Here is a 54030-nt window from a genome sequence, read left to right on the forward strand (position 1 = left end):
CTTTCACGACGCTCCACGGCACGGCCGCGGCCGTCCCGTCGGGGAACGGTGAGGTGGCCTCGGCTGGGGGTGCGGTCTCGTCCAGGTCGGTCGCGATCGCGCCGGTGGCGATCCCGACGAGGTGACGCTCCATCACCTCGAGCTTGTCGGCCTCGGAGGCGGGCGCGCCGCGGCGGGCGGTGGCGACGGCCTTCACGATCAGCGCCGCCGGCTCCGCCCCGAGCAGGCCCGCTTCCACTGCCGCGGCCACCGCGGGGTGCGCCGGCGGCAGGGGGAGCCCGGTGGGGCTCTCCCGGTCGCGGGTGGCTTCATCCAGCCGCACCCGCGCGGATACCGCCGGCCCGGGGATCCCGGTGAGCCGCTCGAGCAGTTCCCGCCCGTCCCGGCAGCCCAGCTCTGCCGCGAGGGGCCGCTCCAGGCCCCGCCGGGACCGCCACGCGACCTCCCCCACCGCCCGCACCCGCAGCGCGTCCACGACCCGCCCCAGCTGCTCCACCCGCGCGGTGAACCCCGCAAGATCCCCCGACGCCACCTCCCCCACCCGTGTGAACAGCCCATCCAGCAACCCGACCGCGGCACACACCGCGCCGGCCGGATCATCCTGCCCCTCATCGGGCACCCATGGGAAGGCCATACCCCATGGTAGAACACAACTACGACCAGACGCAAGACATTCCTCGAAGATTCCTCGAAGATTTCTCTCCTCCAGAATCCCGCGTGCGCCCGCAAAGCCGTGTGTGGACCTTACCGTGAAGCACCGACATTGATCCGTCCGAGTAAGCGAAAGGCTTATGTGTAGTCACCGGGAGTGAGACACGGTCTGATCGTGCGTGTCTGCGTGTACGCGGCCGTCTCGAGTCGGCGGCTCCCGGGACCGGCTTGCGGCGTTTCGACTGCGCTCGCTGGCGCTCGCTCCGCTCAACGACCGAGGGGGTGAAGCGCGAACCGCTCGCTGCGCTCAACGACCGAGAAAGCGGAACCCTCACACCACGTCACGCGCCGTCGACGCGCGGCGGCGGTAGATCGTCTGCAGCACGGTCGGCGCTTCCGGCGGGCGCCCGGAGATGATGTCGTGCAGCATCTCGACGAGCGCGTTGCCGATCTCGCGATGCGGATGCTCGAGGGCTGAGATCGCGGGGCGTCCGAACCGCGTCTGCGCCGAGTCGGATGCCGCGACGACCATCGTGTCAGCGGGAATCCGCAGGCCGGCTTCCAGCAATCCCGCCGCCGCACCGGCCGCATGTCGGCCGGTGAGCGCGACGATCGCGTCGACGGAACCCTCCTCGAGGATGGCCGGCACAAGCGCCCTCGCCCCCTCGACGCCCGCCTCCTCAGCGAGGGTGCGCATGCGCGGCTCGATATCGTGCGCGGCGCACCAGGCCTGGAATGCCGTCACATTGTCGAGCGTCCATGAATGACGCCCCGTGCCGGCGATGAGCACGAGTCGTCGGGCGCCGCGCGACCGGAGATCGTCGAGGAGGGTCGCCATGGCCGTGGCGTCGGTGGTGACGCAGTGCGCGGCCCCCGGTGCCGTCGGATCCGTGCCGAGCGTCACGTACGGCAGCCCGCGTGACGACAGCAGTGCGAGTGCCGGGTCGTCGAGCGTCGGGTCCATGACGATGTAGCCGTCGAGCGAGAGCGACAGCGGGGGAGCGGGCGTGCGCGTGATGTCGGGCAGGAGCATCGTGCCGAGACCGCGATCGAGCGCCGCGGCGGAGGCGGCGCTCGCGACCTGCAGGAAGATGTCGACGCCCTCGGGCTGGTACGCCATCTGCACGTCGAGGGGGCGGATGATCACCCCGAGCGCCCCCAGCGGAGCCCTGCGGAGGCCTCGCGCGAGAGCATCCGCGCGGTAGTTCATGCGCGCTGCGACCTCCTGCACGCGGGCACGCGTCTCGGCGCTCACCGTGCCCTTGCCGTTCAGGGCGTGCGACACGGTCGTGATCGAGACGCGCGCGGCGCGAGCCACATCGTGGATGGTCGGCGTGCGCGCGGCGGTCATGATCCGGCATTCTTGCAGAAAACGTTTTGGGTCTCTAGCGTCCCTCACGCGGCCGAGGACGGCCGCAGAAGGAGACATCGATGATCCTCGAGACGATGACGACGACCGAGCGGTCGCCGTACGAGCGCGGTCTGGCGCTCGGCCGACAGCATGCCGCGCGGTTCGCCGAGTCCGCCGAGCTGTACGCCGCGCTCTTCGCCGCGCACGGGATCGCCGCGGCGACCGTGCGCGAGGTCGCCGACTCGTGCACGGCTGCGCTCGCGCAGTGGCGCCCGGGCCACGTCGACGAGCTGCGCGGCATCGCGGATGGCGCGGGCATGGCCCCCGAGGACGTCTTCGCCGTGAACGCCCGCACCGAGGTGCTCGCCTCGGCGCAGCGCGCCGCGGCCGAATGTTCGACCATGGTCGTCGTGCCCGAAGACGGCGCGCCGATCACCCTGCAGACCTGGGACTGGCACGAGCATCTCGTGCCGCACGGCCTCGCGCTCCAGGCGGTGTCCGACGCGGGCCTCGAGGTGAAGATGTTCACCGAGTTCGGCACCCTCGGCAAGATCGGCGTGAACAGCGCGGGGGTCGGCGTCCACTTCAACATCCTCCAGCACGAGGCCGACACCGGCCGCGGAGGCGTCCCCGTGCACGCCGTCGCGCGCGCGATCCTCGACGAGGCGACCGACCTCGACGCGGCCGAGGCGATCGTGCGCTCGGCCCGATACGCCGCGTCGACGAGCTTCACGGTCGTGTCCGCGCGCGGCGCCCGGCGCGCGGCGAGCTTCGAGGCCTCGCCCGCGGGCGTCTCGGTCGTCGAGCCCGATGCCGACGGGCGCCTGCTGCACACCAACCACTTCCTCGACCCCGCCCTGCACGAGGGCGACACCATCCCCGCGGCCGCCGAGTCCGAGGAGCGCTTCGCGCACCTCGCGTCCGCGGGCGCCGGCCTCGGCGCCGCCGACCTCGTCGACCGGGCCGCCGCGTTCTGCGGCACGGCGGGCGACGCCGCGATCGTGTGCATGCACACCGACCCGTCGGCGGCGCCGACCGATCAGTGGGCGACGCTCCTCACGGTCGGCATCGACACCGAGGGATTCGCGCTCGACCTGTCGCCCTCGACACCCGCGACGGCGGCGTTCACCCGCTTCTGACCATCTGCCCCACCCTTCACCGACGACGCTGAAAGGCGACCATGACCACCACGACCTCCCCGGCGCAGCCGCCGCGCGCGATGAGCGCGATGAAGACGTTCTTCGTCTCGGGTCTCGGGACGACCCTCGAGTTCTACGACTTCTCGATCTTCGGCCTCGCCGCCGCGCTCGTCTTCCCGGCCGTCTTCTTCCCCGATCTGGACCCGCTCGTGGGCACGCTCGTGGCGTTCACGACGTTCGGGACGGGCTTCATCGCCCGACCTCTCGGCGGCATCGTGCTCGGCCACTTCGGCGACCGCGTCGGGCGGCGGCCCGTGCTCGTCCTCACGCTCGTGCTCATGGGCATCAGCACCTTCCTCATCGGCTGCCTCCCGACGCACGCCGCGATCGGCGGCTGGGCGGCGCTGCTCATCGTCGTGCTGCGCCTCGTGCAGGGCTTCGCGGCGGGCGGCGAGTGGGGTGGCGCCGTGCTCGTCGGGATGGAGGGCGCTCCCGCCGGGCGCCGGGGCCTGTGGGGCAGCTTTACGAGCATGGGGATCGGCCTCGGAACGGTCCTCGGCATCGCGGCGTTCACGCTCGCGAGCCTGCTCGAGCGCGACGCATTCCTCGGATGGGGGTGGCGCGTGCCGTTCCTCATCGGCGGGGTCCTCGTCATCATCGGCCTGGTCGCGCGCCTGCGCCTCCCGGCCGAGGAGAACGACGCGTCGGAGCGACCCACGCGCCTGCCGGTCATGGAGGTGCTGCGCGAGCGACCCCGCCAGCTCCTGTGCTCGATCGGCGTCGCGTACGGCTACAACGCGATGGCCTACCTCGTCTCGGTGTTCTTCCTCTCCTACGTCGTGCAGGTGGGGTACGACGAGACGACCTCGCTCGTCATCCAGCTCGTGAGCGCGACGGTGCTGTTCGTGTGCGCCGTGCTCTTCGGGCGGCTCTCCGACCGCGTCGGCCGGCGCCCCGTGATCGCGACGGGCGCGTTCGCCTCGATCGTGTTCATCCTGCTGTTCTTCCCGCTCGCGGGCACGGGGCAGCTCGCGATCGTGATGGCGCTCTTCGTCGCCAACGGCATCATGGCGGGCGCGACGCAGGGCCCGCTGCCCGCTCTCCTCGGCGAGCAGTTCCCGAAGCGCATGCGCTTCACGGGCATCTCGCTGAGCTACCAGGTGGGGGCCGCGCTCGGCGGCGGCACCGCGGCATCCGTCGCGAGCGGCCTGCTCGTCGTCTTCGGCGGCAACCCGACCGGTGTTGCGGTGTACTGCATCTTCACGTGCCTCGTGCTCGGGGTCTGCACGCTGCTCCTCCGCGAGGGCGCGCACCGCAGCGTCGAGCAGCTCGAGGACACGGCGGCCCCGCGCGAAGCCCAGCCCGCGTGAGCGGAGGGAGGGCGGCACGCCGCCCTCCCTCGCCACGGATGTCAGCTCGTCGCGCGGCGCACGAGCTCGGAGACCCGCTGCTCGACCTCCGGCGTCCACGAGAGCACCGCGAACGCGGTCGCCCACATGTCGCCGTCGTCGAGAGCGGCACGGTCCTCGAAGCCGATCGTGGCGTACCGCGCCTTGAACTTCGCGGCCGGCTGCAGGAAGACGACGATCTTGCCCTCGGCGTTCGCGAAGCCCGGCATTCCGTAGTAGGTCTTCGGCACGAGGTGAGGCGCGACGTCGGACACCACTCGGAAGAAGCCCTCCGCGAGCGCCCTGTCGTCGTCCTCGAGCTTCGCGATGGCGTCGCGCACGGCCTTCTCGCCCGCCGCGCGGCTCTTGCCCGCCTTCTCCTGCTCGCGCAGCTCCTTCGCGCGCTGCTTGACGGCGTCGCGCTCCTCCTTGCTGAGGCCATCCGATGCGGTCATCCCTGCTCTCCTCTCGGTCGGGTTCGTCCCTGATGAACCCAGGCTAGGGATGGCGCGGGGCCGCGGCTTCTCGATTCCTGACCGATGCGCGGAGGGTGATCACGGGGCGTCGGCCGCCGCGATCGCGTGCGCCGCGGCCGCCGCGCGCTCGCCATCCCCGGCCGTGATCGCCTCGGCGAGCTCGAGATGGCGGCGGGCCGCCTCGAGCGAGATGTGCGCGGCGTCGGGCGCGCGCGGGGGAAGCGACTCGGCGAGGAGGCCGCCGAGCGCGCGGAAGAGGCTGTTGCCGGATGCCGCGAGCACGGCCGTGTGGAGGGCACGGTCCTCGGCGACGAACGCCTCGCGGTCGGCTCCTGCCGCCGCCGACCAGAAGGCGCCGGCCCGCGCGGCGATCTCGGCGCGGTCCGACGCCGAGGCCGCCGAGGCGGCCGCGCGCGCGGCGGCCGGCTCGACGAGAGCGCGCAGCGCGGTGAGCTCGGCGGTCACGGCATCGCGAGCCGGCCCGGCGAGACGCCACCGCATGACCTCCGGCGCGAGCCGCTGCCACCGCTCCGGGTCGGCGACCTCGAAGCCGATCCGGCGCCGAGGGGCGACGAGCCCGAGCGTCGCGAGCGCGCTCATCGCCTCGCGCGCCGCCGGCCGCGAGACGCCCGTGCGCTCCTGCACGGCCTCGAGGGTGAGCGCGGTTCCGGGCGCGAGCCGCCCGGCGCAGATGTCCGCGCCGAGGGCGTCGACGACGCCCGCGACGAGCGAGGTCATCGGGCGACCGTGCCGAGCGGGCTGATCACGAGCTCGTCGATCCGCACGTGCGGCGGGCTGTCGAGGATGAACCGGATGGCCCGCGCCACGTCGGCGGGCGACAGCATGACCTCGAGGGTGGCTCCGCGCGGCGGATTCGGGCGCTGGTGCAGGAACTCCGTGTCGATGTCGCCCGGGCACACGATCGACGCGCGCACCCCGTGCGCGGCCTCCTGCTCGTTGAGCGAGTCCGAGAGCGCGCGGAGGCCGCGCTTGCTCGCGCGGTACGCCACGCCTGCCCCCGGGGAGGTCTTCCAGGCCGCGATCGACGAGACGATCACGACCGTGCCCGACGCCGTCCGCAGGGCAGGCAGGGCCGCGTCGATCATCCGGGCGGGCGCCGTGAGGTTCGTCGCGACGATGGCCTCGAACTCGTCCATGCCCTGATCGGCCCACGCGCGGCGGGGCGCGTTGAGACCCGCCGACAGCACGAGGTCGTCGACCGGCCCGATCTCGTCGAGCAGGGCGCGTGGGTCGTCCGCCGTGACGTCGAAGGCGCGCGCCGTCACCGCGGCGCCGGCCGCGCGTGCGGCGTCCGCGGCCTCCGCGAGGCGGTCGGCACGGCGGCCGAGCAGCACGAGGTCGTGCGTCGCCGCGAGCGCCTCCGCGACGGCGCGTCCGGTGCCCGAACCGGCGCCCGTGACGAGCACGCGACGCTTTGAAGTATGATCTGAACCCGTCGCCATGCAATGAAGTATGACATGAGGAGATCGGATGTCCGAGAGCAGGACCGTCATCGTGACCGGCGCGGGCCGCGGGATCGGCGCCGTCATCGCCCAGCGCCTCGCCCGCGAGGGCGACACGGTGTTCGCACTCGACCGCGACGTCGCCGAGGTCGGCGAGGGCATCACCGGCATCGCGTGCGACATCACCTCGGACGCCGACGTGGCCGCCGCCGTCGAGCGCGTGCTCGCGGCGACCGCGCGCATCGACGTCCTCGTGAACAACGCGGGCATCAACCTCACCGGCCCGCTCGAGACCGCCGATCTCGACGCCGTTCGCGCCTGCTTCGACGTGAACGTGGTGGGCCTCCTCCGGATGTGCCAGGCGGTGATCCCGACGATGAAGCGCGCAGGCGCCGGGCGCATCGTGAACGCGGCGTCCTTCGCAGCCATCGTGCCGGCGATCGGCGGCGGCGCCTACGCCGCGACGAAGTCGGCCGTCGTCCAGCTCACCCGCGTGCTCGCCGGCGAGCTCGGCCCGTGGGACATCACCGTCAACGCCTACGCGCCGGGCATGGTCCCGACCGCGATGAACGGCTTCGCGGACATGCCCGCCGCGCAGCAGGACGAGCTGCTCGACACGCTCACCCTCCGCCGCTGGGGGACGGCCGACGAGGTGGCCGACGTCGTCGCGTTCCTCGCGAGCCCGGCGGCGCGCTACGTCACGGGCGCGCTCATCGACGTGAGCGGCGGCAAGCTCGCCACCCAGATCCCCGCCCGTGCGCACCGCGCCGCGGAGGCCTGAGGGGCGTCTAAGACTCTCCTCACGTTCCCATCACAGGCGCCTCATCGCGCAGCGCCATCGTGGAGTCCGTGAGAGACGAGACGAGACGCCGCACCCCGATCCGCGACACGACGGATGGCCAGGGCCGCCTGCGCGTCGCGCTCTATTCGCACGACGCACAGGGCCTGGGTCACATCCGCCGCAACCTCGCCATCGCGCATGCGCTGAGCGGGATGGACGAGGCGCCCGACCTCCTGCTCCTCACGAGCGCTCCCGACGCCGCGCACGCGGGACGGCCATCCGGATGCGACATCGTGTCGCTGCCCGCGCTCGCGAAGGACGGCGCGGGGAGGTACGGCGCGCGGCACCTCTCGGTCGACCCGGCGCAGCTCTCCGAGATGCGGACCGCCGTGCTGCACGCCGCCCTCGCCTCGTTCCGCCCCGACGTGCTCATCGTCGACAAGCACCCGCGCGGCTTCCGCGGCGAGCTCGAGCCCGCCCTCGACGCCGTCCGCGCGCACGGCGCGCGCGTCGTCCTCGGCATCCGCGACGTGCTCGACGACGCGCACACCGCGGCGCGCGAGTGGCGCGAGGCCGAGGGGGCAGCGGCGCTCGCGGCCTGGTACGACGAGGTGTGGGTCTACGGCGACCGCGACGTGCACGACCCCCTCGCCGGGCTCGAGACCCCCGCGCGCGTGCGATACACGGGCTACCTCGCGCACGGGCGCCCGGCGCCGCGGATGCGCACGCGCGCCGACGAGCCGTTCGTGCTCGCGATGGTCGGCGCGGGGCAGGATGGCGCGCACGTCGCGCACGCCTTCGCCCGCTCGCGCCTGCCGGAGGGACATCGCGGTGTCGTCATCGCCGGCCCGCACATGCCCGACCCGGCGGTGCACGCGCTGCGCGCGATCGCGGCCGAGCGCGACGATCTGCGCGTGGTGCGCTCCGCGCCGGACGCCGCGGGCCTCATCGCGCGCGCCGCCGCCGTCGTCGGGATGGGCGGCTACAACACGGTGTGCGAGGCGCTGGCCGCGAGAGCGCCGCTGCTCGTCGTGCCGCGCGTCGAGCCGCGCCTCGAGCAGCTCGTGCGCGCCGAGGCGCTCGCGCGGCGCGGCGCCCTCGACGTCGTGCTCCCGGACGACCTCTCGCCCGACGCGATCTCCGCGTGGACCGCGCGCGCCATCCGCCGCGCGCCGCGACCGGCGCCGCCCATCGACCTCGACGGCCTCAGCCGTCTGCCCCGCCTGTTCGCCGACCTCGTCGGCATGCGCACCGAGGAGAGCCGCCATGTCGCATGAGCGCACCGCCGAGCGGATCGGCTACGTCGTGAAGATGTACCCGCGCTTCTCGGAGACCTTCATCGTGTCGGAGATCATCGCGCGAGAGGAGCGCGGCGCCGACCTGCGCATCTTCTCCCTGCGCCCCACGGTCGACGTCCGCTTCCACGACACCCTCGCGCGAGTTGCGGCGCCGGTCGAGCAGATCCCCCGGCCGACGCGCGTGTCCGAGCTGTGGGAGCTCCTGGGCGAGGCGCACGGCGTGCTGCCGCGCGTGCCGCACGTGCTCGAGGAGCTGCTCGCGGCCGACGTCGCGGACGCGGCCCAGGCCATCCAGCTCGCGATCGCGGTCGAGCGCGAGGGCATCACGGCGCTGCACGCGCACTTCGCGAGCCTCGCGACGACCGTCGCACGCCTGGCCTCCCTCCTCACCGGGGTGCCGTACTCGTTCACGGCGCATGCGAAGGACCTCTTCCACGAGAGCGTCGACCCGCAGGACGTCGATCGGAAGATCGCCGACGCGTCTCATGTCGTGACCGTGTCGGACTTCAACCTGCGGCACCTGCGCGAGCGCTACCCCGCGGCGGCTCGCACGCCCATCCACCGCGTCTACAACGGCGTCGACCTCGACCGCTTCCCGTACGCGCCGGGCCGACCCGCCTCGCCCTCGATCGTCGCCGTGGGGCGGCTCGTCGAGAAGAAGGGCTTCGCCGACCTCATCGCCGCCGTGCACCTTCTGCGCGAGCGCGGGCGCGCCGTGCCGTGCCGCATCGTCGGGGCCGGCGAGCGCGAGGGAGAGCTGCGCGCGCTCGTCGGCGCGCTCGGCCTCGACGACCTCGTCACGTTCACGGGCCCGCTGCCGCAGGGCGAGGTGCGGGCCGAGGTCGCGCGCGCGAGCGTGTTCGCGGCGCCGTGCGTCGTCGGGTCGGACGGCAACGCCGACGGCCTGCCGACCGTGCTCCTCGAGGCGATGGCCCTCGGCACGCCCTGCATCTCGACCGACGTCACGGGCATCACGGAGGCGGTGCGGCACGGCGAGACGGGCCTCGTCGTGCCGCAGCACGCTCCCGCGGCGCTCGCGGCGGCGATCGCGCGCGTGCTCGACGACCCCGCGTTCGCCGAGGCCCTCGCGCGGCGAGCCAGGGCGCTCGTCGAGAGCACCTTCGACGTGCGGCGCCAGGCGCGCGAGCTCGACGAGATCGCCCGCGCCCGCTCGCTGCAGGAGGTGGCCTGATGCGCATCGCGTATGTCTGCGGCGACCCGGGCATCCCCGTGTTCGGCGCGAAGGGCGCGTCCGTCCACGTGCAGGAGGTGCTGCGCGTGCTCCTCGCCGCCGGCCACGAGGTCGACCTCCACTGCCGGCGGACGGGCGGCGAGCCTCGCGGCGCCCTCGCCCGCGCGCACGACGACCGACGCCTCCGGGTGCACCCCGCTCCCGTCACGGGGGAATCCGACGTGCGCCAGCGCGAGCGGATGCTCATGGCCGCGGAGGAGAGCACCCGTCGCGCTCTCCTCGCCGCGCACGCCGATCGGCCGTTCGACCTCGTGTACGAGCGGTACGCGCTCTTCGCGATCGCGGGCACGTCGTTCGCGCGCGAGGCCGCCATCCCCTCGATCCTGGAGGTCAACGCGCCCCTTCCGATCGAGCAGGCGCGGCACCGCTCCCTCGTGCACGCCGACACCGCCGATGCCGTCGCGCGCGCCGTGATCTCCGATGCCTCGCTCGTGGCGTGCGTCTCGGAGCCGGTCGCGGCCTGGGCGCGCACGCAGGCGCCCGCCGCCCGGATCGTCGTCGAGCCCAACGGCGTCGACATCGACCGGTTTGCGACGCCTTCGCGATCCGCCGGCCGGCCGTTCACGGTCGGCTTCGTCGGCACGCTCAAGCCGTGGCACGGCACGGCGCATCTCGTCGACGCCTTCGCCCTGCTCACACGGAGGCGCCCGGATGCGCGCCTCGTGATCGTCGGCGACGGGCCGGAGCGCGCCGCCCTCGAGCGGCGCGCGGTCGAGCGCGGCGTCGCCGACCGCACGGTGTTCACGGGCGCCGTCGATCCCGCCGACGTCCCCGAGCAGCTCGCCGCCCTCGACGCGGCCGTCGCGCCGTACCCCGCGCACGGAGACCCGTACTTCTCTCCGCTCAAGGTGCTCGAGTACCTCGCCTCGGGCGCGGTCGCGGTCGCATCGCGGGTCGGCCAGCTCCCCGAGCTCGTCGCGGATGGCCGCACGGGGCTCCTCGTGCCGCCCTCCGATCCCGAGGCGCTCGCGGCGGCCCTCGACCGCCTCGCCGCCGACCCGGGGCTTCGCCGCTCTCTCGCTGACGCCGCGCGAGACGACGTGGCGCAGACCCGGACGTGGCGGCACGTCGTGCGCCGGACCCTCGGTGCCGCCGGCCTCCCTCTCGACCCGGACGAGGAGGCGGCGGCGTGAGCCGTCGGCGCGGCGACGCCGAGGCGGGGCGCGGGCGGCGCCTCGGCCGCTTCCTCCGGCCGTACCTCCGCCCGCAGGCCGGGCTCGTCGCGGGCGGGTTCGTCGCCATGCTCGCGGAGGTGGCCTTCCGGCTGCTCGAGCCGTGGCCGCTCAAGGTCGTGATCGACGCCGTGATCGCGCCGGGTGCGGCGCAGGAGCCGGGCATCCTCACCCTGCTCCTCGTATGCGCACTCGCCGTCGTCGCGGCGGCCGGCCTGCGCGCGCTCGCGTCGTACCTCATGACGGTGTGCTTCGCCCTCGCCGGCACGCGGGCCATGAACGCTGTGCGCGCAGACGTCTTCGCGCATGCGCTGCGCCTGCCCCTGCGCTTCCACACCGGAACCCGCTCGGGCGACCTCATCAACCGGCTCGTCTCCGACATCGGCAAGCTCCGCGATGTCGCCGTCACCGCCGCGATGCCGCTCGTGGGCAACGTCGTCACGCTCGTCGCGATGCTCGCGGTCATGCTCGTCCTCGACTGGCGCCTGGGTCTCGTCGTCGCCGCCGCCCTCCCCGTCTTCCTCCTGCACTCGCGCCGCGCGTCGCGCCGGATCACCGACGCCGCGCGCGTGCAGCGGCGCCGCGAGGGCGAGATCGCGGGCACGGCGGGAGAGTCGTTCGGAGCCATCAAGGTCGTGCAGGCCTACACGCTCGAGGGCACGCTCGAGCGCGACTTCGCGCGGTCGAACGAGCGGGAGCTCTCCGAGGGCGTCCGCGCGACCCGGCTGTCGGCCGGGCTCGAGCGCGCGACCGATCTGCTCGTGGGCGTCGCGACCGCCGCCGTCCTGCTCGTCGGCGGCTGGAGCGTGCTCGAGGGCCACCTCACCCCGGGTGAGCTCGTCGTGTTCGTGCAGTACCTCAAGGGCGCGTTCAAGCCCATGCGCGACCTCGCGAAGTACACCGGCCGCATCGCGAAGGCAGCGGCCTCGGGCGAGCGCATCCTCGACCTCGTCGGGACGCGCAGCGACCTGGCCGACCTGCCCGGTGCCCACCGCATGGGAGGCGTGGCGGGTGCGGTGACCTTCCACCGCGTGTCCGCCTCGTACGGCGACGGCGAGCCCGCCCTGCACGAGGTCGACCTCGACATCGCCGCCGGCGAGCGGGTCGCGATCGTCGGGCACTCGGGGTCGGGCAAGTCGACCCTCGCGTCGCTGCTGCTGCGCCTCCAGGACCCCGTCCGCGGGTCGGTCATGATCGATGGCCGCGACCTGCGCGCCTACACGCTCGCCTCCCTGCGCAGCGGCATCGCGATCGTCCTGCAGGAGTCGGTGCTGTTCACGGGCTCGATCCGCGAGAACATCCGGATGGGCCGCCCCGACGCGACCGATGCGCAGGTCGAGCGGGCCGCTCGCTCGGCGGGCGTCGACGAGTTCGCGGCGCGGATGCCCGAGGGCCTCGACACGCTCGTCGGCGAGCGCGGCGACACCCTCTCGGGCGGCCAGCGCCAGCGCATCGCGATCGCGCGAGCCGTGCTCCGCGACGCGCGCATCGTCATCCTCGACGAGGCGGCGACGGGGCTGGACGCCGCGAGCGGCGCCGCCGTGCGGGCCGCGCTCGATCGGCTGAGCGCGGGGCGGACGACGCTCGTCATCACGCACGCGCTCGAGGACGCCCTCGCGTGCGATCGCATCGTCGTGCTCGAGCGCGGCAGGATCGTCGAGCAGGGGCGTCCGGACGAGCTGCTGGCCCGCGCGGGGTCGCGGCTGGCGATCCTCAACGAGGCCGCCCGTGCGTGACCCGATCCCGCACCTCGCGCCCGCCGATGCGGCGCTCGCCGCGCGCGAGACCGCGCTGCCGGGGCTTCCCCTCGTGCTCGATGCGGCCACGCTGCACCGCGCTCTCGAGGCCGCGGGGGTCCCCGTTCAGCGCGTCGAGACCACGTACCTGCGCTTCAAGCCGGGCACCTCGGCGGTCGCGGGCGTGAGCATCGAGACCCCGAGCCGGTCGATCCGGGCGCAGGCGGTCGCGTATCCCGTCGGCGTCCACCGGAAGCTCGAGCGGATGGCCGCGCACGCGGGCGACGGCCTCCTCCTGCTCGATGCCGAGCGGGGGATCGCGGTGGTCGACGCGGCCGCCGACCGCGCGCTCCCGGGCATCCGCGTCGCGCTCGAGCGGCACCCGGACGCGGAGGTGCTCGTCTACAAGCCCGGCCGTCGCTGGGTCGCGCGCTGCGCAGGCTGCCGCGTCATCGTCAAGGTGCACGCGCCCGATCGCGCGGCGTCGGCCATCCGGGCGCAGCATCGTGTCGAGATGTTCGTGCCGACCGCCGCGCTCGTCCGCGCCGACGCGGTCGTCGGGCTCGTCGAGACCCACCTGCTCGCCGGAACGCCGCTGCCGGAGATCGCGGATCCGGAGGCGGAGCGTCGCGTGGGCGGAATGCTCGCGCGGCTGCACACGGCACCGGCCCGAGAGGGCATGACGGCGGATGGCGCGCGTCCGCCGGGGATCGAGCGCGCTCTCGCGCGCGCACTCGACGCCGCGGCGTCGGGGGTCGCGCCCGTGCTGCCCGCCCTCGAGGATCGCGCGCTCCGCGCGGCCGCCGCCATCCGATCGCTGCTCGAGGAGCGGCGCGTCCGCACCCTCGTGCACGGCGACTGCTCGATCGACCAGGTCATCGTGGGCCCCGACGGCCGCCCGTGGCTCATCGACCTCGATCGGGCGGGGGAGGGCGACCCGCTGTCCGACCTGGGCGCGTGGGCCGCCGATGCGATCGCCCGGGGCGAGAGCGCGTGCCGCGCGGGCGCCGCGCTCGTCGCGGGGTATCAGGAGGCCGGCGGCGCCGTCGACGAGGCGGCCCTGCTCGCCCACACGGCCGCCGGTCTGCTGCGGCGCGCCGTGGAGCCTTTCCGCGCGAGGGCCGCCGACTGGGACGCCGAGGTCGCGCACCTCGTCGCCGAGAGCGAGCGCCTCGTCGGGCTCGCGGCGCTGCGCGCGGACGCGGCGCTTCCCGGGGCCGCGGCGGTCGAACCGTTCGCGTCGGCGCGCGTCATCGCGCATCGGCCGGGGCGGCGCGCGGTCCTCCGCCGAGCGGACGGCGACTTCGTGAAGCTCGTCCGGCCCGCACGGTTCGCCGAGGTGGCGGAGCGCGCCGAGCGCGTCTCGGGCCTCCGCACGCTCCGGTCGCCCCGGGTGCTCGCGCGCGACGACGCGGCCGGTGTCCTCCGCCTCGCGAGCGTCGGCGAGCGGACGCTCCTCGACGCCGGAAGCGACCCGTCCGTCTCCGACGACGCGCTCGTCGCCGTGTGGACGCGCGTCGGAGCCGGGATCGCCGAGCTGCATGCGCTCGACCCCGCGGGGCTCCCGCGCCACGGCGTCGCGGACGAGATGCGCGCCATCCGCCGTGCCCTGGCATCCGCCGGCGGCGCGCTCGACGGGGACGATGTCGCTGACGCGCTCGCCGCGGTCGAGGCCGCGCTCGCGGTGGATCCGCCGGAACGCGTCGACGGAGTCCTCCATCGCGACCTCCACGACAAGCAGCTGCTCGTGCCATCCGGCTCGTTCACCGCGCAGGACGTCGCGGCGGGGCGCACGCGCGTCGGCCTCATCGACGTCGACACCCTCGCGGTCGGCGAACGCGCGCTCGATGTGGCGAACCTGCTCGTGCACCTCGAGCTGCGGGTGCTGCAGGGGCTGCTGCCGACCACGCGGGCCGACGCGGCCGGCCAGGCCTTCCGCCGCGGCCTCGGCGACGGCCCGCTCTGGGCGCGCGTGCCGGCGTACTCCGCTGCGGCGCGGCTGCGGCTCGCCGGTGTCTACGCGCAGCGCGACGGATGGCACGACGTCGCGCGCGCCCTGCTGCGGCGGGTCGGGAGCCCCGTCACGGCAGGGCGGTGAGGCCGGGGCGGCGTGGGCTCGCCGCGAAACGCGGCGACTCGGGGGAGGAGTGGGTGCTCGGCGAAGCCGCTTGCCGCGAAATGCGTCGAACGGGCCGCTCTTCGACGCGAAGTGCGGCAGGTCTCGAACGGCCTTGCCGCGAAACGCGGCAACCGGCGAGCTGTTCGCCGGCAAGCGCGGCGAACGCCCGAGGCGGGTCCGGTGGCTCAGTCGTCGTCGACGTCGTCCGCGTCGTCGTCCACGTCCACGTCCGTGTCGTCATCGATGTCGGTGTCCGGATCGTCGTCGACCTCGACGGGGGGAGCCGGCGGCAGGTGCTCGGGCTCGGTCTGGGCGGGCGGCGCGGTCTGCTCGGGCGGTGCGGTCGTCGGCGTCGGCGTGGGCGTGGGCGTCGCTCCGCGCTGGTCCGAGCGGAGGTCGCGGCCGACGGCCCCGCCCGTATAGTCGCCCGTGACCGCACCGCCGTCGAGGATCTGTCCGCCATCCGTGCGCTGCTCGAGGGCCTCCGACGCGACGACGACGCCGCCGGTGAGGGCGAGCAGGCCGATGCCGCCGATGACGGTGTACGCGATCGCCTTCCGCATCGTGGCTCCTCCCTCTCCCCTCCAGGATGCGCGCCTCGCCTAAACGGGTCGACAGCCGCACATGAGACAACCCTTATGGTCGCCGGATCCGAGCGGTCGCGCGCGCCCCGGCGACGATACTGGGACCGTGGCGGACGGGAACGGCGGACCAAGGCGGCGGCGCGTCGTCTCGGTGCGCGTGCGCCTCATCGCCGTCATCACCATCGTCGCGGCGCTCGGGATGGCCGCGGTCGGCCTCGCCGTGTACATCGTCGAGCAGGCGACGATCATGGCTCAGATCGACGACCGCCTCCGCGCGAACCTCGACTCCGCCCGCTTCATCGTGGCAGGGACACCGGAGGAGCCGCAGGCCTGGGAGTCGTCGCGCGAAGCCGCTGAGGACATCGTGCGGCGGATGAGCCCCGACGACAACACGGGGGTCGCGGGCGTCGTGGACGGCAAAGCGGCGTTCGTGCCCGGGGTGCCGCTCGACGTCGACCTCCGCAGCGCGCCCGGATTCATCCCGTTCGCGGTGCGGACGACCGCCGGGCGCGAGCCCGTGCTCGGGACGTACGCCGAGGAGGGCGTCGTCTGGCGCTTCCTCGCCACGCCTGTCGAGGTGCCCGGCGCCCCCGACGCCGAGAGCGTGCTCTTCGTCATGGCCTACGACGTCGAGGCCGAGCTGTCGGAGATCAACGGCCCGGCTCGGGTGTTCTTCGTCGCGGGCGGCATCGTGCTCGTCGTCATCGCGGGGGTCGGCACGGTCGCGGCCGGTCGTCTGCTGCGCCCGCTGCGGCGCATGCGCGAGACGGCGGAGCGCGTGTCGGCGCAGTCGCGCTCGGAGCGCCTGCCGATCGAGGGGCGCGACGACGTGTCGGAGCTCGCGGCGACGATGAACGCCATGCTGGATCGACTCGACGATGCGCTCGACTCGCAGCGGCAGCTGCTCAGCGATGTCGGCCACGAGCTGAAGACCCCGCTCACGATCGTGCGCGGGCACGTCGAGCTGATGGATCCCGCCGACCCCGACGACGTGCGCGAGACGCAGCAGCTCGCGGTCGACGAGCTCGACCGGATGAGCCGACTCGTGCAGGATCTGTCGTCCGCGGCGGCGCTCCACGGGCCATCCCCCGTCGCCCCCGAGCCGACCGACGCGGCGGATCTCGTCGCGCAGATCGTGCGCAAGGCCCAGGCAATCGAGGGCGCGGATGTCGCCGCCGGGCCGATCGCGGATGTCGTCGCGCCGCTCGACGCGGCCCGCATCACCCAGGCCGTGCTGCAGCTGGCGCAGAACGCCGTGACGCACGGCGGAGGGCGCTTCGTGATCGGCAGCAATGTCGAGGAGGGCCGCCTCGCCCTGTGGGTGCGCGATTACGGCCCTGGTGTCCCGGACGACGAGAAGAAGGCCGTGTTCGAGCGCTTCCGACGCGGACGCGGACGCGAGCGCGCGGCAGGGAGCGGCCTCGGCCTCAACATCGTGCAGGTCATCGCGCGCGCCCACGGCGGCCGAGCTCGCGTGACGGACGCCCCGGGCGGCGGCGCGCTGTTCGCGATCCTCGTGCCGCTCGCGCCCGACGACGAGGACACGCCGCCGCACTCGGACGGAAGGAGCCATCGTGGCATCGATTCTCATCGCCGATGACGAGCAGCGCATCGCGGGGTTCATCGAGAAGGGCCTGCGCGCCGCCGGCTTCGCGACCCGCGTCGCCGCCGACGGCGTCGAGGCGCTCGAGCTCGCGCAGACCGGCGAGTTCGACCTGCTCGTCCTCGACGTGAACATGCCGCGCATGAACGGCTTCGACGTGCTCGAGAACCTGCGCGGCTCGGGCTCGCGCATGCCGATCATCATGCTCACCGCGCGCACCGATCTGGGCGACACCGTCGCAGGGCTCGAGGGCGGCGCCGACGACTACATCGGCAAGCCGTTCCGCTTCGACGAGCTGCTCGCGCGCATCCGCCTCCGCATGCGACGCGACGAGGAGGTCGCTCCCGCGGCGGGCGCGCTGCGCCATCGAGACCTCACACTCGACGTCCGCACCCGTCGCGCCGTCATCGACGGCGGGCCGTCCGTCGACCTCTCGGCGCGCGAGTACGCCCTCGCCGAGGAGCTCATCCGGCACGCCGGCCAGGTGCTGAGCCGCGAGCAGCTGCTGAGCCGGGTGTGGGGCTTCGACTTCGACCCCGGGTCGAACGTCGCCGACGTCTACATCGGCTACCTGCGCCAGAAGCTCGGGGCTGACCGCATCGAGACGGTCCGCGGTGCGGGCTACCGGCTCGTGTGAGCTCTCACAGCGCTCCGACACGTGCGCCGGGCTGTCAACCCCTCGCCCCGGGGTCGCGGTCGGCGTACCGTGGCGCGCAGCCGGACGCGATCCGGGGAGATGTCGCGGAGGAATCCCATGAGCGATGGCGGACAGCACAACACGCAAGGCGTCCCCGACGAGAACGCCGAAGCCGACACGGCATCGGGCGGCGCGCCCGAGGAGCCGGACGAAGGCGACGACTTCTCCGAGGCCTCCGACGAGGAGCCCTCGGGCGAGTGATCTGCCGGGTCGCGCCGCTACGCGGAGCCGTGCGGCGCGACCAGGCGCTCCCACGTGCGAGCGCCGGCGTCGATCCGACCTGACGCGTCGAGTCTGTGCGCCGACGAGGTCGGCTTCCGCTCGGCCTGATCGTGGATGCGCTGCGCGAAGTCCGTCGAGAAGGTGCCTCGCGGCAGGTGCGACTCCACCGCGACGAGCAGCGCGGCATCCCACTTCTCCGGGGCGACGCCCGAGACGTCGAGGCTCGTGGCGACCTCGAGGAGGTGCGATTCGGCGTCCTCGTCCGGATTGACCGCCGTCCACATGTGCCGCACGATGATCTCCTGGACGCGCTCCCTGCGTGCGCGCGGCCATCCTGCGCCGGCGGCGAAGGCCCATCCCGCCGCTCCGCCGGCCGCCTCGAACGGGACGACGTCGGCGTCGAACTCCGCGACGAGCCCGAGGTCGTGCAGCATCGTCGCGACGTACAGCAGCTCGGCGTCGTAGGTCAGGGCCAGCGCGTCGCCGAGCGTCGATGCCCACACCCATGAGCGCAGGCAGTGCCGCACGAGCTCGGGCGGCGACCAGGCCTCGAGCACCTCGCGGGCACGTGCGGCGACGGGAGTGGGCGGCGCGATGAGCGCGTCGATCTGTGCGGGCGACATGGGGTCCTCTCGGTCTCGCCTCCACTCTCGCGGGCGGATGGCGCGGCTCGTGAGGCGATTCCGGTCAGCATCCGGAGGAATCGCGCCAGCAACGGCGCGACGCGATCTCACAGGATCTCACATCATCGGCCATCCGCCTGCCTAGAATGAGCGCATGAGCTCCCTGGCCGCAGAAGAGCGCCGCAGCTGGCTGCTGGCGCAGCTGCGCGCCACCAAGACGGTGTCCCTCGTCGAGGCGTCGTCCGCGCTCGAGGTCAGCGAGATGACCGTGCGGCGCGACCTCGACCACCTCGAGCGGTCGGGCCTCGTGCGCCGTGTGCGCGGCGGCGCGGTCTACAGCGGGCCGGTGAGCTTCCAGGGGCGCGAGCGGTCGTACGCCGAGGAGAAGCGGATCATCGCCGAGAAGCTCCTTCCGCTCGTTCCCGAGCGCGGCGTCGTCGCGTTCGACTCGTCCACGACCATCCACCGCCTCGCCCAGATGCTCCCCGAGCCCGAGGATCTCACGGTCGTCACGAACGGCCTGCTGACCTTCCAGGTGCTCCAGGATCGTCCCGGCGTGACGGCCATCCTGACCGGCGGCGCCGCGGACCGCCGATCGGACTCCCTCGTCGGGCCGGTCGCGACGGCCTGCCTGGAGGGCATGCGGTTCCAGGGCTTCTTCGCGTCGGCCGCCGCGGTCGACGAGCTCGCCTGCTACGAGGACACCCTCGAGGAGGCCGACGTCAAGCGCGCGTTCGCGCGCTCATCGGCCCGCGTGTTCATCGGCGCGAACCTCGCCAAACTCGGCGGCAACGCGACCGCCGCCGCGGTCACGCTCGATCGCGTGAGCGTCTTCGCGACCGAGCTCGACCCCGCGGACGTCCGCGTGGCCGGCTATCGCGGGGTCGTCTCCGAGCTCCGCTGAGCCGCGGCGCTCCCGCGCCTCCGGTCGGCCGAATCCCGCGCCTGTCGTCGACCGGCCTGCCGCCGTTCCGCGGGCCGTCTGCGCGCCGCAGTACCGGTCATGCATGTCTCGGCCAGGTAACAAGATCTCCCAACTCTTGACAAGATCTAACATCCTCGAACAGGATGTATCCGATTCACCCGATCAGTCACGAAGGAGTGGTGGTCACCATGACCGACGCCGATCTCGCAGCGCCGCGGGGCGCCCAGGAGCGCGACACGGCCTTCCTGCGCGCCACGGGCATCCGCAAGCACTACCCGGGCGTCGCCGCGCTCGACGGGGTGGACCTCGAGCTGCGCCGCGGCGAGGTGCACGCGATCGTCGGCGAGAACGGCGCCGGCAAGTCGACGCTCATCAAGATCCTCGCGGGGGCTGTCGAGCCGACGGAGGGCACCATCGCCGTCGACGGCGAGACCCACACGCAGCTCACCCCCGCACTGGCCCGCGAGCTCGGCGTCGCCGTGATCTACCAGGAGTTCACGCTCGTCCCGACACTGAGCGCGGCCGACAACGTCTTCCTCGGCGAGTACCTCACCCGAGGCCCCGTCCTCGATCGCAAGCGCATGGACGCCCGCGCGGCGGAGCTCTTCGCTCGCCTGGGGGTCCGCATCTCGCCCCGTGCGCTCGTCGAGACCCTCACGACCGGGTACCAGCAGGTCGTCGAGATCGCCAAGGCGCTCTCGAAGGACGCGCGCCTGCTCATCATGGACGAGCCGTCGGCGCCCCTGACCTCCGCGGAGGTCGAGGCGATGTACCGCGTGGTCGACGCGCTCAAGGCGCAGGGCATGACGATCGTCTACATCTCGCACCGCATGGACGAGATCTTCCGCCTCTCCGACCGCGTCACGGTGCTCCGCGACGGCAAGCACGTCGCGACACTCGACACGGCGGAGACATCCCGGCGCGAGCTCATCACCCTCATGGTCGGCCGAGAGCTCAGCGAGGCGTACCCCGACCGCGACGTCGAGCCCGGCGAGGTGTCGCTCACGGTGCAGGGCCTGACCGGCAACGGCGTCCGCGACATCTCGTTCGAGGCCCGCCGCGGCGAGGTGCTCGGGTTCGCGGGCCTCATCGGCGCGGGGCGGACCGAGCTCATGGAGCTCATCTTCGGAAGCGTCCGCGCGCACGGAGGCTCGGTCCGACTGCACGGGAGGGCCGCCGAGGCGAAGACGCCGATCGCCGCCATCCGGAACGGCTTCGCGCTCGTCCCCGAGGATCGCAAGCGCCACGGCGTGGTGCTCGACTTCACGATCAAGGAGAACATCTCGCTGCCCGTCCTCAAGGGGATGTCGCGGTTCGGCGTCATCCCGCGAGCGCGCGAGGCGAAGCTGGCGGCGACCTACATGGAGAGCCTGCGCATCAAGGCGCCGAGCTCGCGCGAGCGCGTCGGCAACCTCAGCGGCGGCAACCAGCAGAAGGTCGTGCTCGCGAAGTGGCTCGCCACCGAGCCGGAGGTGCTCATCTTCGACGAGCCCACGCGCGGCATCGACGTGGGCGCCCGCCACGAGATCTACCAGATCATGAACCGCCTCGCGGCGGAGGGGAAGACCATCCTCATGATCTCGTCCGACATGGAGGAGCTCATCGGGATGTCCGATCGGGTCGTCGTCCTCCAGGAGGGCGTCCAGCAGGGGACCCTCCGCCGTCACGAGATCACCCAGGAAGCGATCATGGCCCTCGCGGCCGAAGGAGAAGCAGCATGATGAGCAGATTCGTCCCGCGGGTGAAGGACCTCGGCATCGTCCTCGTCCTCGTCGTCCTCGTCATCGCCTTCAGCGTGATGGCGCCGTCGTTCCTCGACCCCTCGAACCTCTTCAACATCGCGCGACAGATCGCCACACTCGGCATCTGCGCGGTCGGGTTCGCCTTCGTCCTCATCACGGGCGGCATCGACCTCTCGGTCGGCTACCAGATCTCGCTCTACGTCGTCGTATGCGGGATGCTCATGGCCGAATCCGGGCTGCCCTGGTACCTCGCGGTGCTCGTGGTCCTCGTCCTCGGGACGTGCATCGGCGTCCTCAACGGACTCATCATCACCCTCACGGGCGTCGCGCCCCTGATCGTCACGCTGTCGATGATGACCGTGCTCAACGGCGTCAGCTACCTCCTGTCGCGGGGCCTGCCGATCTTCGGCTTCCCCGCCGACTTCGCGATCCTCGGACAGGGCGCCGTGCTGGGCGTTCCGGTCTCGCTCATCGTGCTCATCGCCGTGTGGGCGGTCGGCATCTTCATCCTCAACAAGACCTACGTCGGCCGCTACTTCTACGCGATCGGCAACAACCCCGAGGCCGCTCGGCTCTCGGGCGTCAACACCAAGGCCACGCTCATCCTCGTGTACGCCCTCTGCGGGTTCTTCACGGCGATCGGCGCGGTGCTGCTGCTCTCCCGCCTGAGCTCCGCCCAGTCGGCGACGGGCGCGGGCTTCGAGTTCAGCGTGCTCACCGCGTGCGTGCTCGGCGGCGTGAGCGTCATGGGCGGCCGCGGCTCGCTCTTCGGGGCGTTCGTCGGTGTGCTCATCGTGGGCGTGCTCGACAACGGCCTCGTCCTGCTGAACGTGAGCGAGTACATCCAGCTCGTCATCAAGGGCGTCATCCTCCTCGCCGCCGTGATCTACGACGCGATGTCGAAGACCTCCGGCGGCCGCAGGAAGCAGATCGGCGGCGTCGCCATCGCCCCGGCCGGGCAGAACGCCGGCTGAACCCCGCGCCGGGGCGCGGCCCCGGCCATCCGACCCTTCGTCGGCGACGCGGACGTCGTCGGCAGCACCCGAAAGGAACCACCATGAAGAAGACCCGCGCACTGGCCGCGATCGGCGCCGTCGGCGTCGTCGCCCTCTCGCTCGCCGCCTGCACGACGGTCGGCCCCGACGGCACCCCGGCAGCGGGCGGCGGCGACGACGGCAGCTACACGGTCGGCGTCACCTTCTCCGACCTCAGCAATCCCGTCTGGGCCGAGCTCGTCGAGGAGGCGACGGCGTACGGCTCCGAGCAGGGCCTGAGCGTCAACTACGTCGATGCGCGCGGCGACTCCGCGCAGCAGGTCACGCAGATCGAGAACTTCATCCAGCAGGGCGTCGACGCGATCATCATCTGCGCCGTCGAGTCGAACGCGCTGTCGGCCGTCACCGCCCGCGCTCAGGAGGCCGGCATCAAGGTCGTCGGCTACACGCAGGTGCTCGAGAACTACGACGCGCAGTACCTCGTCGACGCGTACAAGACCGGCTACGCCAACGGCGAGGCCGCGGCCGAGTGGATCAACGAGAACTACGGCGACGAGTCCGTCGTCGAGTGGGCGCTCATGGACCTGCCGATGTTCCCCGAGATCATCGACCGCGCCAACGGCATCAAGGACGCCATCGCCGAGCTCGCTCCGCAGGCCGAGCTGGTGGCGACGGCACCCGCTCTGACGGCGGAGGAGGGCGTCGCGAACGCCGAGAACTTCCTGCAGGCGAACCCGGACCTCAAGGTCATCGCGACGATCGGCGGCGGCGGCGCGGTCGGCGGCAACGAGGGCGTGAAGTCGGCGGGTGTGACCGACTACGACGCGTTCGGCCTCTTCGGCATCGACGCGACCGAGAACGAGATCCAGAACATCATCAACGGCGACCCGCAGAAGGCGTCGGTCAGCCTCGGCGGCGGGAAGGCGCACGGCCGGACGCTCGTCGACATCACGGTCGACCTGCTCGAGGGCGAGGACGTCGAGAAGGACCAGTACATGCCGATCGAGGTCATCGACTCCTCGAACGCGCAGGAGTACTACGACGAGATCTTCGGCGACTGATGCCCCTCGGGGAGGTGCGGCGCGCGGCGCCGCACCTCCCCGCACAGACCGCGCGACGGCCCGGATGGCCGCGGTGCGCGCACGGAAGGACGAGACATGACCCGCATTCTTGCCGCCGGCGACCGGTTCATCCGGGCCGCGCGACTCCGCGACGCCGTCGCCCGCGTCGTGCCGGACGATGTGGACATCCGCGAGATCGAGTTCCCCTGGCCGGATGAGCCGTTCGGCTCGGTCGCGGAGGTCGACGAGGCGTCGGGCACCGAGGACGAGCTCATCGAGGCGCTCGAGGGCGTCACGGCGATCGTGACCCAGCTCGCGCCCCTCACCGACCGCGTGCTGCGGGCTCGGCCCGAGCTGCGGCTCATCGCGGTCTCGCGCGGCGGCCCCACCAACGTGAACCTCGACGCCGCGCGCGAGCTCGGCGTTCGCGTGGCCAACGTCCCCGGTCGAAACGGCATCGCGACGGCCGAGATGACGCTCGGGCTCTCGTTCGCGCTCCTGCGGCGCATCCCCCTCGCGCACGACAGCATGCTCGCGGGCGAGTGGCGGGGCGACCTCTACCGCTCCGACGCGATCGGGGGCGAGATCTCGGGCGCGACGATCGGGCTCCTCGGCGCGGGGATGGTCGGCGGCCACGTCGCGAAGGTCTTCCACGCGATGGGCGCTCGTGTGCTCGTGTTCGACCCCTACCTCCGCGCGTCGGCGCTGGATGGCATCATCGAGCGCGTGGACGACGCCGACGAGCTGTTCCGCCGCAGCGATCTCGTCTCGGTGCACGCCCGTCTCACCCCGGAGACCCGCCACCTGGTCGACGAGCGCCGCATCGGACTCATGCGGCAGGGCGCTCTGCTCGTGAACGCCGCCCGCGGCGGGCTCGTCGACTACGACGCGGTCGCCCGTGCGATCGACAGCGGCCATCTCGGCGGCGCCGCGTTCGACGTGTACCCCGAGGAGCCGGTCGACTTCGGGCACCGCCTGTTCGCGCTCGCTCGCGAGGGGCGCGATCTCGTGCTCACGCCGCACATCGCGGGCGCGAGCCGTGAGACCGCCGAGCGCGCCGCGACGGGCGTCGCGGAGGAGGTCCGCCGCTTCCTCGCCGGCGAGCCCGCCCTCCATCCGCTCGTCGAGGGCGAGGCGCCGGTCGCGCGGAGCGCGCCGTGACCGGAGCGCTCGTCGGGATCGACGTCGGGACGAGCTCGGTCAAGGTCGTCGTGATCGATGCGGCCGGTCGCCGGGTCGCCGACACGGCGGTGCGGTATCCGACCTCGACCCACGGGACGGGTGCCGAGCAGGACGCGGCGACGTGGTGGAAGGCCGTCGGAGAGGCCGCCCGCCACGCGGTGGCCGGCGCTCGCGTCCTCGCGGTCGCGGTGACCTCGCAGGCGCCGACCCTCGTTCCCGTCGACGAGGACGGCGCCCCCACGGCGCCGGCCCTCACGTGGCTCGATCGTCGCGCCGTCGACGAGGCCGCCCGCATCGCCGACATCGTCCCCGAGTCCCGGAACGGGAAGGACCCGTTCTTCGGCACCGCCAAGCTGCCCTGGATGGCCGCGCACCGGGCTTCGGCCCTCGAGAGCGCACAGCATGTGCTCTCAGCCAACGGCTTCGTCGTGCGGCAGCTGACGGGGCGCGCCGTCCTCGACGACACGACCGCGTCCCTCATGCAGGGGTTCGACGACGCGTCGAGCCGCTTCCCCGACGCGCTCCTCGCGGCGGAGCCGTCGCTCCGGCTGCTCCCCGAGATCGTGCCCGCGCTGTCGGTCGTCGGCACGGTCACGGCGTCGGCCGCGGCCGCGACGAGCATCCCGGAGGGGACCCCGGTCGTCGCCGGCGGGATCGACGCCATCGGCTCGGCGCTCGAGGCGGGGTGCCTCGCTCCGGGCGACCCGCTCGTCGACATGACCGGGTTCTCGAGCGTGACGATCCTCGCCGTGCCGCGCGGCACGCGCGTTCCCGGATTCATCCACTCGCGGCACTGCGTGGCCGACGTGGACCTGCTGATCACCGCTCAGGTGACCGCCGGCGCCACGATCGACTGGGTCAACGGGCTCGACGGGGCGCGCGACCTGCGCGACGAGACCGCGCTGCTCGCTCGGCCCCGTCCCGGCCGTCTGACGATGGTTCCGAGCCTCGCGGGGGAGCGCACCCCGCGCTGGAATCCCGAGGCCCGCGGCATCATCGACGGCATCGACCTCGCGACCGACGGCACCGATCTCATGCTCGCCGCGATGGAGGGCAACGCCCTCGCGATGGCGCAGGACGTCCAGGTCCTGCGCGACCACGGCTTCCCCGTCGACAGCGTGATCAGCACGGGCGGCGGCGCCGCATCGCTCGCATGGCTCACGATCAAGGCCGATGTGCTCGGCGTGCCGGTCGTGCGCCCCGACAGCGGTCACGGCGCGGCGCAGGGCGCCGCGGCGATGGCGGGATGGGCCGTCGGCCACTTCGCGACGGCGGACGAGGTCCGCGCGCTGAGCGGCTCGGCCGACGTCACGGTGCAGCCCGATCCCGCGCACACGGAGGCGTACGCGGTGGCGGCGGCCCGCTACGCGCGACTCGTCGAGCTCAACGCCGACCGCCCGCGGATCGCATCCCCCGACGCGTGATCACCCTTGTTCCATCCTACTAGTACAAGTTGTGCTAGAAACGTGGAACAAGACTCTGGGAGGCGTCATGCGCGCATGGGACATCTTCGGGCTCGATCTCGCCGACCGGATCTCGGGTCTCTGGGGCGCCGGCGTTCTCGCGGTCGTGAGGGTCGCGCTGTCGATTCCGATCGTCTCGTTCGGGATCGCCGTCGTCGTCCTCGTCCCGGTTGTGGCCTGGGCGGCTCGCCGATCCCTGCCGGCGGTGCGCGAGGACGCCGGCGCGCGGTACCGGCTGGAACGGCAGGTGCTCGCGACCGGCGCCGCAGGCGTGATCGTCGTGTTCGTCGTCGAGAGCTTCCTTCGCGGCTATGTCTGGGACATGTCGAACGCCGTCTCCTGGTGGTGGCAGGCCCTGCCGCTGTTCACAGCCTCCGTCGCCATTGCCGCGCTCGCCGCGGTGATCGCCATCCGTCGCGCGGCGCCCGCCGTGCCGTTCCTCGCGGCGCAGCGGCGTACTGCCCTGACGTTCGGTCCGCGTATCCTGCTGCCGCTGGGCGCTGCAGCGCTCGGGCTCCTCGTCGCGACGACGATCGGTGCGGGTGCCGCGTCGTCCTCGGATGACCAGGGGCGGTACGTGTATCTCGACGTCCCGCTTGCCGATCCGACGGAGGAGCCCCTGCGTTTCTGGTTCTACGGGTGGTCGTACGGCATTCCCGTGCTCATCTGCTCGCTTCTCCTCGTGTCGGCATCCTGGATGGCCCTGCGCGCGAACGCGGTCCGACCGTCCGTCGTCCCGAGACCGTCGATGCCGAGAGGATGATGCGAAGCGGCACGTCGAACGGGATCGCGCGCATCGCAACCGCCGGCGTCCTCCTCGCCATGGCGTCCGCATGGCGGCTCGTCGCCGACGGTGCCGTGCTCGCCCCCGGGGTCGTTGAGATCGCCGACGAGCGCACGGTCTACATGCCGGAGTGGCGCTACGCGGAGTTCGCGCTGGCCGGACTCTGGCTCGCGCCCTTCATCGAGATCGTCGCCTTCGTCCTCCTCATGCTCGTCATCCGCGAGGGGCTGTCCCGCGTATCCAGCGTGGAGAAGGTCGAGGCGGCGGTGCGGGCATGACGGCTCTCCCACGTTCGGCTCCGGACGACGGGGGCCCGGCGGTTGAGATCTATCGGCAGTTCCGCGGACTCATCACGTCCGGTCGGCTGGGTGCCGGCGAGCGCCTGCCGACCGTGCGTCAGACCGCGTCCGACCTCGGCGTCTCCCCGGGAACAGCGGCCAAGGCTTACAAGATGCTCGAGCAGGACGGGCTCGTCGTCTCGCGCACTGCCGCGGGCACTCGCGTCGCGGACGGGGCGGGGGTTCTCCCCGCTCTCATCGTGCGCCGGATTCGCCAGCTCGTCGCCGAGTCGGCCGCTGCCGGCGTTCGCCCGGAAGACGTCGTGGATGCCCTGCGGGTCGCTCTCGCATCCCCCGACGCGTGATCACCCCTGGTCGACCGCGGCCATCGCCTCCGCGAGCTCGGAGAACGCGCCGACGCGCTCGGAATGAGCGTCGAAGGCGACGAAGCGGCCATCCGGCCCCTTCTCCACGAAGCCCATGAACATTCCGTCTCGATTCGCGACGTGGAGTCCCTTCTGGACGCGGCTCCAGGTCGTGTGCGTGCCGTGATCGGCGATGGTCATCGCTGTGTCTCCTTCTCTCACCGGGGCGCACGGAGAGTGCTCCGGCAAACGCGGTCGTCGTTGACCGCCTCACGACTCTATGCGCGACCTCCGACAGGCGGAGGAGGCTTGTGGACGTGCGGCCGGGGTGGTATTCACACGCTCCCGCGCCTGCTCGAGGGCGAGACGGACGCACCCGCGCAAGGGGGAGACAGCGGGCGGTCTCATCGCCTAGCGTCGGCGGAGCAGGCCACGATCGGAGGAGGCGCCATGGGACAGGACGAGATGACCGATGAGGAGAAGCGCCGCGACCAGCTCACGTCCGCGCCCGACGCGACCGAGGAGGACGCGAAGCCGCGCATCGAGGTCACCCGCCGCGAGGGCGTGACCCGCATCGACGTCGCGGAGGACGCCGCGGTGCGCCCCGGCTTCGGCGAGCCGGGCGAGGCGGCGGACGCGCAGGAGGGCGGCGACCGCGCGTAGCATGCCGAGCATGCTGCGCCTCCTGCTCCTGCGCCACGCGAAGTCCGACTGGCCCGAGGGGGTCGACGACGTCGACCGCCCGCTGACGCCGCGCGGCGCAGCCCAGGCGCGCGACGTCGGCGCGTACATGCAGGAGCACGGGCTCATCCCCGACCGCGCGGTCGTCTCGATCGCCCAGCGCACGCGCGAGACGTGGGCGGGTGTCGCGTCGCCGTGGCAGGAGGCGCCGCCCGTGCAGTTCGACGACGACGTCTACGCGGCGTCCGCGCGGAGGCTGCTCCAGGTCATCCGCGAGCAGGGCGGCGACGCGCGCTCGCTCCTGCTCGTCGGGCACAATCCGGGCGTCCACGATCTCGTCGCGACGCTCGCGGCAGAGCGCGACCGCGTCCCGCTCGCGTACCCCACCGCGACGCTCGCCGTGCTCGAGCTGCCGGTCGACGGATGGCCCGAGGTCGACGCCGGGACGGCGCGCGTCGAGCGCGTCGTGGTCAAGGGCTCGGACTGATGCCGGACCCGAACATCCCTGACGCGTTCGACGTCTTCACCGTCGTTCTCCTGCGGCGCCCAGCGGACGCGCCGGAGATGACCGAGGACGAACTCGACGCACTGCAGGCCCGCCACCTCGCCTACCGGGCGCAGCTCGCACGCGACGGCGCGACGGTCGCGAACGGCCCGTTCCTCGCGCAGAGCGACGAGACCCTGCGCGGGATGTCGGTCTTCGCGCGCTCGCCGGAGGAGGCCGCGCGGCTGTCCGCCGCCGATCCGTCCGTCATCGCGGGGCGGCTGTCGTTCGAGGTCGTCGAATGGTGGGTCGCCGCAGGCTCGATCGCGTTCCCGAACGCGACCGAGCCCGTCGGCGACCGGAGGTCCCTGCCCGCCGGCTGAACCGTCAGCTCGCGCGCGGCGTGCGGTTCTCGGCGCTGACCATCCAGGACAGCTGCTCGAGCCGCTCGAGCACGGCGTGGAGGATGTCGGCGGTCGTCGGATCCTCCTCGTCGACCGCGTCGTGCACCTCGCGGCACGTCTGGCAGACGGCGTCGAGGCGCTCCGTGATGAGGTCGATCACCTCGGTCGTGGCGATCTCGCCCTGCGGGAACTCCGGGAGCGACGTCGTCTCGGCGACGGTGTCGCTGCGTCCGTCGGGGAGCGCGTGCAGCGCGCGCATGCGCTCGGCGATCGTGTCGGCGAACTCGCGCGCCGCGGCGATGATCTCGTCGAGCTGGAGGTGGGTGTCGCGGAAGTTGGTGCCGACGACGTTCCAGTGCGCCTGCTTGCCCTGCAGCGACAGCTCGATGAGGTCGACGAGCACGGACTGCATGTGCCCGCTGAGCTGCTCGGACGCGGTGAACCCCTTCTCGGCGTTCTGCTCATCCGTCAGCTCGGCTCCCGAGCGGGCGGGGCGGCGGCGGTTCTTCGGGGTGGACTGCTGCTTCTTTTCGGCCATCGTGTTCCCTTCCGTGTGCCTGGGCCCAGGCTACGGAGCGCACGGCGGGCTGTCGCGGCCTTGTCGCGCGCGCCCGCTCGTGTTACCGGTGTCGCCGGTCACGGGGCGGCGCGCAGATGCGCCGAGGCCCACTCGCCGAGCTGCTCGAGCACCGGGATGAGCGCCTCGCCGGCCGGTGTCAGCGTGTAGACGACCGATACCGGAGGGCCGGCATGCACCTCGCGCGAGACGAGGTCGACCGCAGCGAGCTCGGCGAGGCGGTCGGAGAGGACGGCGTCGCTGATGCCCGCCACTCCGCGCCGCAGCGCCACGAAGGAGAGGGGGCCGCTGCTGAGCGTGTCGACGATCATGCCGTTCCAGCGCTTGCCGAGCACCGAGAACGCGAGCGAGACGGCGGCGTCGCACGCCGGTCCGCCGTGCTCGATCTCCGCCATGCAGCCATCCTACCTGTGCTAATGTCCCGATAGCCGCTCTGCTTTTCAGAGTGACTCATCGAACCTGATCGGAGCACCCATGACCCTCTTCCGCCTGGATGCGAGCATCCTCCCCGCAACCTCCGCCAGCCGCTCCCTCGGCGATCTCGTCGAGTCCGAGTGGAAGGCGGCGCACCCCGATGACGTCGTCGTGCGCCGCGACCTCGCCGCCGAGCCCGTCTCGTCCACCGTGTGGCAGAACGCCGTGACGGCGGGCTTCGCGCCCGAGGCCGATCGCACCGAGGAGCAGCGCGCGGCGCAGGCGCTCGCCCGCGCCTTCGCCGACGAGCTCATCGACGCCGATGCCCTGCTCTTCACCGTGCCTCTCTACAACTACGGCGTCTCGCAGCACTTCAAGACCTGGTTCGACGTCGCCTACACCGACCCGCGCATCGACCCGCAGGGCACGGCGCTGCGGGGCAAGCCCGCGACGCTCGTGACCGTGCTGGGCGGCAACTACGCGCCCGGGACGCCCAAGGAGGGCTGGGACCACTCGACGGCGTGGCTGCGCCGCGTGCTCGAGGATGTCTGGGGCCTGGACCTCCGGGTCGTCCAGCGGCCGTTCACGGTCGTCGGCGTGAACCCCGCGCTCGACGCCTTCGCCGACGTCGCGGCGGACCTGCGGGCGGCGGCCGAGGACGCCGCCCGCGTCGCCGGTCGGGAGCTCGCGGAGTCCCTTCAGGCCGCGTGAGGTCGTGAGGAGGGGCGCTGTCTGGCGTCCCTCCTCACCGCGTCACCGCGCGGGCGCCGCCTGGGTCCGCACGAGCTCGAGCGCGAGGGCGGTGGCCGGCTCAGACGGACGCCGCGCGATCGCCGAGACGACCCACGGCGGCGCATCCGCGGGCATCGGCCGCACCGCGAGCGCTGCGGCCTCGGGCTTCGCCCCGACGTGCGCGGGCACGATCGCCACGCCGAGACCCCGGCGCACGAGGTCGATGAGCGTGTGGACGTCGCCGGTCGCGCATCGCACACGCCGCGCGACGCCGCGCGCGGCGCAGACCGCGTCGTTGAGCGAGCGCACGGCCCACGACCCCTGGAAGTCCACGAAGTCGACGTCGTCGAGGTCGGCCCACGAGACGGGCTGCACGCCCGAGAGCGGATGGCCGGGCGGCGTCAGCAGGACGAGCGGCAGGCGACCGAGCTCCTCCCGGTGAAGCGAGCCGAGGTGCTCCGTCGCCGCGACGAGACCGAGGTCCAGGTCGCCCTCGCGGACCCGGGCGGCGAGCTCGTGCGACCCGGCCTGTGCGAACTCGAGCTCGACGAGGGGATGGCGCAGGTGGACCTGCTCGAGCAGGCCCGAGACATCCACCAGGCCGAGGCACTGCTCGGCGCCGATGCGCAGCCTCCCGCTCAGCTCCTCCGTCGCGCGCGCGACGGCGCCGCGCGCTGCGGACGCCTGCGCGAGCATCGAGCGCGCGTGCGGCAGGAGCGCGCGGCCGGCCGGCGTCGTCTCCACCCCGCGGGGCGAGCGCGTGAAGAGCTCCGTGCCGAGCTCGGCTTCGAGTGCCCGGATGGCCGCCGACAGGCCCGACTGCGAGATGCCGCAGACGGCGGCCGCGCGCGTGAACTGCTGCTCGTCGGCGAGCGTGACGAGGTACTCCATCTGGCGCAGATCCATCAGCACTTCTCCTTCTGGCAAGCATCTGCTCCAGTTGTTGGATTTCTGCCGCACCGCTCCCTATCGTAGGAGCGCCCGCGGCGCCGTCGCCGGGCGGCACCGGAAGGACACCCATGAAGACCGTCTCCCTCGGCCCCGGGGGCCAGCAGGCTCCCAACGTCATCGCGGGGCTCATGCGCATCTCCGACAAGACCGACGCGCAGATCCGCGAACTCGTCGACACCGCCCGCGAGGCCGGCATCGACTTCTTCGACCACGCCGACATCTACGGCACCGAGCTGCACCAGTGCGAGCGCCGCTTCGCCGAGGCGATGCGCCTCGCGCCGTCCGAGCGCGCGGAGCTCACGATCCAGACCAAGTGCGGCATCGTGCGCGAGGGGCCGTACTTCGACTTCTCGTACGAGCACATCGTCACGTCGGTCGAGGAGTCGCTGCGCGCGCTCGACACCGACTACATCGACGTGCTCCTCCTGCACCGCCCGGATGCGCTCGTCGAGCCCGACGAGGTCGCCCGCGCGTTCGACGAGCTCGAGGCCGCGGGCAAGGTGCGCGCGTTCGGCGTCTCGAACCACACGCCGCGTCAGATCGACCTGCTGAAGACGGCCGTGCGCCAGCCCATCGTCGCCAACCAGGTGCAGCTCTCGATCACGCATGCGCCGATCATCACGCAGGGCATCGCGGCCAACATGCTCGGCGTCGAGCAGTCGCAGGTGCTCGACGGCGGAGGGCTCGTCGAGTACAGCCGCATCAACGGCATCACGCTGCAGGCGTGGTCGCCCTTCCAGGCCGGCTTCTTCACCGGCGTGTTCCTCGGCTCGGAGGCGCACCCCGAGCTGAACGCCGTGATCGAACGCCTCGCCGCGCGGTACGGCGTCGAGCCGATCGCGATCGCGACGGCGTGGATCACCCGTCATCCCGCGGGCATCCAGGTCGTCCTCGGCACGACGACTCCGGCCCGGGTCGCGGCGGCCGCGCAGGGCAGCGACCTCCCGCTCACGCGCGCCGAGTGGTACGAGCTCACCCGCGCGGCGGGCCACATCGTCCCGTAGGGGCAGCCCGGCGGGCCTGCCGCGAGGCCGGGAGGCCCGTCGCCAGGAGGATCACGCTTTCCCAGGACGGATACGGCAGAACCGTCCTGGGAAAGCGCGATCCTCCTGCTTTGAGGGCCGCGGGGTCGACGTCGGACCGGAGGTGGCGGCCGCTGTTTGCGGGCGTGGGTCGACGCGCAGGCCACGTAGTGCCCGACTGGCGCGCGCCGGCGCACGTCAGCCGACGACGCGGCCCTCGGCCATCCGGATGGTGCGGTGCGCGAGGGCCGCGACGTCGTCGGCGTCGTGGCTGACGAGGATGGCCGTGCGCCCGGCGAGGACGCGCGCGAGGACCGCCCGCAGCTCGGGCCGGGCCGTCGCGTCGAGCGCGGTCGTGGGCTCGTCGAGCAGGAGGACGGCCGGCTCGGCCGCGAGGGCCCGGGCCAGGGCGACCCGCTGCGCCTGGCCTCCGGAGAGGTCGGATGCGCGGCGCTCGGCGAGGTGCCGCACGCCGGTCTCGAGAAGCCAGCGCTCCGCGGCGTCGCGCGCGGCGGACCGCGACAGGCCCGACGCGCGCGGACCGAACGCGACGTTGTCCCGAACGGTGAGGTGCGGGAAGAGCAGGGTCTGCTGCGTCATGAGGGCGATGCCGCGTCGATGCGGCGGAACCCAGCGGCGTCCGTCCGCCAGGGGCGCCCCTTCGAGCACGACGGCGCCCGCGTCGGGGCGGATGAGCCCCGCGACGAGCTCGAGCGCGGTCGACTTGCCCGCGCCGTTCGGCCCCACGATCGCGACGGTCTCCCCGCGCGCGACGTCGAGGTCGACGGCGACCCCGCGGCCCGTCACCCGTGCGTGCACCTCGAGGAAGCGAGCCGCGTCATCCGGGCTCTGCCGCGTTTCGGGGCGACTCGGGGTAGGTTCGCCGTGTTTCGGGGCGAGGCTGGGTGGGGGTTGCCGCGTTTCGGGGCGACTCGGCGTCGGTTCGCCGCGTTTCGCGGCGAACCCGGTGGGACCCGCCTTGGCCCCGGGGCCATCCTCGAACCCGCCCGCCTCCCCCTCGGTCATGGCTGCCCCCTCCGCGGACGATACGCCAGCACGACGCCGCAGACCGCGAGCGCGATGAGCACGAGCGACAGCGCGACCGCCGAGGCGCTGTCGCTCTCCCGGACGAGATACACCTCGAGGGGAAGCGTGCGGGTGACGCCCTGCAGGCTCCCGGCGAAGGCGAGGGTCGCGCCGAACTCCCCGAGCGCACGGGAGAAGGAGAGGATGGCCCCCGAGAGGATGCCCGGCGCGATGAGCGGGAGCGTCACGCGCCACAGCACGCGCCCCGGCGATGCCCCCAGCGTCGCCGCGACCGCGGCGTAGCGCGTGCCGGCGGAGCGCAGCGCCCCCTCCACGCTCATCACGAGGAACGGCAGGGCGACGAACGTCTGGGCCATGACGACCGCCACCTCGGTGAACGGGATCTGGATCCCGAACGGCGTGAGCGCCTGCCCGACGAGCCCGCGACGCCCGAACGCGTACAGCAGCGCGATGCCTCCGACGACCGGCGGCAGCACGAGCGGCACGAGTGCGAGCGCGCGCAGCGCCTTCAGCCCGGGGAAGCGCCCCCGCGCGAACACGGCCGCCATCGGCACGCCGATGAGAAGGCACAGCGCGGTCGAGACGAGGGCCGTCCGCAGGCTCAGCGCGAGGGCGTCGCGCGCGGCCGCCCCGGTCAGCAGGTGCCAGAAGTCGCCCCACTCCGCGCGCAGCACGAGGGCGGCGAGGGGCACGAGGATGAGCGCGAGCCCCAGCGCGGCCGGAATCCACAGCCAGCGCGGCAGGTCGGTGGCGATCGGCCGCCCCGCCCGAGCGGATGGCCGCGCCGCGGTCTCGGGCGGTCGCGGGGCGCGGGCCGCCGCGCCTCTCTCCTCGTGCTGGACCATCCGCTAGTCCGCCGGGAGGAAGCCCGCGTCGGCGAGGACGCGCTGCGCGGGGTCGTCGAGGACGAAGTCGACGAACGCGCGAGCGAGCGCCGGGTCGGGTGCGCCGTCGAGCGCCGCCATGGGGTAGTCGTTCACGGCGGCATCGGGCGCGTCGACCGGCACACCCTCGACCGCGTCGCCCGCGCGGCGGACGTCGGTGGCGTAGACGACGCCCGCATCCGCCTCGCCCGAGGTCACCTTGCCGAGCACATCCGTCACGGCGTTCTCCTCGCTCGCAGGGTCGACCGCGAGGTCGAGCGCCCGCTCGACCTCGGCCGTCGCGCGCCCGCACGGGACGGCGACCGCGCACACGACGACGACCACGTCGTCGCGTGCGAGATCCGCGAATCCCCGGATGTCGGCCGGATTGCCCGCGGGCACGGCGATCTCGAGGGCGTTCCGCGCGAACACCGCCGGCTCGTCGGCGGCGTGCTGTGCGACGGATTCCATGGTCGCCGTGTCGGCCGAGGCGAACACCGCGGCGGGCGCTCCCTCGGCGATCTGCGTCGCGAGGCCCGCCGACCCGTCGAAGCTCAGGCTGACCGAGACACCCGGATGCGCCTCCTCGAATGCGGCGGCGATCTCGGTGAAGACCTCGGTGAGCGACGCCGCGGCGAACACGTGAAGCTCCTGGCCCGCGGTCGGCGGCGCCGCGCAGCCGGACAGCGCGAGCGCGACCGCACCCGCCACCGCTGCGCGCACCCGCCGTCTCACGGCGTCTCCACGAGGACGGTCGTGGCCTTGACGACGGCCACCGCGACCGAGCCCGGCTCGAGGCCGAGCTCGCGCACCGCCTCCGTGCTCATGAGCGACACGACGCGGTGCGGCCCGCACTGCAGCTCGACCTGGCTCATGACGGTGTCGCTCGTGACGGCCGTGACGAGTCCCGTGAAGCGGTTGCGGGCGGAGCGGCCCCCGGCGAGCGGATCTTCGGGGGCGTCGGCATGCGACCGCGCGAATGCGGCGAGCTCGGCTCCGTCGATGACCCGGCGACCCGCGTCGTCGCGGTGCGCCGCGAGCGCGCCCGCCGCGATCCAGCGTCGGACGGTGTCGTCGCTCACGCCGAGCAGATGGGCGGCGTCGCGGACGCGGATGTCGGGCATGCGCTTCTCGATTCGCAGATGCGGATGGTCTGGGTCGATTCTGCCGCAGATGCGGCATGCATGGGCGTCCAAGGTCGAGCGGCTACCGTCGTCGCATGCGCCGACTCGCCATCCTCCCGCTCCTCGCCGTGGGCCTGCTCGCCGGCTGCGCACAGGCCGCCGACATCGCCGGCGACGCCCTCGGCGTCCCGGTCGACGAGATCTGCACGACCGCCGACGCCGCCTACGCGCAGTACCAGGCGATCCTCGAGCAGGGCGACGTGACCGCTGAGCAGGCCGACGTCGCGCGCGACGACCTCGTCGCGACGCTCGAGAGGCTCGGGGATGACGTGGGCGGCCAGCCGGGGGAGCTCATCCGCGCGAATGCCGAGCAGCTGTCGCAGGTGAGCGATCTCACGGCGCCCGAGACGGTCGAGGCCGTCGAGCAGGCCAAGGGCGCGCTCGCGACCCTCTGCGGCTGAGCCGCCCCGCGCCCTCGTAGGATCGGACGAGGCTCCGCCACCTCGACGGCGCCGGATGGGGAGGCGCGCATGCGCGTGAGCGGTGAAGACGTGACCTGGGTGCTCGTCGACGGCGAGAACATCGACGCGACGCTGGGGACGTCGATCATCGGGCGACGGCCGCAGCCGGATGAGCGGCCTCGGTGGGACCGGCTCGTCTCGTTCGCGGCGCGGCAGTGGAACCAGCGCGCACGCGGCGTGTTCTTCATCAACGCCTCGTCCGTCATCCCGCAGAGCTTCGTCCAGGCGCTCAAGGCGATGGACTACGAGGTCGTGCTCCTCGCAGGCGCCCCCGACGAGAAGGTCGTCGACATCGCGATCCAGCGCACCCTGCGGGCCCTGGCTGGCCGCGACGACGACGTGATGCTCGTGAGCCACGACGGGGACTTCCTCGACGACGTCGCTGCGCTCATCGGCGGCGACCGGCGCGTCGGGATCGTCGCGTTCAATGAGTTCCGCAACGCGGGGTATGCGACCCTGCCCGGCCTGCAGCGATTCGACCTCGAGTACGACGCCGCGGTGTTCGACGCGCAGCTCCCGCGCCTTCGCGTCATCCCGATCGACGAGTTCGACCCCGCGACCTTCCTCGGCGCGTAGGGCCGAGTCCGGGGTCGCGGCGGTGGCCGTCCCTTGGTATCGTGCACTTGTGCAACGTTGTAAATTCTCCTCGTACCTCTTCGTCCACTTCACGGGCGAAGACGACGACGCGGCCGAGCAGGTCCACTTCGCGGTGAGCGACGGCGCCTCCCTGAGCGACTGGGACCTGCTGGCGGACGGCGCGCCCGTGCTCACGTCGGAGCTCGGCACGCGGGGCGTGCGCGACCCGTTCCTGCTCCGCAAGGAGGACGGCGGGTTCGTGATCCTCGCGACCGACCTCAAGGTGCACGGGGCCGGCGGCTTCGGTGCGGGGCAGGAGAACGGCAGCACCGACATCCTCGTCTGGGAGTCGGATGACCTCGTGACCTGGACGGGCCCGCGTGCGGTCGCGGTGATGGGCCCCGAGGCCGGCAACGTGTGGGCCCCGGAGGCCGTCTGGAGCGCGGAGCACGGCGCCTACCTCGTCTACTGGGCCTCGAACCTCTACCCCGAGGGCGGCGAGCGCCGGGCCGCCGACAGCTACAACCGGATGATGATCGCGGAGACGGCCGACTTCGCGACCTTCTCGGAGCCGCGCGTGTGGATCGACGTGCGCCGGGGGGCCGGGTACGGGACGATCGACTCGACCCTCGCGCGCGACGGCGCCCACTGGTACCGCTTCACGAAGGACGAGGAGCCCGGCACCATGCACGTGTTCGCCGAGCGCGGCGACGACGTGCTGCGCCCGACCGAGGGGCGCATCGGCTCGGCGTGGGAGCTGCTCGCCGAGGGGATCGGCAGCGACGTCATCTCGCACGGCGAGGGGCCGATCATCGTCCGCTCGCTCGACGAGCGCTCGTGGCTGCTCTTCATCGACTGGCCGCCCTACGGCGGCGGCACGGGCTATCGCGTCTTCGAGAGCGCAGACCTCGCGGATGGCACGTGGACGCCGAGCGCGCATGCGGTTCCGCCGCGCTTCCGGCACGGCTCGGTCGTGCCGATCACGGCGGAGGAGCGGGAGCGCCTGCTCGCGGCCTGGCCATCGCGTCGCGTCACGACGGCGGAGGCCGCGGTCAGTCGCGGATGACCGGGATCGCCCCGGTGAGGGCGGATCCGGGTGCGTCCTCGCTCGCCCGTCGCGCCGCGAGGGCGGTGCCGACGCTCGCGGCGACGACGAGCGCGATCGCGGCGATCCGCAGCGGGCTCATCGCCTGAGCGAGGAGCAGCCATCCGGCCGCCGTCGCGATGACGGGCTCGAGGCTCAGGAGCACTCCGAACACGCGTTGTGGAAGCCGCCGCAGCGCCATGAGCTCGAGCGCGTACGGGATGACCGAGGCGAGGAGCGCCGTCCCGACGGCGAGCACGAGGAGGTGCGGCTCCGCGACCACCTCGACCGCCGCCGGCACGCCGAAGGGCAGCAGCGCGGTCGAGGCGATGACGAGCGCGACCGCGAGCCCGCCCATCCCCGGGACGAGCTGGCCGACGCGCGCGCTCGTGCGGATGTAGAGGGCCCAGAACGCGGCGGCCACGAGCGCGAACACCACGCCTGCTCCATCCAGCGGGACGCCGATGGCGCTGTCGACGCCCAGGAGCGCCATGCCGACGAGGGCGACGCCGACCCACGCGAAATCGAGGGCGCGTCGCGTGAGCACGGCCGCGAGCACGAGCGGACCGAGGAACTCGATCGCGACCGCGGTGCCCAGCGGGATCCGCTCGAGGGAGGCGTAGAAGGAGCCGTTCATGGCCGCGAGGGAGAGGCCGTACGCGGCCACCCATCCCCACTGCTCGCGGGTCCAGGTGCGCACGCGCGGGCGCACCGCCGCGCACAGGATGAGCGCCGCGATCGAGAGGCGCAGCGCCGTCACGCCCCACGTCCCCAGCTCGGGGAAGAGCTGCACGGCGAGCGCCGCGCCGAACTGCAGCGACGTGCACGAGCCGATGACGAGGGCGACCGAGGCGGCCATCCCCCGAGGGCGGATCCGGGTGAGCATGCCTCCAGTCTCGCCGGTGCTCAGCGCAGGAGGCGCGCCGAGACCACGCCCGGCGCGGGAGCACCGTCGACGGGAGAGAGGGTGATCCGCGTGCCGGGCGACGGCGGCGCCATGACGACCTCGAGCGATGTCGCGCCGGGCGCGAGGCGCTCCTCGGCGGCGAGCTGCTCGCCGACGCGCACCGCGATCGCCGTCGCCTCGGCGGATGGCCGCAGCTCGAGGCGCAGGCGGCGCGACTGCCACGCGGGGTCCCGCAGCTCGATCGAGAGGCCGGTTCCGAGCTCGCGCCAGTGCGCGTCGCCCTCGACGCCGACGGTCGAGCCGTCTCCCGAGAAGGCGTGGTCGGACTCGGGCTGCTGCTCGCCGAACGCCACGGCGTCGACGGTCGCCGCGTCGATCGCGAGCCGGCCGTCCTGGGCGAGGAGCTCGTCCCTGCGGCCGGGGCCGTCGGCGACCGGCCAGTAGACGGTGTACCGGCTGTCGTGGATGCCCGCGAACGGCTCGAGGTCGACGGCGCCCGCCGGGTCGTCCGTCTCGAGCCGGAAGCGCAGCGGGCCGACCTGGGCGACCGCGTCGGCGCCCTCCGCGACGAGCGGCAGGTCGGCGAACGGGAGCAGCGGGCCCGACGCGATGTGGCCCATCCGGCTGTCGTCGGCGACGAGCCCGTCGAGCCCGTCCTCCCCCGCGCGCGCGGCGAGGACGACGGGCCCCGCGAGGTAGGCCTGCCACGGCGATCCGTCGGGCAGGCGCTCCGCGCGCAGCGCGAGGGGCACGCGGAAGACGATCTCGTCGCCGTCCGCCCAGGTCCGCGTGATCCGCACGGCGCCGTCCTCCGCAGTCGCCTCCGCGTCGTCGCCGTTCACGCGGAGGTCGCGGAGTCCGTCGCTCCAGCCTGGAACGCGCAGGCGCAGCGCGAACGCGCGCGCGCCATCCGCCTCCACCGCGATCCGCACCTGCTCGTCGGCGGGGAAGTCCGTCGTCATGCGCAGCCGGACGCCGAATTCGGATGCGTCGAGGTCGGCGGGGGCGAAGAGGTTGACGGCGAGCGCGTCGCCGTCCTGTCCGAAGATCCACTCGCCGTACCGGGCCTGCATCTCCATGCCCGTGCCGACGCAGCACCAGAAGCACTGGTCGGGCTGCGAGTAGACGCGGTAGTGGCGGGGCCGCATCGGCGTGAAGTAGACGAACCCGCCGCGCTCGGGATGCTGCGCCGAGAGCACGTGGTTGAAGAGCGCGCGCTCGGCGAAGTCGAGGTGGGCGGGATCGAGCTCGGCCTCGGCGAGGGCGCGCGTGAGCTTCAGCATGTTGTAGGTGTTGCAGGTCTCCGGCCCCTCGCGGTCCTCGATCATCGGCGCGAAGTCGTCCGGCGCGTGGAAGTGCTCGCGGACGCTGTTGCCGCCGATCGCGACCGTGCGCCGCTCGACGACGGTGCGCCAGAACGCGGCGGCCGCCGCGCGCTCGCCGGCGACCGCGTAGCCCACGGCCTTCGGGATCTGCGTGTTCGCGTGGCGCCCGGTCAGATCGTCTCGCCCCTCGCGGAGGGGGTCGAGGATGGCGCGGTGCGCGAAGCGACGGGCCATCGCCGCGAGGTCGTCGCGTCCGGTGAGCGCCGCGAGCTCCGCGAAGGCCTCGTTCATGCCGCCGAACTCGGTGTCGAGCATGGCCTCGAAGGCCGCGTCGTCGATGCCGTCGGCGATGTCGAGCCACCAGTCCGCGAGACGGACGGCGATGTCGAGCGCGCGCTCGTCGCCGCCGACGACGTGTGCGTCGATGAGCCCCTGGAACGTCTTGTGGAGGTTGTACCAGGGCACCCAGTGCCCGCTCGATGCGAGCGCCCGGGCCGCCGCCACGCCGCCGTCGCGGAGCCCCGCGAAGAGCTGCTCGCCGCCGGGCACGCCGCCGACCCACCCCGTGCCGCGCGCCTCCTGCGCACGCGCGAGCTCGCCCACGGCGTAGCGGAGTCGGCGAAGGGCCTCGGGATGGCCCGTCGCCGCGTGCAGGTGGGCGAGCGCCGAGATCCAGTGCCCCGCGGTGTGCCCGTCGAGCCCCGCGTCCTCCCAGTTGCCGTACGAGCGGTCACGCGGCTCGAGGCCCGCCTCGCGCAGGAAGGGCGCGAGCAGCCGGTCGGCGTCGAGCGAGAGCACGTAGTCGAGGTCGACGCGCAGGGCGTCGGCGAACGAGCCGGCGGTCACGCGCACCGCGCGGGCAGGGAAGAACTTCATCGTGGCTCCCGGGAGGGCAGAAAGGGCGTCGAGTGTCGAGCGTAGGGCTACGACGTTGGAAAGCCCAACATCCGCGACCCTCTCCGGAGGCCCTGTCAAGGCCTGACGGGCGGCGGATGCCGTCAGGCAGACTCGACCGCATGCCCCGGCTCCGACGCACCTCTCCCCAGGAGCCGGGCTGGACGCGGCGCCGCTCCGGCCGCGGGTTCGCCTACCTCGATGCCGAGGGCGAGCGGCTGCCCGCGGAGGAGGTCGCCCGCATCCGCGCGCTGGCCATCCCGCCCGCATGGCGCGACGTCTGGATCACGCCCTACCCCAACGGGCACCTGCAGGCCGTGGGCACCGACGATGCGGGGCGCCGGCAGTACCTGTACCACCCGCAGTGGCGTGCGCGCCGCGATGCGCAGAAGTTCGACCGCGTGCTCGACTTCGGCGTCGCGCTGGGCCGTGCGCGGCCGGCCATCCTCGGCGAGCTCGGGCTCGACGGCATGCCGCTCGAGCGCGCGTGCGCGACTGCCGTGCGGCTGCTCGACCTCGGCTGCTTCCGCATCGGCGACGACGTGTACGCCGACCGGCACGGCAGCTTCGGGCTCACGACCCTCGAGCGCGCGCATGTGCGGCGGAGCGGCGACGCGCTCGTCTTCCGCTTCATGGGCAAGTCGGGCGTCGCGCACCGCATCGAGATCGCGGATGCCCCCGTCGTCGCGGCGATCGAGAGCATGCGGCGGCGGCGCGACGGCGAGCCCGCGCTCCTGGCGTACCGGGAGGCGGGCGGATGGCGGCGCCTCACGCCCGCGATCGTCAACGACTACGTGCGCGCGTCGACGGGGGCCGACGCGACCGCGAAGGACTTCCGCACGTGGCATGCGACGGTGCTCGCGACCGCGCGCCTCGCCGAGCGCGGGCTCGACCTCGAGGAGGGCGCGAGCGCGACGAAGCGCCGCCGCGCGGTGACCGCGACCATGCGCGATGTCGCCGAGTTCCTCGGCAACACCCCGACGATGGCGCGCACCTCGTACGTCGATCCGCGCGTCGTCTCGGCGTTCGACGAGGGGCGCACGATCGCGGCCGCCGTGCGTCGGCGCCATGCCGACGCCGACGCACGGCAGGTCGCGCTCGAGCGCGCGACGCTCCGGCTCATCCGCGGCTGACGACCTCGGGAGACGTCTCGGGAGCGGCGGGGGCGGCCGGGGCGACGGGTGTGGCCAGCGCGACCTGGGCGGCCTCGGCGGCGCGGCGCGCGCTGAGTGCCATCCAGGCGCGCATCAGCTGCGGGACGATGAGATACACCGCGAGCGGCACGACGACGACCGTGAGTGCGAGCGAGCGGAGGACGGGCGGCCAGGTCCCGCTGAACGGCGCGATGGCGTAGAGGCCGATCGTCACGAGCGGGAAGATCGCGAGCCACGTGATGACGGCGCGGACGTGGACGGAGGGCGGGGTGGGCGCGGGCATGGCATCTCACTTTCCAACTGACTGGTTGGGAACAGTGAACCACGTTCCGGCCCGGAAGGCAACTGTTCGGTTGGGAATAGGATGGGCGGATGGCCTACACCCCGGAGGAGACGCGGCGACGCCTGCTCGAGGCGGCCGTCGACGAGTTCAGCGCGCACGGTCTCGCCGGGGCGCGCGTGGACCGGATCGCACGCGCCGCCGGGGTGAACAAGGAGCGCATCTACGCGCACTTCGGCGACAAGGAGGCGCTCTTCGGTGCGGCGCTCGAGAGCGAGCTGCTCGCGGTCATCCACGCCGTCCCCATCGAGGGCGAGGGCGCCGAGGCGGTGCTGCGGTACGTCGAGGCCGTCTTCGACTACCACGCCGCGCATCCTCAGCTCTCGCGCCTGCTCGCGTGGGAGGGCCTCGAGCGCGAGACCCCGGTCGCGTTCGAGGCGCGCTCCGAGGCGCACCGGCGCAAGGTCTCTCAGCTGCGCAGGACCCTTCCCGCCCTCGACGACGCGGCCGCCGCCGAGCTGCTCCTCACGATCGTGACCCTCGCCGACGGCTGGCAGGTGTTCCGCTCGGTGGACCGGCTGTACGTGGGCGATGCCGCCGACCGCCCCGAGCGCGTCGCGGCGCGACGCGTCTTCGTCGTCCGCACGGTGCGCGCGCTTCTGGAGTCGCTCGTCAGCTCATAGGGTCGTGGCTCGTGCACAGGCCACGCCTCGCGGTGTGGCGACGCCGACGACCTCCACAGGTGCGGCTCTCGGTCGCCGTTCGTGACAATGTCGTCGGGTCGGTTCAGACTGGAGGAGTGCAGATGAGCGAGCCGCAGGTGTGGGTCTTCATGGCTCTCTTCGCGACGTTCGCGTTCGCGACGCTCGGGATCATCTCGACGAACTTCACCCGCATCCTGCGCGCCGAGATCGGCGGACTGCGTGGTGAGCTGCGCGGCGAGATCGACGGTCTGCGCGGCGAGATGAACGCCCGATTCGACGCGTCGAACGCGCGCCTCGACGCGACCAACGCTCGACTGAACGCCGAGTTCGCCGGTCTGCGGGCGGAGATGAACGCGCGGTTCGATGCCGTCCACACGAAGATCGACCATCTCGACTCCGACGTCACGGCCCTCACCCGCCGGGTGATGGGCGAGGCCGGATGACCGACTTCGTCGCCCTGCTCCGCGGTGTCAACGTGGGCGGGATCACCGTGCGCTCGGCCGACCTGCGCGCGCTGTTCGCCGAACTGGGCTTCGCCGATGCGCGCACGTTCCTCGCGAGCGGCAACGTGCGCTTCACCGCCGACGAGAACCGCGCGACCCTCAAGCGGCGGATCGAGCGGGCGCTCGGGGAGAGGTTCGGCTACGAGGCGTGGATCGTGCTGGCCACCTGCGACGAGCTGCGAGCCGCCCTCGCCGCCTTCCCGTTCGATGCGTCAGACCCCGATCGCCAGCCGTACATCGTCTTCTGCGCCGACGCCGAGGCGCGCGACGCCGTGCTCGCGCTCGCGGCCAATGCACCGGACGACCCGGTGGCGGAGGGCCCCGGCGTCGTCTACTGGAACCCGCCGAAGGGCGCGAGCGTGTCGACGGCGTTCGCGAAGGAGCTCGCCAAGCCGCGCTGGAAGGCCGTGACGACGACGCGGAACATCCGGACGGTCGAGAAGATCGTCGCTTGAGACGCCGCCCGCGAGCCGGGCCCGGAAACAGCCGAACGGGCCCGCTGTGCGTCAGGCCCGTTCGGAAGGTATGGCGGACGAGGTGGCGGTGCGAGCGTCAGCCCCGTCGAATACCCTCACAGCGTCTCCCGGATGGCGCGCGGGCGACAGCGGCGTGATGGACAGCGTCCGCAAGGATCTCGCCATCCCTGCTCGTCGTGCGGCCGTGCCGTCGTCGAGCCCGCGCGGCAGACTGGCAGCCATGGACCCGCTCGACGCGCTCACCGAGATCGCCTACCTGCTCGAGCGCGAGCGGTCGTCGCGCTACAAGTCGAAGGCGTTCCGCACCGCGGCCGATGTCGTGGCGGGTCTCTCGCCCGAGGAGCTGCGCGATGCGGCGCGGCTGCGGCGTCGGCAGGGGATCGGCGAGTCGACCTTCCGCGTCATCCAGGAGGCGCTCGCGGGCGAGGTGCCGGCATACCTCGCCGATCTGCGCGAGCGCACAGGGGGCGCCGGCCGCAGCGCCCTCCGCGGCCTCCTGCGCGGCGACCTCCACAGCCACTCCGACTGGTCGGATGGCCTCACCCCGATCGACCTCATGGTCGCGGCAGCCCGGCGGCTGGGCCACGAGTACCTCGCGCTCACCGACCACTCGCCCCGCCTCACGGTGGCGAACGGGCTCTCGGCCGAGCGGCTCGAGCGGCAGCTCGAGGTCGTCGCGACGCTCTCGGACGAGGGGTTCACGCTCCTGAGCGGCATCGAGGTCGACATCCTCGACGACGGCGCGCTCGATCAGGACGACGCCCTGCTCGCTCGCCTCGACGTCGTCGTGGCGAGCGTGCACTCGAGACTGCGGATGGACGCCGCGAGCATGACCCGCCGCATGCTCGGCGCCATCCGCAACCCCCGCACGCGCGTGCTCGGCCACTGCACGGGGCGGCTCGTCGAGGGCGCGCGCGGCACGAGGCCGCCCGCCGCGTTCGACGCGCACGCGGTCTTCGCGGCATGCGCCGAGCACGACGTCGCGGTCGAGATCAATGCGCGCCCCGAGCGCCAGGATCCGCCGGACGAGCTCATCGCCCTCGCGCTCGAGCAGGGATGCCTGTTCTCGATCGACAGCGACGCGCACGCCCCCGGGCAGCTCTCGCTGCTCGACTACGGAGCAGAACGGGCCGAGCGCGCGGGCGTCCCGCCCGAGCGCATCGTCACGACGTGGCCCCTCGAGCGGCTGCGGGCGTGGCTCGAGCGCACCGCGTGAGCGCGGGCTACTCGCCCTGCGTGAACGTCCGCCGGTAGTCGGTCGGGGTCGTCCCGAGGATCCGCTGGAAGTGCAGGCGCAGGTTCGCTCCCGTGCCGAGCCCGACATCCGCCGCGATCTGCTCGACGCTCCGCTCGGATCTCTCCAGCAGCTCGCGCGCGAGGTCGATCCGCGCGCGCATGACCCACTGCATCGGCGTGTAGCCGGTGTCCTCGACGAACCGGCGCGAGAAGGTCCGCGGCGAGACCGCGGCGTGCCGCGCGAGCACCTCGAGGGTGAGCGGGTCGCCGAGGCGATGCAGCGCCCACTCGCGGGTCGCCGCGAACCGCTCGCCGATGGGCTCGGGCACGCTGCGCGGCACGTACTGCGCCTGGCCTCCGCTGCGATACGGCGCGGCGACGAGCCGCCGTGCGGCATGATTCGACGCGGCGACGCCCAGGTCGGAGCGGAGGATGTGCAGGCACAGGTCGATCCCCGACGCCGCGCCCGCCGAGGTGAGGACGCTGCCCTCGTCGACGAACAGCACGTTCTCGTCGACGCGGACGCGCGGGTGCCGGCGCGCGAGCGCGCGCGTGTAGTGCCAGTGGGTGGTGGCGCGGCGTCCGTCGAGGAGGCCAGTCGCCGCGAGCGCGAACGCCCCCGTGCTGATCGCGGCCAGGCGCGCTCCGCGCGCGTGGGCCGCGATGAGCGCCTCGACGACCGCCGCGGGCGGGTCGTCCTGGTCGGGGGCGCGGTAGCCCGGGATGAAGACGATGTCGGCCCACTCGAGCGCCTCGAGACCGTGGGCGACATGGTAGGAGAGGCCGTCGCCGCCCGTGACGAGACCGGGTGCGGGGCCGCAGACCCGCACCTCGTACGGCATGCTCGCGCGGGTCGTGAAGACCTGCGCGGGGATGCCGACGTCGAGCGGCTTCGCGCCCTCGAGCACGATCACCGCGACGCGGCGCAGCTCGGACCGCGGGGGAGACACGGCACTACTCTCGCACGGACCCCAGCTGCACGACCGCGTCATCGGGACGACGGTCGTCGGCCCGGTGCGACACGAGCACAACGACGCGATCCGCGGTCGCACCGCGGACATCCGCCATCATCGCGGCGGCCGTCGGGGCGTCGAGGTGCGCGGTCGGCTCGTCGAGCAGGATGACGTCGGCGCGCGCGAGGAGCGCGCGGGCGACCGCGAGGCGCTGGCGCTCGCCGCCGGACAGGGCGGAGCCGCCCGCTCCCACCCGCGTCGCGAGCCCGCCGGGCAGCGCGTCGAGGAGAGCGCCGAGACCGGCCAGCGCGAGGGCGTCGTGCAGCGCTTCGTCGTCGGGTGCGTCGTCGTGCGCGCGGGCGAGCAGGAGGTTGCCGCGCAGCGTCGAGTCGAAGACGTAGGCGTCCTGCGGGCACCAGGCCACACGCGAGCGCCAGGCGCGCTCGTCGAGCGACGGGAGCGGCGCCTCGTCGGCGCGGATCTCGCCGTGCGCGACGGGGAGGGCGCCCATGATCGCCGAGAGGAGGGTCGACTTGCCCGATCCCGACGGGCCTTCGAGGACGAGCCAGCGTCCGCGTGCGGCCCGGCCCGAGACATCCGTCACGGCGGGGCGCGACGTGCCGGGGTACCGGACGGCGACGTCGTCGAGCGCGACCGAGGCGACGGGCTCCGCGAGGGCGCCGTCACCCCACGGCGCGGACGGGGCGGGCCGTAGCACGGGCGCGAGACGGCGCACGATCTCGCGCAGGGCGGGCAGTCGGTGAGCGGCCGTGACGAGGCCCGAGAGCGGCTCGAGCACGGCGAGCGCGAGGAGCGCGATCACCGACACCTGCTCGGCCGGCGAAGCGGGGGAGAGGAGCGCGACCGTGCACGCGAGGATCGACGTCGCCGACGTGACGACCGCGCCGCCGAGCCCCGCGGCCCAGGCGGCGCGGCGCTCGGCCTGGGCGAGGCGCGCCGCGGCGGCGTCGAGCTCCGCGAGAGCCGCCTCGGAGGCGCCGTTCCCGCGGAGATCGGCGGACGCCGAGGCGAGGGCCGACGTGCCGCGGACGATCTCGGAGCGGGCGGCGACGCGTGCGCGGCCCGCCCCCCGCTCGGACGCGATCGCGAGCGCGGCGGCGACGGCGGCGGCCGCCGCGAGCACGACGAGGACGAGCAGGGCGAGGTGCGGCACGACGAACCAGGTCGTGACGGAGGCGCCCAGGATGACGAGGACGCCGACTGCGAGCGGCGCGACGACGCGGGGGAGCTGGTCGCGCAGGTCGTCGGAGAGCGTCACGAGGTAGTCGACGGGCGCCCCGCCCTCGAGGAGACGGCGGGAGCCCGCGCCGCGCGCCGCGATCGCGCGCCACAGTCGCAGACGCAGGTCGTCGACCGTCCGGAACGCCGCGCTGTGCGTCATGAGGCGCTCGGCGTAGCGGCCCACGGAGCGCCCGATGCCGAACGCCCGCACGCCGACGATCGCGACGAGGAGGTACATGATGTACTCCTCGACGCTCGCCCGGACGATGAGCCATCCCGAGACGGCCGTGAGCGCGAGACCCAGTCCCGTCGCGATGACGCCGAGCCCGACGGCGCCTGCCCACGCCGCGAGGTGCGGCCGGACGAGGGAGGCGAGCGTGACGCCATCCGCCGGGCCATCCGCCGGGCCATCCGCCGGGCCGGCCGGGGCGGCCGGGGCCGCCTCATGCATGTCTCGGTTGTTGCGGGTGACGGCGCCGGTTTCTGTCGTCGAGTGAGACATGCTGACCGGGGCGGTCGCGGGGGCGTGCGGGGCGGCGGCTCCGCCGACCGGAACCGTCATCGTCGCGAGGGCGAGCGTCTCGGGCTCGTGGCTCGCGAGCACGACCGTCGCGTGCGCCGCGCGACGCAGGATGGCCGCGCGCACGCGCTCCGCCGCGGCGCGGTCGAGGTGCGCGGTCGGCTCGTCGAGCACGAGCAGACGCGCACCGGCGTCGACCCGGGCGAGGGCGCGCGCGACCGCGAGACGACGCAGCTCGCCGGGGCTGAGCTCGGGGATCGCGGCCTCGGCGACGTGCGCGAGACCGAGCTCGGCGAGAGCGGCTTCCGGGCCGGGCGCGCCGTGCAGCGCGAGCTCCGCCCGGGGCGTGGCCGCGAACGCGCGCGCGGCCTGCGGGGCCCAGCCGACGCCATCCGCCCCGGTGATCGTCCCGGTGACCTCGGCGTCCGCGGGGAGCGTCCCCGTCAGCGCGGCGAGCAGCGTGGACTTGCCCGAGCCGCTCGGCCCCGCGACCGAGACGATGCCCGACAGCTCGGCGTTCAGCCCCTCGACCACGGGCCGATCGCGCCCCGCGTACCGCACGGCGACGTTCTCGAGCCGCACCGGGGGCAGGGGATTCCGTCGAGAGCCGGACGATTCGGGCATCCGCGTCCTGATCTCGGCGGATTCTCCTGCGGTGGGCGAGGGGGAAGGGGCGGATGTCGCGGCGGGCTCCGCGCGCCCCCGCGAGCGGATGTCGCGCGCGAGCGGGCGCGCGAGGAGCGTCTTCGCGCGCTCGAGCGCGGCGAGGCCGTCCTGCGAGGCGTGGAACGCGGTGCCGACCTCGCGCAGCGCCGCGTAGCACTCGGGCGCGAGGATGAGGGCGAGCAGCGCCGGCTCGAGCTCCATCGTGCCGTCGAGAAGCCGCAGCCCCAGGAACACGGCGACGATCGCGACCGAGATCGTCGCGATGAGCTCGAGCGCGAGCGCCGACAGGAACGCCCAGCGCAGCGTCTCCTGCGTGCGCGCACGGTAGGCGCCCTGGATGCCGTCGAGGGCGCGGGTCTGCTCCTCGACCCGGCCCAGCCCGACGAGCACGGGAAGGCCGCGCGCCAGCTCGGCCAGGTGATCGGCGAGACGGGTGAGGGCCGACAGCGCCGCGTCGGTGCGCTGCTGCGTGTGCCGGCCGATGAGGATCATGAACAGGGGCACGAGGGGCACCGTGAGGACGACGACCGCGGCGCTCAGCCAGTCGGCGCCGAGGATCCGCAGGCCCACGACGAGGGGCACGACCGCGGCCGCGATGAGCGCGGGCAGCGACTGCACGTAGTAGTCGTCGAGGTCGTCGAGCCCGTCCGCCGCGAGGACGGCGGTCCCGCCGCCGTCGACGTCGCCCGCGGCGATGCGGCGCCAGAGGCGCGCGCGCAGGTCGCGCTTGACGTCCGACGCGATGCGGCGCGCCGCGACCGAGGTCGCCCACTCCGCGCCGACCCTCAGCAGCGCGCCCGCGAGGCCCGCGACGAGCACGGCGCGGATGTCCGCGGCATCGAGGCCGCCCGCCGCGAGGCCGCCGATCCCGCGGGCGACCGCGTCGGCGATGAGCACGAGGCCCACCGCCCGCAGCGCCGCGAGCACACCGAGCGCGACGAGCCGCGCGCGCGGCACGGGGCCGAGGTCGGGCCGCCGGAACCCGGGGGCCGCTGCCGCGCGCTCGGCCTCGATGGTCCACGGATCGATGCCGGGCTCGCGGATGGCCCGCGCGCGGGCCGCAGGGGCGGTCACCGCGCGCGCAGGGCCGCGGGGAGCACGACGTGCGCGTCGGGGATCATGCCCGGCGTGACGCGCTTGCGGAAGATCCAGTAGCTCCACGCCTGGTAGAGGATCACGACCGGAAGGCCCACGCACGCGACGACCGTCATGACCCCCAGTGTGTACTCGCCGCTCGCCGCGTTCCAGACCGTGAGGTCGAAGGCGGGGTCGATCGTCGACGGGAGGACGCGTGGGAACATGCCCGCGAAGATCGCGCCCGCGCCGAAGAGGCCGAAGCCGGCGTAGCCGAGGAACGCCCGCCCCTCGCGGCGGCGGCGCGCGTTCGCCCATCCGAGCACCGCGGCGACCACGGCGAGGCCGACGAGCGTCCACGAGAGGGGCGTCCCGCCGTGGGCGAGCTGCACCCACAGGGCCCAGACGGCCGCGGGCACGAGGCAGAGCGGCGCCCAGCGCGCGGCGAAGCGCCCCGCGCGCTCGCGCACCGGACCATCCGCCTTGAGCCCGAGGAAGGTCGCCGCGTGGGCGAGGGCGAAGCCGACGACCGCGAGACCGCCCACGATCGCGGGCAGGGTCAGCCAGACGAACGGCCCGCCGACGCGATCGCCGTTCGCGTTCAGGGGCAGCCCGGTCGACGTGAGCGCGAGCGCTGCGCCGACGCAGAACGCGACGACGATCGAGCCGACGCCGATGCCGTAGGTCCAGATGCGAGCCCAGCGCGCCGTCGCGACCTTGCCCCGGTACTCGATCCCGACCGCGCGGACGATGAGGCCGAGCAGCATGATCGTGAGCGGGAGGTAGAGCGCCGAGAAGAGCGACGCGTACCAGTGCGGGAAGGCCGCGAAGATCGCCGCGCCGGCCGTGATCAGCCACACCTCGTTGCCATCCCACACGGGGCCGATCGTGTTGAGCATGACGCGGCGATCGCGGTCGTCGCGCGTGCCGAGGATCATGTGCATCCCGACGCCGAGGTCGAATCCCTCGAGCAGGAGGTAGCCGGTCCACAGGATGGCGATCGCGATGAACCAGAAGACGGGGAGCGTGTCCATGGGCGTTCCTCTGCAGTCGGTCAGTAGGCGAAGGCGAGCACGTCGTCTCGCTGCGCGTCGTCGTCGGGATGGTCGTCGTCGCGCGGGTGGGACAGCTCGGGCATCGCGCTCGCGACGCCTCCGCGCACGTACGTGGTGAGGAGGAAGAGCTCGACGACGAGGAGCACGGCGTACACCGAGGCGAGCGCGATCACGGAGAAGAGGAGCTCGCCCGCGGTGACGCCGGGCGAGACCGCCGCCGCCGTGAACATGAACACCCCGTCGACGCCGGTCGCGTCGGGGTTCGGCGCGACGACGAACGGCTGGCGGCCCATCTCGGTGAAGATCCAGCCCGCGATGTTCGCCGCGAACGGCGCGAGGATGCCGAGCAGGGCGAGCCGCATGATCCACGGCGAGCGCGGGACCGTGCCCTTGCGGGTCAGCCACAGCGCGACGACCGCGGCCGCCGCGACGATCCCGCCGAGCCCGATCATGAGACGGAAGCCCCAGTAGGTCACCCACATGACGGGCACGTACTCGACCTCGCTGCCCGCGCGGTCGCCGTAGAGCGCGTCGTCGGGGATCGTCTCGCCGTACTGGTCGACGTACTGCGGCTCGAGGTCGCTGATGCCGGGCATCTCGGCGCCCCACTCGCCGGTGCCGAGGAAGCCGAGCACGCCGGGCACCTCGATGAGCGTGATGACGTCGGAGCAGTCGCGGGAGCCCGGGTCGCCGAGGGAGAGCACCGAGAAGGCCGAGCCGGTGTGGCAGGCCGCCTCGGCGGCGGCCATCTTCATCGGCTGCTGCTCGTACATGAGCTTGCCCTGGATGTCGCCGGTCAGCACCGTGCCGCCGAACCCGAGGATCGCGACGACCGCGCCGATCCGCAGCGACCACAGCCACACGCCGTGGTCCTTCTCGTCGCGACCGGGGACATCCGCTCGCCCGACGACCACGCGGCCGTCGGCGTCGACCGTGTCGATGCCGTCGTGGCGGCGGCGCCAGAGGTGGTACCACGAGAGGCCGAGGAGGAACATCCCCGAGACCACGAGCGCGCCGAAGATCGTGTGGGTGAAGGCCGCGATCGCGGTGTTGTTCGTCAGGACCGCCCAGATGTCGGTCATGACGGGGCGGCCGTCGGCGCCGAGCTCGACGCCGACGGGGTGCTGCATCCAGGAGTTCGCGACGATGATGAAGTACGCCGAGGCCCACGAGCCGATCACCGCGCACCACAGCGCGGCGAGGTGGAGTCCCTTGCGCAGCCGCCCCCATCCGAAGATCCAGATCCCGAGGAACGTCGATTCGGCGAAGAAGGCCAGCAGGCCCTCGAGCGCGAGCGGGGCGCCGAACACGTCGCCGACGAAGCGCGAGTACTCGCTCCAGGCCATCCCGAACTGGAACTCCTGCACGAGGCCGGTCGCGACGCCGACGATGAAGTTGATGAGGTAGAGCTTCCCCCAGAACTTCGTCATGCGCAGGAAGCGCTCGTCGCCCGTGCGGACCCACGCGGTCTGCAGCACGGCGACCGTCATGCCGAGCCCGAGCGTGAGCGGGACCATGAGGAAGTGGTAGACGGTCGTGATGCCGAACTGCCAGCGGGCGATGTCGAGGACGTCCACGCGCGTTCTCCTTCGGGAGGTGTGGGCCGGACGCCGCGTCCGGCCGGAACCAATTCTACGCCGTGTAGAACTAGTTCGACAGAGCATAGAAGAAATTCGACCGGGGGTAGAATTGGCGCAGGCGGTCGGATGGCGCGGCCGCGACACGAGGCGAGGAGGTGCGCATGGGAACGCTCGGCGAACTCGAACGCGCCGTCATGGACGCGGTGTGGGACGCGCAGATGCCCATGACCGCGTATGACGTCAAGGAGCAGCTCGAGCAGGATCAGGGGCGCGCGCTCGCCGCGACGACCCTGCTGACCGTGCTGTCCCGTCTCGAGAAGAAGGGCTTCGTGGCCTCCGACCGATCGGTGCGCCCGCACCGCTACACGGCCGTCGCCTCGCGCGCCGACCACGTCGCGGAGCTCATGCACGAGGTGCTCGGCGAGTCGGCCGACCGGATGGCCGTGCTCGAGCGCTTCGTGGGCGGGGTCTCCGACGAGGACGCGGCGGTGCTGCGCAAGCTCCTGCGCGGCGGGGTCTGATAGAGCCGCCTGTGACGCGCATCGGAGCCGTCGTCGGATCCGGGCTCGACGGCGCCCTCGTCATCCCCCACGAGACGATCGTGTGGGGAGCGGTCGTCCTCGGCCTCTTCGCCCTCGCCCTCGCGTGGCCCGTTCCGGTCGCGTTCTCCCGAGCGGCGTGGCCCATGCGGGCTCCCGTCGTCGCGCTGCTCCTGTGGCAGGCGATCGGCCTCGCGGGTGGACTCTCGATGATCGCGGCTCTCGCGCTCGCCGGATATGCGGTCGCCCCCGGCCATCCGCTTCTCGCGCTCGTGCCCGCCGCCGCGTTCACGGTGTACCTGCTCGCCCACCTCGGCGTGACGATCGCGCAGGTGGTCCGGCAGAGGCGGCGCCACCATGCCCTCCTCGACATGCTGACGTCGCCGCACCCCACCCGTGCGCGCACGCGCGTGCTCGACGACGCCGTCCCCGTCGCCTACTGCCTGCCGCGCGGCGTCGGCTCGGTCACCGTCCTGTCGCAGGGGCTCCTCGACCGGCTCGACCCGGACGAGCTCGTCGCCGTCATCGCGCACGAGCGCGCGCACGTCGAGCAGCGCCACGACCTGCTGCTGCTCGCGTTCCGAGCATGGCGTGCCGCGCTGCCGTGGTTCCCGATCGCGGCCCTCGCCGAAGCCGAGGTCGCGGCGCTCGTCGAGATGCTCGCCGACGACCACGCGCGCCGCGAGGTGCGCGACGAGGTCCTGGCTCGGGCCATCCTGCACGTGGGCGCGACGGGTGTCTCGGGTGCCGAGGTCGTGTCGGGCTCCACGCGCGTGAGCGACCGCTTCCGGAGACTCGCGGCGTAGCGGGCCTACGCCGACTCGCGCACGATGACCCGCGGCGCCGTGCGGGGAAGCACGGGCTGCTCGCCCGCGAGGATCGCATCGATCGTCGCGAGGTCGACGTCGGCGTCCGCCACGTCGCCCTGGGCGACGGTCGTCAGCTGCGGGAACGTGCGCCGCGCGACGGGGAGGTCGTCGATGCCCATGACCGCGAGCTCATCGGGAAGCGCGATGCCGGCGCGGCGAGCGGCGCCCAGCACGCCAACCGCGACCTCGTCGTTGTAGGCGGCGACGGCCGTGACGCCTTCGT

Annotated in this window: 57 protein-coding genes and 1 pseudogene (1 of these 58 only partly in view); 35 read left to right on the plus strand and 23 right to left on the minus strand. The window is 73.2% G+C overall.

Going from position 1 to position 54030, the window contains the following annotated elements; translation table 11 throughout:
• Both ACOWU6_RS05995 and ACOWU6_RS06000 read right to left on the minus strand, forming a co-directional pair.
• Positions 1-634: pseudogene (locus ACOWU6_RS05995) on the minus strand (hypothetical protein); the annotation flags it as partial.
• Positions 635-982: 348 nt separating this feature from the next.
• On the minus strand, positions 983-2002 hold the full coding sequence (locus ACOWU6_RS06000) for a LacI family DNA-binding transcriptional regulator (RefSeq protein WP_421075069.1): 1020 nt from the start codon (positions 2000-2002) through the stop codon (positions 983-985).
• Positions 2003-2082: 80 nt separating this feature from the next.
• Here ACOWU6_RS06000 and ACOWU6_RS06005 point away from each other — a divergent pair, with 80 nt between their 5' ends.
• Positions 2083-3141 (plus strand): C45 family autoproteolytic acyltransferase/hydolase, encoded by a 1059-nt coding sequence (locus tag ACOWU6_RS06005; protein WP_421075070.1) that lies wholly within the window; start codon positions 2083-2085, stop codon positions 3139-3141.
• A gap of 41 nt (positions 3142-3182) precedes the next feature.
• On the plus strand, positions 3183-4511 hold the full coding sequence (locus ACOWU6_RS06010) for an MFS transporter (protein ID WP_421075071.1): 1329 nt from the start codon (positions 3183-3185) through the stop codon (positions 4509-4511).
• A gap of 41 nt (positions 4512-4552) precedes the next feature.
• On the opposite strand, the gene ACOWU6_RS06015 is transcribed toward ACOWU6_RS06010, so the two are convergent.
• From ACOWU6_RS06015 to ACOWU6_RS06025, 3 genes are all read right to left on the minus strand, one after another.
• On the minus strand, positions 4553-4984 hold the full coding sequence (locus tag ACOWU6_RS06015) for an iron chaperone (RefSeq protein ID WP_421075072.1): 432 nt from the start codon (positions 4982-4984) through the stop codon (positions 4553-4555).
• A 99-nt stretch (positions 4985-5083) separates the two neighbouring features.
• Positions 5084-5743 carry a FadR/GntR family transcriptional regulator gene (locus tag ACOWU6_RS06020; protein ID WP_421075073.1) on the minus strand — a complete coding sequence of 220 codons (660 nt, stop codon included), beginning with the start codon at positions 5741-5743 and terminating at the stop codon, positions 5084-5086.
• Entirely contained in the window at positions 5740-6468 is a 729-nt protein-coding gene (locus ACOWU6_RS06025) for an SDR family oxidoreductase (protein ID WP_421075074.1), read from the minus strand. The genes ACOWU6_RS06020 and ACOWU6_RS06025 overlap by 4 nt, the downstream gene beginning before the upstream one ends.
• A gap of 28 nt (positions 6469-6496) precedes the next feature.
• On the opposite strand from ACOWU6_RS06025, the gene ACOWU6_RS06030 reads away from it, so the two are divergent.
• The 6 genes from ACOWU6_RS06030 (at position 6497) to ACOWU6_RS06055 (ending at position 14805) form a co-directional block, all read left to right on the plus strand.
• Positions 6497-7249, plus strand: coding sequence for an SDR family NAD(P)-dependent oxidoreductase (locus tag ACOWU6_RS06030; RefSeq protein ID WP_421075075.1), 753 nt, complete (start codon positions 6497-6499; stop codon positions 7247-7249).
• Between the two features lie 68 nt (positions 7250-7317).
• A complete protein-coding gene (locus tag ACOWU6_RS06035) occupies positions 7318-8526 on the plus strand; it encodes a glycosyltransferase family protein (protein ID WP_271173057.1) in 1209 nt (402 codons plus the stop codon).
• The gene (locus tag ACOWU6_RS06040; RefSeq protein ID WP_421075076.1) at positions 8516-9739 is read left to right on the plus strand and encodes a glycosyltransferase; all 1224 of its coding nucleotides are present in this window, start codon (positions 8516-8518) and stop codon (positions 9737-9739) included. The genes ACOWU6_RS06035 and ACOWU6_RS06040 overlap by 11 nt, the downstream gene beginning before the upstream one ends.
• The gene (locus ACOWU6_RS06045) at positions 9739-10932 is read left to right on the plus strand and encodes a glycosyltransferase family 4 protein (protein WP_421075077.1); all 1194 of its coding nucleotides are present in this window, start codon (positions 9739-9741) and stop codon (positions 10930-10932) included. Before ACOWU6_RS06040 ends, ACOWU6_RS06045 begins: the two co-directional genes overlap by 1 nt.
• The gene (locus tag ACOWU6_RS06050) at positions 10929-12707 is read left to right on the plus strand and encodes an ABC transporter ATP-binding protein (protein WP_421075078.1); all 1779 of its coding nucleotides are present in this window, start codon (positions 10929-10931) and stop codon (positions 12705-12707) included. Before ACOWU6_RS06045 ends, ACOWU6_RS06050 begins: the two co-directional genes overlap by 4 nt.
• Positions 12700-14805 carry a phosphotransferase gene (locus ACOWU6_RS06055; protein WP_421075079.1) on the plus strand — a complete coding sequence of 702 codons (2106 nt, stop codon included), beginning with the start codon at positions 12700-12702 and terminating at the stop codon, positions 14803-14805. Before ACOWU6_RS06050 ends, ACOWU6_RS06055 begins: the two co-directional genes overlap by 8 nt.
• A 206-nt stretch (positions 14806-15011) precedes the next feature.
• Here ACOWU6_RS06055 and ACOWU6_RS06060 read toward each other — a convergent pair whose 3' ends face one another.
• A complete protein-coding gene (locus ACOWU6_RS06060; protein WP_421075080.1) occupies positions 15012-15389 on the minus strand; it encodes a hypothetical protein in 378 nt (125 codons plus the stop codon).
• 127 nt (positions 15390-15516) lie between these two features.
• On the opposite strand from ACOWU6_RS06060, the gene ACOWU6_RS06065 reads away from it, so the two are divergent.
• The 3 genes from ACOWU6_RS06065 (at position 15517) to ACOWU6_RS06075 (ending at position 17911) form a co-directional block, all read left to right on the plus strand.
• Positions 15517-17010, plus strand: coding sequence for a HAMP domain-containing sensor histidine kinase (locus ACOWU6_RS06065; RefSeq protein ID WP_421075081.1), 1494 nt, complete (start codon positions 15517-15519; stop codon positions 17008-17010).
• Positions 16985-17650, plus strand: coding sequence for a response regulator transcription factor (locus ACOWU6_RS06070; protein WP_271173050.1), 666 nt, complete (start codon positions 16985-16987; stop codon positions 17648-17650). The genes ACOWU6_RS06065 and ACOWU6_RS06070 overlap by 26 nt, the downstream gene beginning before the upstream one ends.
• Positions 17651-17767: 117 nt before the next feature.
• On the plus strand, positions 17768-17911 hold the full coding sequence (locus ACOWU6_RS06075; RefSeq protein WP_271173049.1) for a hypothetical protein: 144 nt from the start codon (positions 17768-17770) through the stop codon (positions 17909-17911).
• 17 nt (positions 17912-17928) lie between these two features.
• Here the strand turns inward: ACOWU6_RS06075 and ACOWU6_RS06080 are convergent, their stop codons facing one another.
• Positions 17929-18555, minus strand: coding sequence for a cyanamide hydratase (locus tag ACOWU6_RS06080; RefSeq protein ID WP_421075082.1), 627 nt, complete (start codon positions 18553-18555; stop codon positions 17929-17931).
• 154 nt (positions 18556-18709) lie between these two features.
• Here ACOWU6_RS06080 and ACOWU6_RS06085 point away from each other — a divergent pair, with 154 nt between their 5' ends.
• The 9 genes from ACOWU6_RS06085 (at position 18710) to ACOWU6_RS06125 (ending at position 27350) form a co-directional block, all read left to right on the plus strand.
• A complete protein-coding gene (locus tag ACOWU6_RS06085) occupies positions 18710-19459 on the plus strand; it encodes a DeoR/GlpR family DNA-binding transcription regulator (RefSeq protein ID WP_421075083.1) in 750 nt (249 codons plus the stop codon).
• A gap of 209 nt (positions 19460-19668) precedes the next feature.
• Positions 19669-21201 (plus strand): sugar ABC transporter ATP-binding protein, encoded by a 1533-nt coding sequence (locus ACOWU6_RS06090; protein ID WP_421075084.1) that lies wholly within the window; start codon positions 19669-19671, stop codon positions 21199-21201.
• Complete coding sequence (locus ACOWU6_RS06095; RefSeq protein ID WP_421075085.1) at positions 21198-22196, plus strand: ABC transporter permease; 999 nt, start codon at positions 21198-21200, stop codon at positions 22194-22196. Before ACOWU6_RS06090 ends, ACOWU6_RS06095 begins: the two co-directional genes overlap by 4 nt.
• Before the next feature lie 83 nt (positions 22197-22279).
• The gene (locus tag ACOWU6_RS06100; protein WP_421075086.1) at positions 22280-23278 is read left to right on the plus strand and encodes a sugar ABC transporter substrate-binding protein; all 999 of its coding nucleotides are present in this window, start codon (positions 22280-22282) and stop codon (positions 23276-23278) included.
• Between the two features lie 96 nt (positions 23279-23374).
• The gene (locus ACOWU6_RS06105; RefSeq protein ID WP_421075087.1) at positions 23375-24439 is read left to right on the plus strand and encodes a 2-hydroxyacid dehydrogenase; all 1065 of its coding nucleotides are present in this window, start codon (positions 23375-23377) and stop codon (positions 24437-24439) included.
• Positions 24436-25884: a xylulokinase gene (locus ACOWU6_RS06110; RefSeq protein ID WP_421075088.1), complete on the plus strand. Its 1449-nt coding sequence runs from the start codon at positions 24436-24438 to the stop codon at positions 25882-25884. The genes ACOWU6_RS06105 and ACOWU6_RS06110 overlap by 4 nt, the downstream gene beginning before the upstream one ends.
• Before the next feature lie 67 nt (positions 25885-25951).
• Positions 25952-26686 carry a hypothetical protein gene (locus ACOWU6_RS06115; RefSeq protein ID WP_421075089.1) on the plus strand — a complete coding sequence of 245 codons (735 nt, stop codon included), beginning with the start codon at positions 25952-25954 and terminating at the stop codon, positions 26684-26686.
• Positions 26683-26985 (plus strand): hypothetical protein, encoded by a 303-nt coding sequence (locus ACOWU6_RS06120; RefSeq protein WP_421075090.1) that lies wholly within the window; start codon positions 26683-26685, stop codon positions 26983-26985. Before ACOWU6_RS06115 ends, ACOWU6_RS06120 begins: the two co-directional genes overlap by 4 nt.
• Positions 26982-27350, plus strand: a complete 369-nt coding sequence (locus tag ACOWU6_RS06125; RefSeq protein ID WP_421075091.1) for a GntR family transcriptional regulator — start codon at positions 26982-26984, stop codon at positions 27348-27350. Before ACOWU6_RS06120 ends, ACOWU6_RS06125 begins: the two co-directional genes overlap by 4 nt.
• Here the strand turns inward: ACOWU6_RS06125 and ACOWU6_RS06130 are convergent, their stop codons facing one another.
• Positions 27351-27551 carry a hypothetical protein gene (locus ACOWU6_RS06130; protein WP_421075092.1) on the minus strand — a complete coding sequence of 67 codons (201 nt, stop codon included), beginning with the start codon at positions 27549-27551 and terminating at the stop codon, positions 27351-27353. It abuts the gene before it with no gap.
• 249 nt (positions 27552-27800) lie between these two features.
• Between ACOWU6_RS06130 and ACOWU6_RS06135 the strand changes: the two genes are divergently transcribed.
• The 3 genes from ACOWU6_RS06135 to ACOWU6_RS06145 are packed head-to-tail and all read left to right on the plus strand — an operon-like array spanning position 27801 to position 28898.
• Positions 27801-28013, plus strand: a complete 213-nt coding sequence (locus tag ACOWU6_RS06135; protein ID WP_421075093.1) for a multidrug transporter — start codon at positions 27801-27803, stop codon at positions 28011-28013.
• A 10-nt stretch (positions 28014-28023) separates the two neighbouring features.
• Positions 28024-28518: a SixA phosphatase family protein gene (locus ACOWU6_RS06140; RefSeq protein ID WP_421075094.1), complete on the plus strand. Its 495-nt coding sequence runs from the start codon at positions 28024-28026 to the stop codon at positions 28516-28518.
• A complete protein-coding gene (locus ACOWU6_RS06145; RefSeq protein ID WP_421075095.1) occupies positions 28518-28898 on the plus strand; it encodes a YciI family protein in 381 nt (126 codons plus the stop codon). The genes ACOWU6_RS06140 and ACOWU6_RS06145 overlap by 1 nt, the downstream gene beginning before the upstream one ends.
• Before the next feature lie 4 nt (positions 28899-28902).
• On the opposite strand, the gene ACOWU6_RS06150 is transcribed toward ACOWU6_RS06145, so the two are convergent.
• Both ACOWU6_RS06150 and ACOWU6_RS06155 read right to left on the minus strand, forming a co-directional pair.
• Positions 28903-29457 carry a Dps family protein gene (locus ACOWU6_RS06150; RefSeq protein WP_271173043.1) on the minus strand — a complete coding sequence of 185 codons (555 nt, stop codon included), beginning with the start codon at positions 29455-29457 and terminating at the stop codon, positions 28903-28905.
• Between the two features lie 98 nt (positions 29458-29555).
• Positions 29556-29891 carry a winged helix-turn-helix transcriptional regulator gene (locus ACOWU6_RS06155; protein WP_282978894.1) on the minus strand — a complete coding sequence of 112 codons (336 nt, stop codon included), beginning with the start codon at positions 29889-29891 and terminating at the stop codon, positions 29556-29558.
• Between the two features lie 79 nt (positions 29892-29970).
• Here ACOWU6_RS06155 and ACOWU6_RS06160 point away from each other — a divergent pair, with 79 nt between their 5' ends.
• Positions 29971-30621: an FMN-dependent NADH-azoreductase gene (locus tag ACOWU6_RS06160; RefSeq protein WP_421075096.1), complete on the plus strand. Its 651-nt coding sequence runs from the start codon at positions 29971-29973 to the stop codon at positions 30619-30621.
• A 42-nt stretch (positions 30622-30663) separates the two neighbouring features.
• On the opposite strand, the gene ACOWU6_RS06165 is transcribed toward ACOWU6_RS06160, so the two are convergent.
• On the minus strand, positions 30664-31548 hold the full coding sequence (locus ACOWU6_RS06165; protein ID WP_421075097.1) for a LysR family transcriptional regulator: 885 nt from the start codon (positions 31546-31548) through the stop codon (positions 30664-30666).
• A gap of 113 nt (positions 31549-31661) precedes the next feature.
• Between ACOWU6_RS06165 and ACOWU6_RS06170 the strand changes: the two genes are divergently transcribed.
• Positions 31662-32597, plus strand: a complete 936-nt coding sequence (locus ACOWU6_RS06170; protein ID WP_421075098.1) for an aldo/keto reductase — start codon at positions 31662-31664, stop codon at positions 32595-32597.
• Between the two features lie 216 nt (positions 32598-32813).
• Here ACOWU6_RS06170 and ACOWU6_RS06175 read toward each other — a convergent pair whose 3' ends face one another.
• The 4 genes from ACOWU6_RS06175 to ACOWU6_RS06190 form a co-directional block, all read right to left on the minus strand.
• Positions 32814-33422 (minus strand): ATP-binding cassette domain-containing protein, encoded by a 609-nt coding sequence (locus ACOWU6_RS06175; RefSeq protein WP_421075099.1) that lies wholly within the window; start codon positions 33420-33422, stop codon positions 32814-32816.
• A gap of 215 nt (positions 33423-33637) precedes the next feature.
• A complete protein-coding gene (locus ACOWU6_RS06180) occupies positions 33638-34507 on the minus strand; it encodes an ABC transporter permease (RefSeq protein WP_421075100.1) in 870 nt (289 codons plus the stop codon).
• A 3-nt stretch (positions 34508-34510) separates the two neighbouring features.
• Positions 34511-35260 carry a molybdate ABC transporter substrate-binding protein gene (gene modA, locus ACOWU6_RS06185; RefSeq protein WP_421075101.1) on the minus strand — a complete coding sequence of 250 codons (750 nt, stop codon included), beginning with the start codon at positions 35258-35260 and terminating at the stop codon, positions 34511-34513.
• Positions 35257-35649, minus strand: coding sequence for a TOBE domain-containing protein (locus tag ACOWU6_RS06190; protein WP_421075102.1), 393 nt, complete (start codon positions 35647-35649; stop codon positions 35257-35259). Before ACOWU6_RS06190 ends, modA begins: the two co-directional genes overlap by 4 nt.
• Before the next feature lie 95 nt (positions 35650-35744).
• On the opposite strand from ACOWU6_RS06190, the gene ACOWU6_RS06195 reads away from it, so the two are divergent.
• The 3 genes from ACOWU6_RS06195 to ACOWU6_RS06205 all read left to right on the plus strand — a co-directional run bounded on the left by ACOWU6_RS06195 (position 35745) and on the right by ACOWU6_RS06205 (position 37812).
• Positions 35745-36110, plus strand: a complete 366-nt coding sequence (locus ACOWU6_RS06195) for a hypothetical protein (RefSeq protein ID WP_421075103.1) — start codon at positions 35745-35747, stop codon at positions 36108-36110.
• A 75-nt stretch (positions 36111-36185) separates the two neighbouring features.
• Positions 36186-36746: an NYN domain-containing protein gene (locus ACOWU6_RS06200; RefSeq protein ID WP_421075104.1), complete on the plus strand. Its 561-nt coding sequence runs from the start codon at positions 36186-36188 to the stop codon at positions 36744-36746.
• Between the two features lie 22 nt (positions 36747-36768).
• Positions 36769-37812 carry a glycoside hydrolase family 43 protein gene (locus tag ACOWU6_RS06205; protein ID WP_421075105.1) on the plus strand — a complete coding sequence of 348 codons (1044 nt, stop codon included), beginning with the start codon at positions 36769-36771 and terminating at the stop codon, positions 37810-37812.
• Here the strand turns inward: ACOWU6_RS06205 and ACOWU6_RS06210 are convergent.
• The gene (locus ACOWU6_RS06210) at positions 37799-38716 is read right to left on the minus strand and encodes an EamA family transporter (RefSeq protein ID WP_421075106.1); all 918 of its coding nucleotides are present in this window, start codon (positions 38714-38716) and stop codon (positions 37799-37801) included. The genes ACOWU6_RS06205 and ACOWU6_RS06210 overlap by 14 nt on opposite strands.
• A gap of 20 nt (positions 38717-38736) precedes the next feature.
• The gene (locus ACOWU6_RS06215) at positions 38737-40938 is read right to left on the minus strand and encodes a beta-L-arabinofuranosidase domain-containing protein (protein ID WP_421075107.1); all 2202 of its coding nucleotides are present in this window, start codon (positions 40936-40938) and stop codon (positions 38737-38739) included.
• A gap of 140 nt (positions 40939-41078) precedes the next feature.
• Between ACOWU6_RS06215 and ACOWU6_RS06220 the strand changes: the two genes are divergently transcribed.
• Positions 41079-42089 (plus strand): DNA topoisomerase IB, encoded by a 1011-nt coding sequence (locus ACOWU6_RS06220; RefSeq protein ID WP_421075108.1) that lies wholly within the window; start codon positions 41079-41081, stop codon positions 42087-42089.
• On the opposite strand, the gene ACOWU6_RS06225 is transcribed toward ACOWU6_RS06220, so the two are convergent.
• Positions 42076-42393: a hypothetical protein gene (locus ACOWU6_RS06225; RefSeq protein ID WP_421075109.1), complete on the minus strand. Its 318-nt coding sequence runs from the start codon at positions 42391-42393 to the stop codon at positions 42076-42078. The two genes, ACOWU6_RS06220 and ACOWU6_RS06225, sit on opposite strands and share 14 nt — an antisense overlap.
• Positions 42394-42482: 89 nt before the next feature.
• On the opposite strand from ACOWU6_RS06225, the gene ACOWU6_RS06230 reads away from it, so the two are divergent.
• The 4 genes from ACOWU6_RS06230 (at position 42483) to ACOWU6_RS06245 (ending at position 45289) form a co-directional block, all read left to right on the plus strand.
• Complete coding sequence (locus ACOWU6_RS06230) at positions 42483-43073, plus strand: TetR/AcrR family transcriptional regulator (RefSeq protein WP_421075110.1); 591 nt, start codon at positions 42483-42485, stop codon at positions 43071-43073.
• 122 nt (positions 43074-43195) lie between these two features.
• Complete coding sequence (locus ACOWU6_RS06235; RefSeq protein ID WP_271173026.1) at positions 43196-43537, plus strand: hypothetical protein; 342 nt, start codon at positions 43196-43198, stop codon at positions 43535-43537.
• Positions 43534-44052 (plus strand): DUF1697 domain-containing protein, encoded by a 519-nt coding sequence (locus tag ACOWU6_RS06240; protein ID WP_421075111.1) that lies wholly within the window; start codon positions 43534-43536, stop codon positions 44050-44052. The genes ACOWU6_RS06235 and ACOWU6_RS06240 overlap by 4 nt, the downstream gene beginning before the upstream one ends.
• 241 nt (positions 44053-44293) lie before the next feature.
• Positions 44294-45289 carry a PHP domain-containing protein gene (locus ACOWU6_RS06245; protein WP_421075112.1) on the plus strand — a complete coding sequence of 332 codons (996 nt, stop codon included), beginning with the start codon at positions 44294-44296 and terminating at the stop codon, positions 45287-45289.
• A 7-nt stretch (positions 45290-45296) separates the two neighbouring features.
• Here the strand turns inward: ACOWU6_RS06245 and ACOWU6_RS06250 are convergent, their stop codons facing one another.
• Genes ACOWU6_RS06250 through ACOWU6_RS06265 form a run of 4 tightly spaced genes read right to left on the minus strand, consistent with a single transcriptional unit; the run spans position 45297 to position 52396 of the window.
• Positions 45297-46223 carry a GlxA family transcriptional regulator gene (locus ACOWU6_RS06250; protein ID WP_421075228.1) on the minus strand — a complete coding sequence of 309 codons (927 nt, stop codon included), beginning with the start codon at positions 46221-46223 and terminating at the stop codon, positions 45297-45299.
• A gap of 40 nt (positions 46224-46263) precedes the next feature.
• On the minus strand, positions 46264-49764 hold the full coding sequence (gene cydC, locus ACOWU6_RS06255; RefSeq protein WP_421075113.1) for a thiol reductant ABC exporter subunit CydC: 3501 nt from the start codon (positions 49762-49764) through the stop codon (positions 46264-46266).
• Positions 49761-50798 carry a cytochrome d ubiquinol oxidase subunit II gene (cydB, locus tag ACOWU6_RS06260; protein WP_421075114.1) on the minus strand — a complete coding sequence of 346 codons (1038 nt, stop codon included), beginning with the start codon at positions 50796-50798 and terminating at the stop codon, positions 49761-49763. Before cydB ends, cydC begins: the two co-directional genes overlap by 4 nt.
• 20 nt (positions 50799-50818) lie before the next feature.
• Positions 50819-52396 carry a cytochrome ubiquinol oxidase subunit I gene (locus tag ACOWU6_RS06265; RefSeq protein ID WP_282978865.1) on the minus strand — a complete coding sequence of 526 codons (1578 nt, stop codon included), beginning with the start codon at positions 52394-52396 and terminating at the stop codon, positions 50819-50821.
• A 164-nt stretch (positions 52397-52560) separates the two neighbouring features.
• Between ACOWU6_RS06265 and ACOWU6_RS06270 the strand changes: the two genes are divergently transcribed.
• Together ACOWU6_RS06270 and ACOWU6_RS06275 are read left to right on the plus strand one after the other, a co-directional pair.
• Positions 52561-52920 (plus strand): BlaI/MecI/CopY family transcriptional regulator, encoded by a 360-nt coding sequence (locus ACOWU6_RS06270; RefSeq protein ID WP_271173019.1) that lies wholly within the window; start codon positions 52561-52563, stop codon positions 52918-52920.
• Between the two features lie 11 nt (positions 52921-52931).
• Positions 52932-53744 (plus strand): M56 family metallopeptidase, encoded by an 813-nt coding sequence (locus ACOWU6_RS06275; protein WP_282978863.1) that lies wholly within the window; start codon positions 52932-52934, stop codon positions 53742-53744.
• Between the two features lie 5 nt (positions 53745-53749).
• Here ACOWU6_RS06275 and ACOWU6_RS06280 read toward each other — a convergent pair whose 3' ends face one another.
• Positions 53750-54030: the 3' end of a LacI family DNA-binding transcriptional regulator gene (locus ACOWU6_RS06280; protein WP_421075115.1), read on the minus strand. The gene runs 694 nt beyond the window's last position; 281 of the gene's 975 nt are visible here — the last part of the coding sequence; the start codon falls outside the window, past its right edge; its stop codon occupies positions 53750-53752.

Origin of the sequence: Microbacterium sp. SA156, assembly GCF_049065455.1 — a bacterium.
In the GTDB taxonomy this organism is placed as follows: domain Bacteria; phylum Actinomycetota; class Actinomycetes; order Actinomycetales; family Microbacteriaceae; genus Microbacterium; species Microbacterium barkeri.

What these genes read in the sequence shown, in the direction of transcription:
- ACOWU6_RS06000 (WP_421075069.1), bottom strand. Translation starts at nt 2,002, where the DNA reads ATGACCGCCGCGCGCACGCCGACCATCCACGATGTGGCTCGCGCCGCG.
- ACOWU6_RS06005 (WP_421075070.1), top strand. Translation starts at nt 2,083, where the DNA reads ATGATCCTCGAGACGATGACGACGACCGAGCGGTCGCCGTACGAGCGC.
- ACOWU6_RS06010 (WP_421075071.1), top strand. Translation starts at nt 3,183, where the DNA reads ATGACCACCACGACCTCCCCGGCGCAGCCGCCGCGCGCGATGAGCGCG.
- ACOWU6_RS06015 (WP_421075072.1), bottom strand. Translation starts at nt 4,984, where the DNA reads ATGACCGCATCGGATGGCCTCAGCAAGGAGGAGCGCGACGCCGTCAAG.
- ACOWU6_RS06020 (WP_421075073.1), bottom strand. Translation starts at nt 5,743, where the DNA reads ATGACCTCGCTCGTCGCGGGCGTCGTCGACGCCCTCGGCGCGGACATC.
- ACOWU6_RS06025 (WP_421075074.1), bottom strand. Translation starts at nt 6,468, where the DNA reads ATGGCGACGGGTTCAGATCATACTTCAAAGCGTCGCGTGCTCGTCACG.
- ACOWU6_RS06030 (WP_421075075.1), top strand. Translation starts at nt 6,497, where the DNA reads ATGTCCGAGAGCAGGACCGTCATCGTGACCGGCGCGGGCCGCGGGATC.
- ACOWU6_RS06040 (WP_421075076.1), top strand. Translation starts at nt 8,516, where the DNA reads ATGTCGCATGAGCGCACCGCCGAGCGGATCGGCTACGTCGTGAAGATG.
- ACOWU6_RS06045 (WP_421075077.1), top strand. Translation starts at nt 9,739, where the DNA reads ATGCGCATCGCGTATGTCTGCGGCGACCCGGGCATCCCCGTGTTCGGC.
- ACOWU6_RS06060 (WP_421075080.1), bottom strand. Translation starts at nt 15,389, where the DNA reads ATGCGGAAGGCGATCGCGTACACCGTCATCGGCGGCATCGGCCTGCTC.
- ACOWU6_RS06075 (WP_271173049.1), top strand. Translation starts at nt 17,768, where the DNA reads ATGAGCGATGGCGGACAGCACAACACGCAAGGCGTCCCCGACGAGAAC.
- ACOWU6_RS06080 (WP_421075082.1), bottom strand. Translation starts at nt 18,555, where the DNA reads ATGTCGCCCGCACAGATCGACGCGCTCATCGCGCCGCCCACTCCCGTC.
- ACOWU6_RS06085 (WP_421075083.1), top strand. Translation starts at nt 18,710, where the DNA reads ATGAGCTCCCTGGCCGCAGAAGAGCGCCGCAGCTGGCTGCTGGCGCAG.
- ACOWU6_RS06090 (WP_421075084.1), top strand. Translation starts at nt 19,669, where the DNA reads ATGACCGACGCCGATCTCGCAGCGCCGCGGGGCGCCCAGGAGCGCGAC.
- ACOWU6_RS06095 (WP_421075085.1), top strand. Translation starts at nt 21,198, where the DNA reads ATGATGAGCAGATTCGTCCCGCGGGTGAAGGACCTCGGCATCGTCCTC.
- ACOWU6_RS06100 (WP_421075086.1), top strand. Translation starts at nt 22,280, where the DNA reads ATGAAGAAGACCCGCGCACTGGCCGCGATCGGCGCCGTCGGCGTCGTC.
- ACOWU6_RS06105 (WP_421075087.1), top strand. Translation starts at nt 23,375, where the DNA reads ATGACCCGCATTCTTGCCGCCGGCGACCGGTTCATCCGGGCCGCGCGA.
- ACOWU6_RS06115 (WP_421075089.1), top strand. Translation starts at nt 25,952, where the DNA reads ATGCGCGCATGGGACATCTTCGGGCTCGATCTCGCCGACCGGATCTCG.
- ACOWU6_RS06120 (WP_421075090.1), top strand. Translation starts at nt 26,683, where the DNA reads ATGATGCGAAGCGGCACGTCGAACGGGATCGCGCGCATCGCAACCGCC.
- ACOWU6_RS06125 (WP_421075091.1), top strand. Translation starts at nt 26,982, where the DNA reads ATGACGGCTCTCCCACGTTCGGCTCCGGACGACGGGGGCCCGGCGGTT.
- ACOWU6_RS06130 (WP_421075092.1), bottom strand. Translation starts at nt 27,551, where the DNA reads ATGACCATCGCCGATCACGGCACGCACACGACCTGGAGCCGCGTCCAG.
- ACOWU6_RS06135 (WP_421075093.1), top strand. Translation starts at nt 27,801, where the DNA reads ATGGGACAGGACGAGATGACCGATGAGGAGAAGCGCCGCGACCAGCTC.
- ACOWU6_RS06140 (WP_421075094.1), top strand. Translation starts at nt 28,024, where the DNA reads ATGCTGCGCCTCCTGCTCCTGCGCCACGCGAAGTCCGACTGGCCCGAG.
- ACOWU6_RS06145 (WP_421075095.1), top strand. Translation starts at nt 28,518, where the DNA reads ATGCCGGACCCGAACATCCCTGACGCGTTCGACGTCTTCACCGTCGTT.
- ACOWU6_RS06150 (WP_271173043.1), bottom strand. Translation starts at nt 29,457, where the DNA reads ATGGCCGAAAAGAAGCAGCAGTCCACCCCGAAGAACCGCCGCCGCCCC.
- ACOWU6_RS06155 (WP_282978894.1), bottom strand. Translation starts at nt 29,891, where the DNA reads ATGGCGGAGATCGAGCACGGCGGACCGGCGTGCGACGCCGCCGTCTCG.
- ACOWU6_RS06160 (WP_421075096.1), top strand. Translation starts at nt 29,971, where the DNA reads ATGACCCTCTTCCGCCTGGATGCGAGCATCCTCCCCGCAACCTCCGCC.
- ACOWU6_RS06165 (WP_421075097.1), bottom strand. Translation starts at nt 31,548, where the DNA reads ATGGATCTGCGCCAGATGGAGTACCTCGTCACGCTCGCCGACGAGCAG.
- ACOWU6_RS06170 (WP_421075098.1), top strand. Translation starts at nt 31,662, where the DNA reads ATGAAGACCGTCTCCCTCGGCCCCGGGGGCCAGCAGGCTCCCAACGTC.
- ACOWU6_RS06180 (WP_421075100.1), bottom strand. Translation starts at nt 34,507, where the DNA reads ATGGTCCAGCACGAGGAGAGAGGCGCGGCGGCCCGCGCCCCGCGACCG.
- ACOWU6_RS06190 (WP_421075102.1), bottom strand. Translation starts at nt 35,649, where the DNA reads ATGCCCGACATCCGCGTCCGCGACGCCGCCCATCTGCTCGGCGTGAGC.
- ACOWU6_RS06195 (WP_421075103.1), top strand. Translation starts at nt 35,745, where the DNA reads ATGCGCCGACTCGCCATCCTCCCGCTCCTCGCCGTGGGCCTGCTCGCC.
- ACOWU6_RS06210 (WP_421075106.1), bottom strand. Translation starts at nt 38,716, where the DNA reads ATGCTCACCCGGATCCGCCCTCGGGGGATGGCCGCCTCGGTCGCCCTC.
- ACOWU6_RS06215 (WP_421075107.1), bottom strand. Translation starts at nt 40,938, where the DNA reads ATGAAGTTCTTCCCTGCCCGCGCGGTGCGCGTGACCGCCGGCTCGTTC.
- ACOWU6_RS06220 (WP_421075108.1), top strand. Translation starts at nt 41,079, where the DNA reads ATGCCCCGGCTCCGACGCACCTCTCCCCAGGAGCCGGGCTGGACGCGG.
- ACOWU6_RS06225 (WP_421075109.1), bottom strand. Translation starts at nt 42,393, where the DNA reads ATGCCCGCGCCCACCCCGCCCTCCGTCCACGTCCGCGCCGTCATCACG.
- ACOWU6_RS06230 (WP_421075110.1), top strand. Translation starts at nt 42,483, where the DNA reads ATGGCCTACACCCCGGAGGAGACGCGGCGACGCCTGCTCGAGGCGGCC.
- ACOWU6_RS06235 (WP_271173026.1), top strand. Translation starts at nt 43,196, where the DNA reads ATGAGCGAGCCGCAGGTGTGGGTCTTCATGGCTCTCTTCGCGACGTTC.
- ACOWU6_RS06240 (WP_421075111.1), top strand. Translation starts at nt 43,534, where the DNA reads ATGACCGACTTCGTCGCCCTGCTCCGCGGTGTCAACGTGGGCGGGATC.
- ACOWU6_RS06245 (WP_421075112.1), top strand. Translation starts at nt 44,294, where the DNA reads ATGGACCCGCTCGACGCGCTCACCGAGATCGCCTACCTGCTCGAGCGC.
- cydB (WP_421075114.1), bottom strand. Translation starts at nt 50,798, where the DNA reads ATGGACACGCTCCCCGTCTTCTGGTTCATCGCGATCGCCATCCTGTGG.
- ACOWU6_RS06270 (WP_271173019.1), top strand. Translation starts at nt 52,561, where the DNA reads ATGGGAACGCTCGGCGAACTCGAACGCGCCGTCATGGACGCGGTGTGG.